Origin of the sequence: Vibrio sp. 10N.222.55.C6 (assembly GCF_041473395.1) — a bacterium.
Lineage (GTDB): Bacteria > Pseudomonadota > Gammaproteobacteria > Enterobacterales > Vibrionaceae > Vibrio > Vibrio crassostreae_C.
Window position 1 is genome coordinate 57,672 of sequence record NZ_JBFRSD010000048.1, and the last position, 57,671, is coordinate 115,342.

51 protein-coding genes (2 of these 51 cut by a window edge) are annotated in these 57,671 nt (G+C 46.1%); 35 read left to right on the plus strand and 16 right to left on the minus strand.

Features of this window, described 5'->3' with window-relative positions; translation table 11 throughout:
- Together ppc and AB4486_RS21805 are read left to right on the plus strand one after the other, a co-directional pair.
- On the plus strand, positions 1-494 hold the 3' end of the coding sequence (ppc, locus tag AB4486_RS21800) for a phosphoenolpyruvate carboxylase (protein ID WP_170791819.1). 2,143 nt of this gene lie to the left of the window's left edge; 494 of the gene's 2,637 nt are visible here — the last part of the coding sequence; the start codon falls outside the window, past its left edge; the stop codon is at positions 492-494.
- Positions 495-842: 348 nt separating this feature from the next.
- Positions 843-1,382 (plus strand): PadR family transcriptional regulator, encoded by a 540-nt coding sequence (locus AB4486_RS21805; RefSeq protein ID WP_017061141.1) that lies wholly within the window; start codon positions 843-845, stop codon positions 1,380-1,382.
- A 124-nt stretch (positions 1,383-1,506) separates the two neighbouring features.
- Here the strand turns inward: AB4486_RS21805 and metF are convergent, their stop codons facing one another.
- The 3 genes from metF to AB4486_RS21820 all read right to left on the minus strand — a co-directional run bounded on the left by metF (position 1,507) and on the right by AB4486_RS21820 (position 6,256).
- Positions 1,507-2,406, minus strand: coding sequence for a methylenetetrahydrofolate reductase (metF, locus tag AB4486_RS21810; RefSeq protein WP_372118598.1), 900 nt, complete (start codon positions 2,404-2,406; stop codon positions 1,507-1,509).
- Positions 2,407-2,660: 254 nt separating this feature from the next.
- Positions 2,661-5,072 carry a bifunctional aspartate kinase/homoserine dehydrogenase II gene (locus AB4486_RS21815; protein WP_372118600.1) on the minus strand — a complete coding sequence of 804 codons (2,412 nt, stop codon included), beginning with the start codon at positions 5,070-5,072 and terminating at the stop codon, positions 2,661-2,663.
- Positions 5,073-5,074: 2 nt separating this feature from the next.
- Complete coding sequence (locus AB4486_RS21820; protein ID WP_017063681.1) at positions 5,075-6,256, minus strand: O-succinylhomoserine (thiol)-lyase; 1,182 nt, start codon at positions 6,254-6,256, stop codon at positions 5,075-5,077.
- A 208-nt stretch (positions 6,257-6,464) separates the two neighbouring features.
- On the opposite strand from AB4486_RS21820, the gene metJ reads away from it, so the two are divergent.
- Positions 6,465-6,785 carry a met regulon transcriptional regulator MetJ gene (gene metJ / locus AB4486_RS21825; RefSeq protein ID WP_004415993.1) on the plus strand — a complete coding sequence of 107 codons (321 nt, stop codon included), beginning with the start codon at positions 6,465-6,467 and terminating at the stop codon, positions 6,783-6,785.
- A gap of 166 nt (positions 6,786-6,951) precedes the next feature.
- Here metJ and AB4486_RS21830 read toward each other — a convergent pair whose 3' ends face one another.
- Positions 6,952-8,241, minus strand: coding sequence for a malic enzyme-like NAD(P)-binding protein (locus AB4486_RS21830; RefSeq protein WP_017061144.1), 1,290 nt, complete (start codon positions 8,239-8,241; stop codon positions 6,952-6,954).
- Between the two features lie 334 nt (positions 8,242-8,575).
- Positions 8,576-8,794, minus strand: a complete 219-nt coding sequence (gene rpmE, locus AB4486_RS21835; RefSeq protein ID WP_004737142.1) for a 50S ribosomal protein L31 — start codon at positions 8,792-8,794, stop codon at positions 8,576-8,578.
- Between the two features lie 332 nt (positions 8,795-9,126).
- Between rpmE and priA the strand changes: the two genes are divergently transcribed.
- From priA to AB4486_RS21850, 3 genes are all read left to right on the plus strand, one after another.
- The gene (gene priA / locus AB4486_RS21840; protein ID WP_372118602.1) at positions 9,127-11,328 is read left to right on the plus strand and encodes a primosomal protein N'; all 2,202 of its coding nucleotides are present in this window, start codon (positions 9,127-9,129) and stop codon (positions 11,326-11,328) included.
- 240 nt (positions 11,329-11,568) lie between these two features.
- Complete coding sequence (gene cytR, locus AB4486_RS21845; protein WP_017103629.1) at positions 11,569-12,573, plus strand: DNA-binding transcriptional regulator CytR; 1,005 nt, start codon at positions 11,569-11,571, stop codon at positions 12,571-12,573.
- A 122-nt stretch (positions 12,574-12,695) separates the two neighbouring features.
- Entirely contained in the window at positions 12,696-13,235 is a 540-nt protein-coding gene (locus AB4486_RS21850; protein ID WP_017061148.1) for an SPOR domain-containing protein, read from the plus strand.
- 108 nt (positions 13,236-13,343) lie between these two features.
- On the opposite strand, the gene AB4486_RS21855 is transcribed toward AB4486_RS21850, so the two are convergent.
- The gene (locus AB4486_RS21855; RefSeq protein WP_017061149.1) at positions 13,344-13,604 is read right to left on the minus strand and encodes a hypothetical protein; all 261 of its coding nucleotides are present in this window, start codon (positions 13,602-13,604) and stop codon (positions 13,344-13,346) included.
- Positions 13,605-13,902: 298 nt separating this feature from the next.
- On the opposite strand from AB4486_RS21855, the gene hslV reads away from it, so the two are divergent.
- The 4 genes from hslV to rraA all read left to right on the plus strand — a co-directional run bounded on the left by hslV (position 13,903) and on the right by rraA (position 17,515).
- Positions 13,903-14,451, plus strand: a complete 549-nt coding sequence (hslV, locus tag AB4486_RS21860; protein ID WP_004729692.1) for an ATP-dependent protease subunit HslV — start codon at positions 13,903-13,905, stop codon at positions 14,449-14,451.
- A gap of 58 nt (positions 14,452-14,509) precedes the next feature.
- Positions 14,510-15,850 carry an HslU--HslV peptidase ATPase subunit gene (hslU, locus tag AB4486_RS21865; protein ID WP_017061150.1) on the plus strand — a complete coding sequence of 447 codons (1,341 nt, stop codon included), beginning with the start codon at positions 14,510-14,512 and terminating at the stop codon, positions 15,848-15,850.
- A 155-nt stretch (positions 15,851-16,005) separates the two neighbouring features.
- On the plus strand, positions 16,006-16,923 hold the full coding sequence (locus AB4486_RS21870; RefSeq protein ID WP_017061151.1) for a 1,4-dihydroxy-2-naphthoate polyprenyltransferase: 918 nt from the start codon (positions 16,006-16,008) through the stop codon (positions 16,921-16,923).
- 73 nt (positions 16,924-16,996) lie between these two features.
- Complete coding sequence (rraA, locus tag AB4486_RS21875; protein WP_017061152.1) at positions 16,997-17,515, plus strand: ribonuclease E activity regulator RraA; 519 nt, start codon at positions 16,997-16,999, stop codon at positions 17,513-17,515.
- 97 nt (positions 17,516-17,612) lie between these two features.
- Here the strand turns inward: rraA and zapB are convergent, their stop codons facing one another.
- Positions 17,613-17,855, minus strand: coding sequence for a cell division protein ZapB (gene zapB, locus AB4486_RS21880; protein WP_008219652.1), 243 nt, complete (start codon positions 17,853-17,855; stop codon positions 17,613-17,615).
- 324 nt (positions 17,856-18,179) lie between these two features.
- On the opposite strand from zapB, the gene glpX reads away from it, so the two are divergent.
- From glpX to AB4486_RS21895, 3 genes are all read left to right on the plus strand, one after another.
- Positions 18,180-19,187 (plus strand): class II fructose-bisphosphatase, encoded by a 1,008-nt coding sequence (gene glpX / locus AB4486_RS21885; RefSeq protein ID WP_017061153.1) that lies wholly within the window; start codon positions 18,180-18,182, stop codon positions 19,185-19,187.
- A gap of 198 nt (positions 19,188-19,385) precedes the next feature.
- The gene (locus AB4486_RS21890) at positions 19,386-20,006 is read left to right on the plus strand and encodes a metalloregulator ArsR/SmtB family transcription factor (RefSeq protein ID WP_017063674.1); all 621 of its coding nucleotides are present in this window, start codon (positions 19,386-19,388) and stop codon (positions 20,004-20,006) included.
- A 122-nt stretch (positions 20,007-20,128) separates the two neighbouring features.
- On the plus strand, positions 20,129-20,476 hold the full coding sequence (locus tag AB4486_RS21895) for a DUF3135 domain-containing protein (protein ID WP_017061155.1): 348 nt from the start codon (positions 20,129-20,131) through the stop codon (positions 20,474-20,476).
- A 61-nt stretch (positions 20,477-20,537) separates the two neighbouring features.
- Here AB4486_RS21895 and AB4486_RS21900 read toward each other — a convergent pair whose 3' ends face one another.
- Together AB4486_RS21900 and AB4486_RS21905 are read right to left on the minus strand one after the other, a co-directional pair.
- Entirely contained in the window at positions 20,538-20,966 is a 429-nt protein-coding gene (locus tag AB4486_RS21900; protein WP_372118605.1) for a DUF805 domain-containing protein, read from the minus strand.
- Positions 20,967-21,011: 45 nt separating this feature from the next.
- A complete protein-coding gene (locus AB4486_RS21905) occupies positions 21,012-21,359 on the minus strand; it encodes a 5-carboxymethyl-2-hydroxymuconate Delta-isomerase (protein WP_017061157.1) in 348 nt (115 codons plus the stop codon).
- 249 nt (positions 21,360-21,608) lie between these two features.
- Here AB4486_RS21905 and tpiA point away from each other — a divergent pair, with 249 nt between their 5' ends.
- Positions 21,609-22,379: a triose-phosphate isomerase gene (gene tpiA / locus AB4486_RS21910; RefSeq protein WP_017061158.1), complete on the plus strand. Its 771-nt coding sequence runs from the start codon at positions 21,609-21,611 to the stop codon at positions 22,377-22,379.
- 149 nt (positions 22,380-22,528) lie between these two features.
- Here tpiA and pfkA read toward each other — a convergent pair whose 3' ends face one another.
- The 3 genes from pfkA to AB4486_RS21925 all read right to left on the minus strand — a co-directional run bounded on the left by pfkA (position 22,529) and on the right by AB4486_RS21925 (position 25,391).
- Positions 22,529-23,491: a 6-phosphofructokinase gene (gene pfkA / locus AB4486_RS21915; protein ID WP_017061160.1), complete on the minus strand. Its 963-nt coding sequence runs from the start codon at positions 23,489-23,491 to the stop codon at positions 22,529-22,531.
- A 317-nt stretch (positions 23,492-23,808) separates the two neighbouring features.
- Positions 23,809-24,717, minus strand: a complete 909-nt coding sequence (gene fieF, locus AB4486_RS21920) for a CDF family cation-efflux transporter FieF (RefSeq protein ID WP_029235400.1) — start codon at positions 24,715-24,717, stop codon at positions 23,809-23,811.
- Positions 24,718-24,881: 164 nt separating this feature from the next.
- Complete coding sequence (locus AB4486_RS21925; RefSeq protein ID WP_017071179.1) at positions 24,882-25,391, minus strand: CpxP family protein; 510 nt, start codon at positions 25,389-25,391, stop codon at positions 24,882-24,884.
- Between the two features lie 178 nt (positions 25,392-25,569).
- Between AB4486_RS21925 and AB4486_RS21930 the strand changes: the two genes are divergently transcribed.
- The 4 genes from AB4486_RS21930 (at position 25,570) to trmL (ending at position 28,895) form a co-directional block, all read left to right on the plus strand.
- Entirely contained in the window at positions 25,570-26,259 is a 690-nt protein-coding gene (locus tag AB4486_RS21930; RefSeq protein WP_017063670.1) for a response regulator, read from the plus strand.
- Entirely contained in the window at positions 26,259-27,638 is a 1,380-nt protein-coding gene (gene cpxA / locus AB4486_RS21935; protein ID WP_017061164.1) for an envelope stress sensor histidine kinase CpxA, read from the plus strand. The genes AB4486_RS21930 and cpxA overlap by 1 nt, the downstream gene beginning before the upstream one ends.
- Positions 27,639-27,714: 76 nt before the next feature.
- Positions 27,715-28,332 (plus strand): superoxide dismutase, encoded by a 618-nt coding sequence (locus AB4486_RS21940; protein WP_372118610.1) that lies wholly within the window; start codon positions 27,715-27,717, stop codon positions 28,330-28,332.
- An 83-nt stretch (positions 28,333-28,415) separates the two neighbouring features.
- Entirely contained in the window at positions 28,416-28,895 is a 480-nt protein-coding gene (trmL, locus tag AB4486_RS21945) for a tRNA (uridine(34)/cytosine(34)/5-carboxymethylaminomethyluridine(34)-2'-O)-methyltransferase TrmL (RefSeq protein ID WP_372118612.1), read from the plus strand.
- Between the two features lie 189 nt (positions 28,896-29,084).
- On the opposite strand, the gene AB4486_RS21950 is transcribed toward trmL, so the two are convergent.
- Positions 29,085-29,609: an FxsA family protein gene (locus AB4486_RS21950; protein WP_012604974.1), complete on the minus strand. Its 525-nt coding sequence runs from the start codon at positions 29,607-29,609 to the stop codon at positions 29,085-29,087.
- Between the two features lie 284 nt (positions 29,610-29,893).
- Here AB4486_RS21950 and aspA point away from each other — a divergent pair, with 284 nt between their 5' ends.
- The 11 genes from aspA (at position 29,894) to AB4486_RS22005 (ending at position 44,543) form a co-directional block, all read left to right on the plus strand.
- Positions 29,894-31,345: an aspartate ammonia-lyase gene (gene aspA, locus AB4486_RS21955; RefSeq protein ID WP_017063668.1), complete on the plus strand. Its 1,452-nt coding sequence runs from the start codon at positions 29,894-29,896 to the stop codon at positions 31,343-31,345.
- A 180-nt stretch (positions 31,346-31,525) separates the two neighbouring features.
- Positions 31,526-32,833, plus strand: a complete 1,308-nt coding sequence (locus AB4486_RS21960; RefSeq protein WP_372118615.1) for an anaerobic C4-dicarboxylate transporter — start codon at positions 31,526-31,528, stop codon at positions 32,831-32,833.
- Positions 32,834-33,344: 511 nt separating this feature from the next.
- The gene (locus AB4486_RS21965; RefSeq protein ID WP_017062726.1) at positions 33,345-34,793 is read left to right on the plus strand and encodes a YfcC family protein; all 1,449 of its coding nucleotides are present in this window, start codon (positions 33,345-33,347) and stop codon (positions 34,791-34,793) included.
- An 805-nt stretch (positions 34,794-35,598) separates the two neighbouring features.
- On the plus strand, positions 35,599-36,822 hold the full coding sequence (gene arcA, locus AB4486_RS21970; RefSeq protein WP_017062724.1) for an arginine deiminase: 1,224 nt from the start codon (positions 35,599-35,601) through the stop codon (positions 36,820-36,822).
- Positions 36,823-36,895: 73 nt separating this feature from the next.
- On the plus strand, positions 36,896-37,807 hold the full coding sequence (gene arcC / locus AB4486_RS21975; protein ID WP_017062723.1) for a carbamate kinase: 912 nt from the start codon (positions 36,896-36,898) through the stop codon (positions 37,805-37,807).
- A gap of 141 nt (positions 37,808-37,948) precedes the next feature.
- Positions 37,949-38,959: an ornithine carbamoyltransferase gene (locus tag AB4486_RS21980; RefSeq protein ID WP_017062722.1), complete on the plus strand. Its 1,011-nt coding sequence runs from the start codon at positions 37,949-37,951 to the stop codon at positions 38,957-38,959.
- 490 nt (positions 38,960-39,449) lie between these two features.
- Entirely contained in the window at positions 39,450-40,379 is a 930-nt protein-coding gene (gene pyrB / locus AB4486_RS21985; protein WP_372118617.1) for an aspartate carbamoyltransferase, read from the plus strand.
- Between the two features lie 15 nt (positions 40,380-40,394).
- On the plus strand, positions 40,395-40,859 hold the full coding sequence (pyrI, locus tag AB4486_RS21990; RefSeq protein WP_017062720.1) for an aspartate carbamoyltransferase regulatory subunit: 465 nt from the start codon (positions 40,395-40,397) through the stop codon (positions 40,857-40,859).
- A 327-nt stretch (positions 40,860-41,186) separates the two neighbouring features.
- The gene (locus AB4486_RS21995; protein ID WP_017063664.1) at positions 41,187-41,675 is read left to right on the plus strand and encodes an arginine repressor; all 489 of its coding nucleotides are present in this window, start codon (positions 41,187-41,189) and stop codon (positions 41,673-41,675) included.
- A 175-nt stretch (positions 41,676-41,850) separates the two neighbouring features.
- A complete protein-coding gene (locus tag AB4486_RS22000) occupies positions 41,851-43,701 on the plus strand; it encodes a protein-disulfide reductase DsbD (RefSeq protein ID WP_372118620.1) in 1,851 nt (616 codons plus the stop codon).
- Between the two features lie 212 nt (positions 43,702-43,913).
- Complete coding sequence (locus AB4486_RS22005; RefSeq protein ID WP_017062717.1) at positions 43,914-44,543, plus strand: response regulator transcription factor; 630 nt, start codon at positions 43,914-43,916, stop codon at positions 44,541-44,543.
- Here the strand turns inward: AB4486_RS22005 and AB4486_RS22010 are convergent.
- Positions 44,540-46,291 (minus strand): potassium/proton antiporter, encoded by a 1,752-nt coding sequence (locus AB4486_RS22010; RefSeq protein ID WP_017066561.1) that lies wholly within the window; start codon positions 46,289-46,291, stop codon positions 44,540-44,542. The genes AB4486_RS22005 and AB4486_RS22010 overlap by 4 nt on opposite strands.
- A gap of 448 nt (positions 46,292-46,739) precedes the next feature.
- On the opposite strand from AB4486_RS22010, the gene AB4486_RS22015 reads away from it, so the two are divergent.
- The 4 genes from AB4486_RS22015 to AB4486_RS22030 all read left to right on the plus strand — a co-directional run bounded on the left by AB4486_RS22015 (position 46,740) and on the right by AB4486_RS22030 (position 50,705).
- Positions 46,740-47,006: a DUF4212 domain-containing protein gene (locus AB4486_RS22015; RefSeq protein WP_010435433.1), complete on the plus strand. Its 267-nt coding sequence runs from the start codon at positions 46,740-46,742 to the stop codon at positions 47,004-47,006.
- A 10-nt stretch (positions 47,007-47,016) separates the two neighbouring features.
- Positions 47,017-48,720, plus strand: a complete 1,704-nt coding sequence (locus AB4486_RS22020) for a sodium:solute symporter family protein (RefSeq protein ID WP_372118623.1) — start codon at positions 47,017-47,019, stop codon at positions 48,718-48,720.
- 200 nt (positions 48,721-48,920) lie between these two features.
- Entirely contained in the window at positions 48,921-49,307 is a 387-nt protein-coding gene (locus AB4486_RS22025) for a hypothetical protein (RefSeq protein ID WP_017068852.1), read from the plus strand.
- Between the two features lie 12 nt (positions 49,308-49,319).
- Positions 49,320-50,705 (plus strand): lyase family protein, encoded by a 1,386-nt coding sequence (locus AB4486_RS22030; RefSeq protein WP_017062713.1) that lies wholly within the window; start codon positions 49,320-49,322, stop codon positions 50,703-50,705.
- Between the two features lie 118 nt (positions 50,706-50,823).
- Here the strand turns inward: AB4486_RS22030 and AB4486_RS22035 are convergent, their stop codons facing one another.
- Both AB4486_RS22035 and AB4486_RS22040 read right to left on the minus strand, forming a co-directional pair.
- The gene (locus tag AB4486_RS22035; RefSeq protein WP_372118626.1) at positions 50,824-54,255 is read right to left on the minus strand and encodes a PAS-domain containing protein; all 3,432 of its coding nucleotides are present in this window, start codon (positions 54,253-54,255) and stop codon (positions 50,824-50,826) included.
- Positions 54,256-54,373: 118 nt separating this feature from the next.
- A complete protein-coding gene (locus AB4486_RS22040) occupies positions 54,374-55,570 on the minus strand; it encodes a 3-phenylpropionate MFS transporter (protein WP_017062710.1) in 1,197 nt (398 codons plus the stop codon).
- A gap of 232 nt (positions 55,571-55,802) precedes the next feature.
- On the opposite strand from AB4486_RS22040, the gene AB4486_RS22045 reads away from it, so the two are divergent.
- Together AB4486_RS22045 and AB4486_RS22050 are read left to right on the plus strand one after the other, a co-directional pair.
- Positions 55,803-57,635, plus strand: coding sequence for a DUF294 nucleotidyltransferase-like domain-containing protein (locus AB4486_RS22045; RefSeq protein ID WP_372118632.1), 1,833 nt, complete (start codon positions 55,803-55,805; stop codon positions 57,633-57,635).
- An 11-nt stretch (positions 57,636-57,646) separates the two neighbouring features.
- Positions 57,647-57,671: the beginning of a 3'-5' exonuclease gene (locus AB4486_RS22050; RefSeq protein WP_009844694.1), read on the plus strand. 608 nt of this gene lie beyond the right edge of the window; 25 of the gene's 633 nt are visible here — the first part of the coding sequence; it begins with the start codon at positions 57,647-57,649; its stop codon lies beyond the right edge, outside the window.

The window sequence follows — 57,671 nt, forward strand, 5'->3', positions numbered from 1 at the left end:
CATGGATCTTCTCTTGGAGCCAAAACCGTTTGGTACTGCCTGCATGGTTAGGCGCTGGTGAAGCGATTCAGTACTCTGTAGATCAAGGCCATCAAGCCCTGCTCGAAGAGATGTGTCGCGAGTGGCCGTTCTTCTCTACCCGTCTCGGTATGTTGGAAATGGTGTACTCGAAGTGCAACATGGAAATCGCTAAGTACTACGACCAACGCCTTGTTGACGAAGAGCTATTACCATTAGGTGAGTTACTGCGTGAACAGCTGCAAAAAGACATCAAAGCCGTGCTAAATGTTGAGAACAACGAGAACCTAATGCAGAGCGACCCTTGGGGACTTGAGTCAATCCGCCTACGTAACATCTACGTTGAGCCACTAAACATGCTTCAAGCTGAACTGCTTTACCGTACTCGTAAGTGTGAAACACCACCAGCAGAGCTTGAAGAAGCGCTAATGGTGACGATTGCAGGCATTGCAGCAGGCATGCGAAACACTGGTTAATTAGTGATTCCTACCATTCAACAGACAAAAGGTCGCCTAGTGCGACCTTTTTATTTCACAAAATAAGCAATAGTGAGTTTTTTGTCAGTTTTTTGGGTTATTTTGTCCATGTATTCTACTTTATGCTTATTATTTAGATATACTACTGCTCCGCTGCGGAAACACTCCAAAAAATAATCTGCAGCATCTTGACCAATAAACTGGTCAACCTAGGTGATAAACGGCTTTGTAAGGTGACATAACCAACCGATGAGTTGGTGCTACTTAGACATAACCAATATAACGTGCCATTAGAAGCACACTTGTTGTTTAAGTATTTGTTTACTGTTTACCATTTGGATTTCAGACATGTCATTACCACACGTAATTCTAACCGTTTTAAGTACACGCGATGCTACTGGTTACGATATCACAAAAGAATTCTCCGCAAGCATTGGTTACTTCTGGAAAGCTAGCCATCAACAAGTTTACCGCGAGCTAAATAAAATGGCTCAGAACGACCAGGTAACTTGCGTGCTTGAGCCTCAAGAAGGCAAACCTGATCGTAAAGTTTACTCTATCACTGATGCTGGCCGTGGCGCGCTAGGTGAATGGTTTGAACAACCAACTGCACACCCAACCGTTCGTGACGAGTTCTCAGCTAAGCTAATGGCTTGTGCTGTACAACCTTCTGACGCTTACCGTGTACAACTTGCTGAGCTAGTAGAAGAGTCTCGCAAACTGGTTTCTCACTACCGTGAAATCGAAGCAGCTTACTACGCAACGCCATCGACACTAGACAAGCAAGCACGCCTTGAGCGTCTAACACTTCGTCGTAACCTACTTATCCGTGAAGCATGGATTGTATGGGCTGAAGAAGTACTGCTTGAACTTGGCGCTCTAGCTTAAGTTAAGCTAGAAAAGCAAAAGGCTTGAACTCTATGAGTCCAAGCCTTTTTTGTATCTATAGGATTTGAAATGTTACTGCCAGAGGCTTTTTACAAGTGCTTAGGCTTTACTTCTTAGACTTTTCTTACAGCGCAGCGACTTGCGGACGAACACCTAGCGTATGGCAAAGTGCATAAGTCATTTCTGCACGGTTTAGCGTGTAGAAGTGGAAATCTTTCACACCTTCACGGCTCAGTGTACGAACCATATCAATTGCTTGGCTAGCACCAACAAGCTGACGAGTCGTTGGATCATCATCCAAACCTTCAAACTGCTTCGCCATCCAGCCCGGTACTTTTACGTTGTTCATCGCAGCAAAGCGAGATGCTTGCTTGAAGTTAGAAACAGGTAAGATGCCCGGTACGATTTCAACATCGATACCTGCCGCCACACAGCGATCACGGAAACGTAAGTAACTTTCTACATCAAAAAAGAATTGCGTGATGGCACGGTTAGCGCCAGCATCCACTTTACGCTTCAGGTTAATAAGGTCTGATTGAGCACTTTTTGCTTCAGGGTGAACCTCAGGGAATGCCGCTACTGAGATATCAAAATCGTGGCGAGATTTAAGTAGCTCGACTAGGTCAGATGCGTACATCTCTGGCGCGCCGCCGCCTGCTGGAATATCACCACGTAGCGCAACAATACTCTCGATACCATTTGCCCAGTAATCGTCGGCAATTTGAATCAGCTCTTCACGGCTTGCATCAATACACGTTAGGTGCGGTGCAGCCACTAGGCCGGTTTGGTTTTTAATTTCTTTAATGATTGAGTGGGTACGGTCACGTTCACCCGAGTTTGCACCGTAAGTTACCGATACAAATTTTGGTTGGAGTGTTTTAAGACGGTGAACAGAATTCCACAAGGTCTCTTCCATCTTCTCACTGCTTGGTGGAAAAAACTCAAATGACACATTGATGTTGTCAGAAAGCTCAGCGATATTCTGATTTAAAGCGTCGATATGGCCTGCGTGTGTGTATCCCATCTTACTCTCCCTGTGGCAAAAACAACCACTAAAACTCAAATCCTTAAACGACATTTAGACGTCTATATGTCTGTAGAATGTATTGAATACGATTTAATGTCAACAGATCCATTATGAATTTTTCTCAAGTAGATCGTGAGTAAAACTCAAGTCGTTAGATGGGTCGCAAAGCAGAAATAATGTAGAAAAAAGGCTGAAAAACACATCGTGCTTCCAGCCTTATTTATCTTAGTGAATAGTATGCTATTTAGAATTTAAAACAGGCTAGACATTCTGTTTAGATCAGATTGAATTGCACCTGCCGTTACTTCACGACCGGCACCTGGGCCACGAATAACCAATGGATTATCTTTGTACCATTTGCTCTCAATCGCAAAGATGTTGTCGCAAGGCAACAAGTTCGCCAGAGCATGTTCTTTAGACAGTGCTTCAACGCCTACGGTTGCCTTACCGTTCTTCTCCAAACGCGCTACGTAACGTAAAACCTTCTGCTGAGAGTGCGCTTTCTCTAAACGCTCAGCCAGCTCTTCGCTCAGTACAGAAGCTTTGTCGAAGAAGTCATCCACAGATAGATCTTGCAGCTCTGCAGGTACGAGCGATTCCACTTTTACGTTTTCAGGTTCGATATCCAAACCAGATTCACGCGCCAGAATCACCAGCTTACGCATCACGTCTGAGCCATCTAGGTCAGCACGAGGGTCAGGTTCCGTAAGGCCTTGTTGCCATGCTAAGTCAACCAACTCGCTGAACGGCACGGTGCCATCAAACTGTTGGAACAACCAAGACAACGTGCCCGAGAAAATGCCAGACAACGCAATGATGTCATCGCCACTTTCACGTAGGTCACGTACCGTGTGGTTAATCGGCAATCCAGCACCCACTGTCGCGTTGTACAACCAATGACGGCTGATCTTAGCGAAAGCATCTTGTACTTGATGGTAATACTCGCTCGATGCAGAACCTGCCACCTTGTTCGCCGAGATTAGGTGAATACCTTGTTGTGCGATTTGCAGATACTTTGCTGCAAGCACTGGGCTCGCAGTCACATCCAGAACCACTGCTTCGTCATAACCTTGAATAGAGCCCAAACGCTCTAACCAGTCGTTACCATTGTTAGCAATAGCTTCGTCGTCAAAGCGCTTACCTACCGAAGTCGCATCAATGCCTTGATCGTCGAACCAATAGGTTTGGCTATCAACCACGGCAACCAATTCAAAGTTCATTCCACGGCGCTTTTCAAGTTCCGCTTTTTGCTCAGTAAACAGGCTTAACCAGCTTGAACCAATATTGCCCTTACCACACAAGGCAATCGCAACACGCTTCTGCGCTTGGAACAGTTGAGAATGAATGCCTTTCACTAGACTTGATGTTTCACTCTTACGAATCACGGCTACCAAGCTTAAGCCTGAGTTCGCTTCTGAGATGAACTCCACTGGCGAGCTCTTGAGCTGCTGGTAGAAACCGTAGCAATGGTTCGGGTTCTTAGTCACACCCGCACCCACTGCAGCAATCAGAGAAAAACCTTCTTTCAGTTTAATCTCAGCTTCAATCGCGTGATCTTGTAGATATTCTAATGCACCACCAGCGATCTCTTCCGTGTAAGCAAGGCGCAAGCAGTGTTGATCGGGTTCTAATTCATAAGCAAGCGGCTCTAATTGAGCACGCTTAAGCCCTTCAAGGACTTCACTCTCCAGACGGTCGAAATCATGGCCGTGACCAAAAGTCAGTTGCACGATAAGAACTTCATCCAAAGAAGTAATGATTTTTGCACCACGCCCCGATGCCAGTACTCGCTCTATCTGTGTAGAGCCCGCCTCCGGCTGGTAGCTGCAGCGCAAGCTGAGATCCATAGCACTTTGAGCGACAGGCTGTAGCGTTCGGCTGTGTAGCACTGGAGCCGCAAGACGAGCTAATTCACTGGCTTCATCAAGGCGAAGCAGAGGTAATAAGCACGCATCCGAAACCAAACGAGGGTCTGCGCTGTATACGCCCGCCACATCACTCCAGATTGTCACGCGTTCAACTTCAGCCAGAGCACCAATCACGGTTGCTGAGTAATCCGAACCGTTACGACCAAGCAGTACCGTTTCGCCTTCGCAGTTCTGAGCCATAAAGCCTGTAATTACCACGCGGCAATGTGCATGCTGCGCCAAGGCTTCTTTAATCAGAGGATAAGAGCGTGCGCGGTCAACTTCAGGTTGAGCACCCGCTTCTGCACGTAAAAAGGCACGCGCATCTTGAGCAACCGCTTGTAAGTCATGCTGGCACAACAACGTCGCCAACAAACGTGAAGACCAAACCTCACCATGACCCAGTACTTGTGCTTTTTGTGCTTCACTCAAGGGAGCCGTTAGCTCACCCAAAGCGGTAAATTCTTGTTGGATGGTTGCCGTTAGTTGCGAGGCGGCTTCACCTTCAAGCAGAGCCTCAATCAGTTCAAGTTGAAACTGACGAAGGGTTTGCAGGCATTCATGAGCAATACGACCATCTTTGTCGAGCGCTTCAACAAACTCAATTAAGCGGTTGGTTGTTTTGCCTGCGGCCGATACCACCACCAAATCAGATGCTGATGAGTATTCTCTAAGAATGTTGACCACGCGTTGGTAACATTCAGGATTCGCTAAACTGCTGCCACCAAATTTATGTAGCTGCCGAAAGGTTGCCATTATTAACCCTCCCCTTCAGCGATAAAGCGCTGTGTTCTTTCAAACGCTTGCTTGAGGTCATCGATTAGGTCTTCTGCATCTTCAAGGCCAACAGATAGACGCAGTAGTTGCTGAGAAACACCCGCTTCTGCTAAGGCTTCTTCACCCATCGCGCGGTGAGTCATCGACGCAGGGTGACAAATCAGGCTTTCAACACCGCCCAATGATTCTGCCAAAGAAAACAGCTCTAACTTATCAACAAAGTATTTAAGCGCCTCGAATGAGCCCGCAAACTCAAAACTGAGCATGGAACCAAAGCCCGATTGCTGTTTCTTCGCGATATCATGACCCGGATGTTCAGGAAGGCTTGGGTGGTAAATAGTGCCAACAAGATCTTGTTGCTGCAGAGACGCTAGAATTTCACGTGAGCTTTCTTCGTGAACTCGCATACGCGCACCTAGCGTACGAATACCACGTAAAGTCATGTAGCTATCAAATGGTGTGCCGGTCGCACCAATACAGTTGCCCCACCATGCAAGCTCTTCCGCGTGTTCTTCTGTCTTAGTGACCACAACGCCACCAATAACATCTGAGTGTCCATTGATGTACTTAGTGGTTGAGTGGATAACAAAATCAGCACCCAGCTCTAAAGGCTTTTGGAACACAGGTGTCAAAAACGTGTTGTCGACAGCAACCAGAGCACCAACCTCTTTCGCTTTACGGCAAGTTTCTGCAATATCAACCACGCGAACCAGTGGATTCGATGGGGTTTCAATTAAGATCAACTTTGGCTTAAGCGCGAGCGCCGCATCCAGCGCTGCTTGATCCGATTGATCAACGAACAGAACTTTGAAGTCACCTTTTAGCGAGCGAGTGTTAAACAGACGGTAAGTACCGCCGTAGCAATCGTGCGGTGCAATAATAAGATCATCGCCGCCTAAAAAAGCCGAAACCCATAAGTTAAGCGCCGAAGTACCACAGTTAGTCACAACCGCGCCTTTGCCTGATTCAAGCTCAAACAGTGCCGTCTCTAATAAACCGCGGTTTGGGTTACCAGAACGGGTGTAATCGTACTTTGGCACTTCACCAAAAGCGGGAAACCCATAGTTAGTCGAAAGATAAATGGGTGGGACAACGGCATGGTGTTGCGTGTCTGACTCGATACCAGTACGTACTGCGATTGTTGCTGGCTTCCGGCTGCTCATAGGTGCTTCCTTACAAGTTTTGCGTCTGAGAATCACAGCGGCTTGTCGGCATTTTGCGGCTGTGTTAGATATATGTTATTCACTTTACTTTCATAAACGTGAGACGTCAACACTTCTAGACGTCTATATGTCTTTGCTTATGGCAGTAAATCCCGCTAAAATCACCACTATTAATTTATTCTAACAACTAAAGTGATGAAGGTACGCAATGGCCGACTGGAATGGTGAATACATAAGCCCATATGCTGAGCATGGAAAGAAAAGCGAACAAGTAAAGAAAATTACAGTTTCTATCCCTCTAAAAGTGTTAAAGGTTCTTACTGACGAGCGTACTCGCCGCCAGATTAATAACCTACGCCATGCAACAAACAGTGAGCTACTGTGCGAAGCCTTTCTACATGCGTACACAGGCCAACCACTACCAACGGATGAAGACCTTCGTAAAGACCGCCCAGACGATATTCCTGCTGAAGTGAAAAAGCTGATGACAGAGATGGGTATCGAGTTCGAAGCGTTTGACGAAGAATAAAAACAACTCAGTCACTGCCTTCATTATTGATTCGCTCTAGCTGAACCTTATTTATCACATCGCGCATAGCTTTTTATGATTGCGCTGTGAATGATAGACATAAAAAAACCGACTCCAGATGAGTCGGTTTTTTATTATTCTTTTTGGCTCAATAGAGCAACAGCTATTAAGCCATATAGTTAGCAGGCATCTCGATACGAGCTACGCCAGATTCAACAGCCGCTTCCGCAACTGCTCGTGCTACGCGAGGAAGTAGACGTGGGTCCATTGGCTTAGGAATGATGTACCCCTTACCGAACTCCAGTGCAGTCTCGCCCGCAGCTGCTAGTACTTCAGCTGGAACTTCTTCTTTCGCCAGTTCACGAATCGCTTTAACCGCCGCTAGCTTCATTTCGTCATTAATTTCGCTCGCACGCACGTCTAGTGCACCACGGAAAATGAATGGGAAACAAAGTACGTTGTTTACTTGGTTAGGGTAATCACTGCGGCCTGTACCCATGATTAGGTCAGAACGAACTTCGTGTGCAAGCTCAGGCTTGATCTCTGGATCTGGGTTTGAACATGCAAACACAACAGGCTTATCAGCCATCAGCGTTAGTGCTTCAGCAGGCAGTAGATTCGGCCCCGATACACCCAAGAACAGGTCAGCGCCTTCGATAACATCTTCAAGCGTACGCTTATCAGTGTTATTTGCGAACAGCTCTTTGTATTCGTTTAGGTCATCACGACGAGTATGGATCACACCTTTACGGTCAAGCATGTAGATTTTTTCACGCTGAGCGCCACACTTAATCAGTAGTTCCATACAAGCAACCGCCGCTGCGCCAGCACCTAAACAAACGATCTTACACTCTTCAAGTTTCTTACCTTGAAGCTCGATCGCATTCAGCATACCCGCTGCCGTTACAATCGCAGTACCGTGTTGGTCATCGTGGAATACCGGAACATCACAACGTTCAATCAGGCGACGTTCAATCTCAAAACAGTCTGGTGCTTTGATGTCTTCCAGGTTAATACCGCCGAATGTATCTGCGATATTCGCAACTGTATCAACGAACTCATCGATTGTGCGGTGTTTTACTTCAATATCGATAGAATCTAAACCAGCAAAACGCTTAAACAGGAGCGCTTTGCCTTCCATAACAGGTTTAGAAGCAATAGGGCCAAGGTTACCTAGGCCAAGAATCGCTGTACCGTTAGAGATAACTGCAACCATGTTGCCTTTACCTGTGTACTTATAAACGTTATCAACGTTCTGTGCGATCTCGCGAACAGGCTCAGCCACGCCTGGGCTGTATGCAAGTGCTAGGTCTTCTGCAGAGTTTGCAGGCTTCGTCAGTTCTACGGCAATTTTGCCTGGAATTGGGAACTCATGGTAATCAAGAGCTTGCTGACGGAATTGTTCTTGAGGTGATAATTCTTGAGAGGATTGAGCTTGGCTGCTGTCTTCAGACATAGGTGTAGGTTCCTAGGATATTATTATTTGGGGGATCTTGTTCATGTTAATGGATGTACTTCAAAGTTCCTAGGTGGTTGAAGCATCTGTCTCATTAAAAAACGAGATTTCACTACTAATAAGACCAGTGAGCAGTTGAAATTACTATCGCTTGTTGAAGTTTCGTGCTGAATTTTGGTGAAGAGAGATACGCAAGGAATTGCCCTGAAATAGAATAGAGAGGCAACTTATCGTTGGGTGAGAGTGATGCTTGAATAGAAGTCAGTGCTTTCTCAAATTACAGGCAACAAAAAAGGACACCGAAGTGTCCTTTTTCATGTCTAAATAGCGAGAATTACTTCTTGCTAGAAAGAGCACCGAAACGCTTGTTGAAGCGATCAACACGGCCGCCAGTATCTACGATACGTTGCTTACCAGTGTAGAACGGGTGACATTTGTCACATACGTCTAGGTGGATTGATTCTTTTGCTAGCGTTGAGTTGAACTCAAATGTGTTGCCGCAAGAACAAGTTGCAGTAACTGCTTTGTATTCTGGGTGGATTCCAGCTTTCATGGGATAACCTCAAGTAGGCCGTGTCGCTATACGATTCTAAGCCGCACACCACACGTAGTTTAAAAAAAGAAATAAAGACACCGCATCGACACAAAAGAGTGATGAAGCCATACCTTTAAGGCGCAGTATAGTAATGAATCTATAAAGCAGGATCAACCGATTTGATACATTTTTCACCAATTCTCTCTTTATTTCCTTTATCGGCCTGAGATTTCGGGCTGTCGTTGTCGGTATACGCTAACTCGCCGCCTTCATCCAAACTGCTTCTCGAATTTAACCGCCTTATCCTTTAGACTGTTCGCTCTCGTCAACTCAGATAAAGCCGTCCCTTTATGCGTCCAATGATTGCCCGCGTGGCACTGCCTGTTCCACTCGACAAGCAGTTCGATTACAAGATTCCAAACCACCTATTCCCGATTATTGGTGGTCGCGTCTCTGTGCCTTTTGGACGACAAACCTTAACCGGCATTGTCACGGCTCTGGTTAACGAATCCGAGTTCGATCTAGATAAGCTCAAGCCCATTAAAGCCTTATTAGACAACCAACCCGTTTGGCCGGAATCTGTCTATTCACTGTTAATGTGGTGCAGTCAGTTTTATCAGTACCCCCTTGGCGAAACCTTTGCTAACGCCCTTCCGAGCGCTCTAAGAAAAGGCAAAGCCGCCGACTTCGCGACGCTGGTTGAGTGGCAGTTAACACCATCAGGCAAAGACCAACTGATGCAAGGTTTTGGTCGCGCGGTAAAGCAAGCCAAAGTAATGCACATGCTTGAGCACGGCCCGGTTCCTCATCAAGAGTTCATTGATGAAGAAGTTGGCAGCGCCGTACTCAAAACGCTAGAAGAGAAAGGCTGGATTGAATCGGTAGAGAAAAAGCCAAAGCGTCAGCCGTGGCCAGTTGAACTTGAGAATGACCAAGACAAACCTAAGCTCAATGCCGAACAAGCCATCGCGATTGCGACCGTAAATAGCCAAACCGACTTTGGTTGTTTCCTGTTAGAGGGCGTTACTGGCTCAGGTAAGACCGAGGTTTACCTGAATATGATTAAGCCGATTCTCGACCAAGGCAAGCAAGCGTTAGTCTTGGTACCTGAGATTGGCCTCACCCCTCAAACGATTAACCGCTTTAAGCGACGCTTTAATGTGCCTGTTGAGGTTATCCACTCAGGTTTAAACGATTCTGAGCGACTGAATGCTTGGTTATCGGCGCGCGATAAAATAGCAGGCATCGTGATTGGTACCCGTTCAGCTCTGTTCACGCCATTTGCTGACCTAGGTATTATCATTGTCGATGAAGAACACGACGCGTCTTATAAACAGCAAGATAGCCTGCGCTACCACGCTCGTGATGTGGCGATCATGCGTGCGCACAAAGCGCAGATCCCGGTTGTGTTAGGCTCGGCGACTCCGGCCTTTGAAACACTGCACAACGCTCAGATCGGCAAATACAGTTATCTCACCCTCACTTCACGTGCGGGTGTCGCACTGCCGACCACCAACAAGGTCTTGGATGTTAAAGGTGAATATCTAGAAAGTGGCCTGTCTGCATCGTTAATTGCAGAGATGCAAAGACACCTCAAAGCTGGCAACCAAGTGATGCTGTTCCTCAATCGCCGAGGGTTTTCTCCCGCATTGATGTGTCACGATTGTGGTTGGACAGCCGAGTGTAAACGTTGCGATGCTTACTACACCTATCACCAATACAGCAATGAGATGCGCTGCCACCACTGCGGTTCTCAGCAGCATATCGTGCACAATTGCCAAGGTTGTGGATCTGCAAACTTAGTGACAGTGGGTGTCGGGACCGAGCAGTTAGAAGCGCAACTTGGCCAACTATTCCCTGAATACAAAACCATTCGTATTGACCGCGACAGCACCCGCCGTAAAGGCAGCTTAGAAAGCGCACTCGAGTCGATTCGTAAGGGTGAATTCCAAATTCTTATCGGCACGCAGATGCTTGCTAAGGGTCACCATTTCCCTGACGTGACACTTGTGGCGTTATTGGATGTGGATGGCTCTTTATATAGCAGTGACTTCCGAGCGTCTGAACGTCTTGCCCAGCTATTCATCCAAGTAGCGGGACGCGCAGGACGAGCAAGCAAACCCGGTGAAGTGATCTTACAGACTCACCACCCAGAACATGGGTTGTTGCAAGCCTTGCTACACAAAGACTATAACCACTTTGCTCAGACGGCGCTGGCAGAACGTAAGCAGGCAATGTTACCGCCTTATACCTTTATGGCGCTGTTTAGAGCAGAAGCCAATGACACACGTTTGGTGGAAGAGTTCTTGCGTCAGGTTCGTCACACATTGGAATCGCACCCGCTGTTTGACCAATATTGCATGGTGTTAGGGCCAACCCCAGCGCCACTGGCAAAGCGAGCAGGCAAATCGCGCTGGCAGTTAATCTTACAAACTCAGACGCGCTCGTTAATGCAGAAGCTATTAATGAGTGCCAAGCCGGCCATCAATATGTTACCTGCTGCGAAAAAAGTTCGCTGGTCACTCGATATTGAGCCGCAAGATTTGAGCTAAACCCACTTGGGTTAAAACTAATGACAAGTTTGTTCACAAATATTTCATATTTCTCGTGAGCAACTTCACACTAGTCATGTGATTTTTGTTAATCTAGCCGTAACTTTACACGGATTAAACGAATAAAATATTGCAATAAAAAAAGTGTTAGCAACACTTTCATAATATCTATTCGATTACATTTATTATTCACGCCTTAGATACTTAGGCGACAAAGGAACTTAAAAGAGGGTTTAATTTATGGCGACAATGAAGGATGTTGCCCAGCTAGCAGGCGTCTCAACAGCCACGGTATCACGTGCATTGATGAACCCTGAGAAAGTCTCAGTTTCGACTCGCAAACGAGTGGAAACAGCAGTACTTGAAGCTGGATACTCACCCAATACATTAGCTAGAAACTTACGTCGCAATGAATCAAAAACCATCATCACTATTGTTCCTGATATCTGTGACCCTTATTTCGCCGAGATCATTCGTGGTATCGAAGATGCCGCAGTAGAAAATGATTACCTTGTTCTACTGGGTGATAGCGGCCAGCAAAAGAAGCGCGAGTCTTCGTTTGTTAACTTAGTTTTCACCAAACAAGCCGACGGCATGCTTCTGCTGGGTACTGATCATCCGTTTGATGTCAGCAAGCCTGAACAAAAGAATTTACCGCCGATGGTGATGGCGTGTGAGTTTGCCCCTGAACTTGAACTGCCTACGGTACACATCGATAACCTGACCTCTGCCTTTGAAGCGGTTAACTACCTAGCTCAGTTAGGTCATAAACGTATTGCTCAAATCTCAGGCCCCGTATCGGCAACACTGTGTAAGTTCCGCCAACAAGGCTACCAACAAGCACTGCGTCGTGCCGGAGTCTCTATGAATCCAGCCTACAGCACGGTTGGTGACTTCACCTTTGAAGCGGGCGCTCAAGCAGTTCGTCAATTACTGGCACTGCCTGAACAGCCAACCGCTATTTTCTGTCACAACGATGCGATGGCGATTGGTGCGATTCAAGAAGCGAAGAAGCTGGGCTTGCGCGTTCCTCAAGACCTATCGATTGTCGGCTTCGATGACATCCAATTCGCTCAATACTGCGATCCACCGCTAACCACCATTTCTCAGCCTCGTTATGAGATTGGACGCCAAGCGATGTTGATGATGCTTGATCTATTGAAGGGCAACGATGTGCAAGCAGGTTCGCGTCTGCTTGAAGCTAAATTAGTGGTTCGAGGCAGTACAGCGCCACCTCGAATGTAACCCTCAGAAATACCCTTATAAATCTGCGGCACATTTTGATGTGCCGCTTCCATTTCTGCACTATTATCCTCGCGCAATCTGGATTACCATGAGGGCAGAATCAGCAACTATTGAATTGTCTTGTGGCTAATAGAGATTATGTAAAGCGTGGTCGTGGCACGAAAAAACCAACCAAAAAACAAGCCCCTCGCCGTAAACCTTGGCGTAGTGGTCTTTTGGCGATCCTCCTTGCCGGTGGTTTTGGTTACGGACTTTACCTATTGAGTAATGATCCTGAGCCGCCAGCACCAACGCCTGTGGCAACCAAACCAAAACCTAAGCCAAAACCAGCGAAAGTGATTCCGCCGCCTCCTGAAGAGAAGTGGGACTACGTTGAAACGCTGCCAAGCCGCGAGATTGAAGTAAAAGCCAAAGAGCAGCAGATCTCTAAGATCCCTTACATCATGCAGTGTGGCGCTTACAAAACCTCGTCGCAGGCAGAAGCACGTAAGTTGGATATTGCCTTCCAAGGTATCTCAAGTGAGATTCGCAAGAAAGATGGCAGTAGCTGGTACCGTGTGGTTCTAGGTCCATACAAGTTGAAGCGTGACGCAGAGCGCGATCGCCATAAGCTGCAACGAGCGAAAATTGAACCTTGCGCTATTTGGAAAGACGGGTCTTAATCAACTCAATATATAATAGGGGGAAGAGGATTCCCCCTATTGCTGTTTGAAAGCGTTCAATAGTTCATCGCACAAGCAATACCAGTATGTTAATCAAAAGAGTGCGTTTTAACGAAACTGAGGTACTTGTTCGTAGTACTCAAGCCCAAAGTCAGTCAGGTAGACCTGCTCCTTATTTATCTCGATGTAACCAAAAAAATCCAAGTGCGCTAAAACGTTAGGAAATGGACGTTTAAGAAAAACGTTGACCGAGTTTTTTAGATGTTCTGTTGAACACTCGCCCGCCTCCTGATACATCAGATGATGCAGTATAGACAGCTCATCCAGATCCATATCTCTATTAAAAAAACTGATATTGTCACTATTCATCACACTACTCCTTATGCAGTGAATACCACTGATTAGTGAACATCATTCCTTATAAATCAAACAAAAAGTGTTAACCATTTCACGTTAGAAATTTGTTTTATCTTTTTTTATATTTATCACAAACTATTAACCCACCAACCCTTGCCACACATAGGCTCAACAGGTAATGGATGTTTGAAACAACTGGTAACATTTAGTTTTTTTGATATGACATACCATTAAAAGTGGCACTTGAATTCATGATAGTGGAGCCACATATAAGTAGTAACCATAAATAATAATCAAAAGAGGTCGACTCGTGACTACCATTGTATCTGTACGTCGTAATAATAAAGTCGTCATCGCGGGTGATGGACAAGTATCTCTGGGCAATACAGTAATGAAGGGCAACGCCCGTAAAGTACGTCGCCTATACAACAACAAAGTACTGGCCGGTTTTGCTGGCGGTACGGCTGATGCTTTCACGCTATTCGAAAAATTTGAAAGCAAGCTGCAAATGCACCAAGGCCATCTCACCAAAGCGGCAGTTGAGCTAGCGAAGGATTGGCGTAGCGACCGTGCTCTACGTAAGTTAGAAGCACTGTTAGCAGTAGCGGATGAGACCGCTTCACTGATCATCACAGGTAACGGTGACGTAGTTCAACCTGAGAACGACCTGATTGCGATCGGTTCGGGCGGAAACTTCGCTCAAGCAGCCGCTACTGCACTATTAGAAAATACTGATTTAGATGCGCGTGAAATCGCAGAAAAGTCGCTGAACATTGCAGGCGACATCTGTGTCTTCACCAACCATCACCACACTATTGAAGAACTAGAAAGCACCGTTGAGCTGCCAAAGCCAGAGTAACGACCGCTTCCATCAATAACGTTGTATTCAACAGTGATTAAAGAATTAAGGAAAAACCATGTCTGAGATGACTCCTCGCGAAATTGTTCACGAACTCAATCGCCACATTATCGGCCAAGACAACGCTAAGCGCTCAGTGGCTATCGCTCTTCGTAACCGCTGGCGCCGTATGCAGCTTGAAGAAAGCCTACGTGTTGAAGTATCGCCAAAAAACATCCTGATGATTGGCCCAACGGGTGTAGGTAAAACTGAAATCGCTCGCCGCCTAGCGAAATTAGCAAACGCGCCTTTCATCAAGGTAGAAGCGACTAAGTTCACCGAAGTGGGTTACGTTGGTAAAGAAGTTGAAACCATCATCCGTGATCTAACGGACGTTGCGATCAAGATGACGCACCAACAAGCGATGGAAAAAGTACAATACCGCGCTGAAGAACAAGCTGAAGAACGCATTCTTGATGCCCTTCTACCACCAGCGCGTGATGCTTGGGGTCAGAACGAGCAATCAACTGAAGACACAACCTCTTCAAACACTCGTCAGATTTTCCGCAAGAAACTGCGTGAAGGTAAGCTAGATGACAAAGAGATTGAAGTTGATGTAGCCGCACCGCAAATGGGCGTTGAAATCATGTCACCTCCAGGCATGGAAGAGATGACAAACCAGCTGCAAGGCATGTTCCAAAACCTAGCGGGCGACACCAAGAAAAAGCGTAAGATGAAAATCAAAGACGCATTCAAAGCACTGACGGAAGAAGAAGCTGCGAAGCTTGTGAACCAAGAAGAGCTGAAAGAGAACGCGATCTTCAACGCTGAAAACAACGGCATCGTATTCATCGATGAGATCGACAAAATCTGTAAGCGTGGCGACAGTTCAGGCCCAGATGTATCTCGCGAAGGTGTTCAGCGTGACCTACTGCCTCTTATCGAAGGCAGCACAGTATCAACCAAGCACGGTATGGTTAAAACTGACCACATCTTGTTTATCACATCAGGCGCATTCCAAGTGGCTAAGCCATCTGACCTGATCCCTGAGCTACAAGGTCGTCTACCAATCCGCGTAGAACTTGAAGCACTATCAGCACATGACTTCAAACGCATCCTAACTGAGCCAAAAGCATCTCTAACAGAGCAATACATTGCCCTAATGAAAACAGAAGATGTCAACATTGAGTTCACTGAAGATGGCATCAACCAGATTGCGGACGCAGCATGGCGCGTAAACGAAACCACTGAGAACATCGGTGCGCGTCGTCTACACACAGTGATGGAGCGTCTAATGGATGAGATTTCATTCGAAGCAACAGACAAAGCTGGCAGCAAGCTAGTGATTGATGAAGCTTACGTAACATCGAAACTTGGCGAATTCGTTGAAGACGAAGACCTAAGCCGCTTCATCCTGTAGCACACCAAACTCTAACTTATTGCTCTATCTCAAAGAAATAGCAGCTAATAAGCGAATTCAAGGCCCACTTTCGAGTGGGCTTTTTATTACCCGAAAAATGGGCGTATACTCAAATCACAGTATGAAACGAAGACTTACAAAGAATTAGACCTACGATGAAACAATCTCTACTGATCTGGCTTGATGCCGCACGACCAAAAACTCTGCCTCTCGCACTTGTCTCTATTCTTACAGGAAGTAGTTTAGCGTTCGCCGGTGGTCAGTTTTCTTTATCGATAGCCCTACTGGCATTTTTAACCGCCACCCTATTACAGATTTTATCGAACCTAGCCAATGACTATGGCGACGCCGTAAAAGGCACAGACAACGAAAATCGTCTGGGGCCAACACGTGCCATGCAATCTGGCGCGGTAACAGCGAAAACCATGAAGCAAGCGATCATCCTCAACATCGTGTTTACTATGGTCGCTGGGCTGATTCTTATTTTTCATGCCTTAACCTCGATTGAAAGTATCTTATCTTTCATTGCGTTAGGCATATTAGCCATTGTTGCTGCCATCGCTTATACCGTCGGTAATAAGCCTTATGGCTATATTGGCCTTGGCGACTTATCGGTATTTATCTTCTTCGGTTTATTAGGTGTTTCAGGGACTTACTTCTTGCACACTGGCCATGTTGAACCAAGCCTATTCCTTCCGGCATTGGGCTGTGGCTTGATGGCGGTTGCGGTACTCAATATCAACAACATGCGTGATATCGAAAACGACAGCGAATGTGGTAAGCGCACCATGGCGGTTCGCCTAGGACAACGCAAAGCCAAACACTATCATTTTGCTCTGCTTGGCCTCGCCCTTGCGTCTTTCGCTATCTACCTGCTTATTCAAGAAAAGCCGGTCTGGATCAGCCTGCCGTTTTTGCTGAGCATTATTATTGTTTACAAGCATGGCAAAGCCGTTTGGGAAACCGAAAAGCCAGCGCAAATTGCACCAATGATGCCCGTGATTGTGAAATGCTCACTGGTCACTAACCTATTGTTTGCAGGGGTTGTCGTAGCTCAAACTCTATTGAGTTAAATGAGACTAATCATTGCAAAGGGATCAAGCGCCGATATACTCAAAGTAAGCTCATTGTTCAAAAGGTATACTAATGGAATACAACACTTCAGCACTGTGCGACATATATTTGGATCAAGTTGATGTCGTGGAGCCAATGTTCAGCAACTTCGGTGGACGTGCATCCTTCGCAGGACAGATCACTACATTAAAGTGTTTTGAAGACAACGCTTTGATTCGCTCTGTACTAGAGCAAGACGGTCTGGGGCGTGTGTTGTTAATCGATGGGGGCGGCTCACTACGTAAAGCGCTGATCGATGCTGAGATAGCCCTACTTGCCGAAGACAATGAGTGGGAAGGGATTGTGGTTTACGGGTGCGTTCGTGAAGTCGATGAGCTTGAAGACATGAACCTAGGTATCCAAGCCTTGGCTTCTATCCCTGTTGGTGCGAGCCAAGAAGGTGTCGGTGAATTAGACGTTCCAGTGAACTTTGGCAGCGTGACCTTCTTACCTGAAGATTACCTCTACGCAGACAACACTGGCATCATTCTTTCTGCCGAACCTCTAGATGTAGAACTCGATTTGGATGTCGAGGAAGAAGACGTCGAGTAACTCTCACTCAGCTTCAAATAATAAAACAAATCATAAGAACACAAACAAAAACGCCCGCTACTGAGTAGCGGGCGTTTTTTTAAATCTGAAGAGTCGATTACTCTACTTCATCCATTTTACCAAGAAGGTTACGGATGCGATCTTGCCATGCTGAATGCTCTTCCTGCATTTGCTGAGTTTTTTGCTCTAGCTCGTGACGGCTTGCTTTAAGCTCACCAGCTTCTGTTGCTAGTGCTTGTTTCTCTTCTTTAAGCTCTTCCACTTCCATTTGAAGAAGTGCAATTGTATCTACTGCTGTTTGAATTTTTGCTTCTAGCTGCTCTAGTACTTCAAAAGACATTCTGGCCTACCTTTAAGTTATCCGTTTGATGGTGAAGGTTCACTCCACTTATTTCCCCATTCTACTCAGCAGAGCAAGGATAAACACTCAATATATTCGATATTTTGCGCCATTCGATGAAAAAAACAGCACTTTTTACCGAATATTGACGTGAACGATTACCGCCACAACGGCAAACCGATTATTTTGATGAATAATAACTGTTTTCCACTGCGAATTGATCGAGAGCAATCTCCAAAAAACAAAAAGGCAAACGTTTCCTTTTGGATATGGTAAAATTCGCCGCGAAATTTCTATTCCCCCTTTGAAAATTTTGGAGTCCGCATGAAACGCGATTTAGCAATGTCATTCTCTCGTGTCACAGAAGGTGCAGCACTAGCTGGTTACAAGTGGCTTGGCCGTGGCGATAAAAACGCTGCAGATGGCGCTGCTGTAGAAGTAATGCGTAGCCTATTAAACAAAACCGAAATTAGCGGTGAGATTGTTATCGGCGAAGGTGAAATCGATGATGCACCTATGCTATACATCGGCGAAAACGTAGGTGTGGGCGGCGACGCTGTCGACATCGCAGTTGACCCAATTGAAGGGACACGCATGACAGCAATGGGCCAATCAAATGCATTGGCTGTATTGGCTGCGGGCGAAAAAGGCAGCTTCCTTAAAGCGCCTGATATGTACATGGAAAAGTTGGTTGTTGGCCCTGGCGCTAAAGGCGTGATTGACCTAGAACTGCCACTAACAGAAAACCTAGAAAACATCGCTAAAGCACTAGGTAAAACACTTGATACTCTAGTCGTAACCACGCTTGCTAAGCCTCGTCATGATCAAGTCATCGCCGACATGCAAGCAATGGGCGTTCGTGTATTTGCTGTGCCAGACGGTGATGTTGCGGCTTCTATCTTAACCTGTATGCCAGACAGTGAAGTAGACGTCATGTACTGCATCGGCGGCGCACCTGAAGGTGTGGTCTCGGCGGCGGTAATTCGCGCACTCGACGGCGACATGCACGGTCGTCTTCTACCTCGCCACGAAGTGAAAGGCGACACAGAAGAGAACCGCAAGCACGGTGAACTTGAACTTGAGCGCTGCGCAGAAATGGGCGTAACGGCGGGTATCGTATTGAAGATGGAAGACATGGCACGCAGCGACAACGTTGTATTCTCAGCAACAGGCATCACTAAGGGTGACTTGCTAGAAGGTATTTCTCGTCAAGGTAATATCGCAACCACAGAAACCCTGCTTATCCGTGGCCGCTGCCGTACAATTCGCCGCATCAAATCTATCCACTACCTAGAGCGTAAAGATCCAGAAGTAGTAGGTCATATCCTGTAAGCCTAAATTCGGTGAAACAGAATATTCCAAGGCTGATACCTAGTATCAGCCTTTTGTTTTATTAGCGCACCAGAATCTGACCATGGCAGCCAATAGAGTAAAACGCTATCTATAGAGTAAATTATCATCAATATAGTAAATGGTTTGCTTTATAAACACCTTGCCTCATAATAGTAAGGTTCATTAGGTAGGGATAGTATGAAAACAAGCGACAGAATCTTACAGACCATTAAGCGTCAAGGCGCGGTAACCGCGAAACAACTGTCAGAAGAATTTGGCATGACGACAATGGGGGCAAGGCAACATCTGCAAAGCCTGGAAGATGACGGTATTCTTGCGTTTCATGATGTGAAAGTGAAAGTGGGTCGCCCGACTCGCCACTGGTCCCTGACTCAACAAGGTCATAACCAATTTTCAGACCGACATGGTGAACTCACCATTCAAGTGATTGATGCTGTCGAGAATCTATTTGGTAAAGAAGGGCTGGCTAAGGTTGCTGCCGAGCGTGAACAACACACTCTTAAGCAGTATCAAACTGCGCTGTCTGGCTGTGATTCACTCATCAGCAAGCTTAAAAAACTCACCCAGCTTCGTGAAGACGAAGGCTACATGGCTGAGCTTCAAGAACATGATGATCACTACATCTTGATTGAGAACCACTGCCCTATCTGTAAGGCTGCAACTCGCTGCCCTAGCCTGTGCCAATCTGAGCTCAACGTGTTTACTGAGTTACTAAAAGATGAGTGTCACGTGAGCCGTACAGAGCACATCATTGCTGGCGAACGACGCTGCACTTACACCTTAACACCCGCCCTTTGATTGCAAAGGTAATCGGCTAATACCGTCTCAATATTGAGAAAATACAAATAGATTAAAATTTGTACAGATTTCTTTCTTAAGCTTAGAGCATATGAAACACGCTTAATGCTAAGGAAGGAATGATGGCGCATCCACAACCCGCTCAAAAACTGCCACCCTTTGATGAACTTGTCCAACTCGCGAAAAGCGACCCGAAAGCATTCAATCAATTCAAACACGAGATGTGCGAACAGATGATTTGTTCGGCTTCAGACGTAATGCAAGACCGACTTCGTGCGCAGCAAAGTCACATCGACTTAGTGGTTAGCCGTTGTAAAAACCCACACCACGCCAATGTCGTACTCATGCAAGAGCTGCGCTGTCAGGTCTGTAAGTTCCAAGATGCACTCGAAGGGCGCTGCGGCTTTGAAGAATCTCTGCCTGAAAATGTCGTGCCTTTTAAGCCGAATACCGAACCTAAAATGTACTGAAATTAGCAAAGCACTAAAAAGAAAAAGGGAGCGTAATGCCCCCTTCTTATTGGTTCGCTGTTCAATATTTACATGGGTCTTCGCCGTAGTCATTACGGCCTTCTGTACCTTTCAACAAACCACACTCAATCAGAATCCAGAAACCACACACTAATGCCGCGACGGTTGCCGCCATATGAATTGGCGATACCGGCTCTGTCGTCGTTGCAACCATTGGCGAAGCTAAACGACCCAATACTAATGGCACATTCAATAGTAGCCAGTAATTAGACTTATTGCGGTCGTGCCAGCGCTTAGCGGTTACCGCAAGGTCTGGGATCACAAGCATCAATAGGATGATTGGTAGCAGGATATAAGAGTAAGCAGGGAACAACACAGAGATACCTGAAGCAAAACCGATAATCGCTATGTAGTAGAAAACATTCCAAATCCAGTAAGTCTTACGACCAATTCTCCCCTTGAAAGAGAGCAGTAATTCTTTCATCGACATCTTAAATACTCAAATTTATACGCCGCTAAAAGTCAGCAGCAATGGTTAGTTTATTACTTTTTGAAAGCAACTTTTATCCATATCACGAATATTCACCGTTAAGCTTCTTACATGACTCGCTTGTTCTTGCAGGATCTGCATTAACGATCGTGACAATTCTCGCTTTTGCTCTTCCGTTCGTCCCGAAAGTAACTCAAAGCTGATATGAATAAAGTCTACACTATCTTCCTCATCACCGACCAACCAATTATGGCAACGCAGTGAACGAGATTTCACTGATGGCACATCAAACAAGCCACATGTGAGAGCGACTTGGTGGAGATCTTCCAGTAAGCCTTGGATATTTACTCGCTCATCCACTGAATTGGAGTACTCTAGAACTAGATTCGGCATTGTTACTTCCTGTTGTTAACGCAATCGTTTGTCCCTTAATAACAACTAACGATGAAAAATCCGAGAAGTTAGCTATTATTCTGTCTGCCGGATCACTGATATATGCTCAAAATCTACTCTGACCATTGAGTAAGATCCAAGAAAGTCATGACCACAGTCATGATCTGTTGATATTAATCTGTTATATTATTTCGTAATAAAGTTTACTTTTTTACATTCGATTTATTTAAATACTTTGGAGATATTCCTATGCGTCATCCTGTAGTTATGGGTAACTGGAAACTAAACGGCAGCAAAGAAATGGTTGTTGATCTACTAAACGGTCTTAACGCTGAACTTGAAGGCGTAACAGGCGTAGACGTAGCAGTTGCTCCACCAGCACTTTTCGTTGATCTAGCAGAGCGTACGCTTACTGAAGCGGGCAGCGCGATCATCCTAGGTGCTCAAAACTCTGACCTAAACAACAGCGGTGCATTCACTGGCGACATGTCTCCAGCAATGCTTAAAGAGTTCGGCGCATCTCACATCATCATCGGTCACTCTGAGCGTCGTGAATACCACAACGAATCAGATGAGTTCGTAGCTAAGAAATTCGCATTCCTAAAAGAGAACGGCCTAACTCCAGTTCTTTGTATCGGTGAATCTGAAGCACAAAACGAAGCAGGCGAAACTGTTGCAGTATGTGCTCGTCAACTTGACGCTGTTATCAACACTCAAGGTGTTGAAGCTCTTGAAGGCGCTATCATCGCTTACGAACCAATCTGGGCTATCGGTACTGGTAAAGCAGCTACAGCTGAAGATGCACAACGCATCCACGCTCAAATCCGTGCACACATCGCAGAGAAATCTGAAGAAGTTGCTAAGAAAGTTGTTATCCAATACGGCGGTTCTGTTAAGCCAGAAAACGCAGCAGCTTACTTCGCACAACCAGACATCGACGGTGCTCTAGTTGGCGGCGCAGCTCTAGACGCGAAAAGCTTCGCAGCTATCGCTAAAGCAGCAGCTGAAGCAAAAGCTTAATTTAAACCTCACCGTTTAGATTAGATGAAAGGTCAACTTAGGTTGGCCTTTTTTATTACCTGTCGTTTCTGAAACCCAAACGGCGGGCACAAAAAAACCGCTGAATAATCAGCGGTTTTTAAATTCTTTAAGCGAACGCTAAGCGTGGCTTAGAACAACTCTTCTGCAACGCGGAACAGCTCAGAACGGTCTGGATTCTGCATGTTCTCGATACAATCGATGATGTCGTGGTGAACAAGTTCTTCTTTCTCGATACCCACACAACGACCACCGTGACCTTCTTGAAGAAGGTGAACAGCGTAGTTACCCATGCGAGAAGCCAATACACGGTCAAATGCAGTAGGACGACCACCACGTTGGATGTGACCAAGAACCGTTGCACGAGTTTCACGACCTGTTGAAGATTCAATCTCTTTAGCCAGTTCGTTAGCATCCATCATTAGCTCAGTTAGAGCGATGATTGCGTGCTTCTTACCTTTCGCAATACCATCTTGGATGTTGCTGATAAGCTGTTCTTTATCTAGGCCAGTCTCTGGAGTAATGATGTACTCACAACCACCCGCGATTGCTGACATAAGCGTAAGATCACCACAGTGACGGCCCATGATTTCAACAATAGAAATACGTTGGTGAGAAGAAGACGTGTCACGTAGACGGTCAATTGAATCAATAACAGTGTTAAGCGCTGTTAGGTAACCGATTGTGTAGTCAGTACCCGCGATATCGTTATCGATTGTGCCTGGAAGACCGATACATGGATAACCCATTTCAGTCAGCTTCTTAGCACCCATGTAAGAACCGTCACCACCGATAACAACAAGTGCTTCGATACCGTGCTTCTTAAGGTTCTCAATGCCTTTCTCACGAACAGCAACGTCTTTAAATTCAGGGAAACGTGCAGAACCTAAGAAAGTACCACCACGGTTGATCACGTCAGATACGCTTGAACGGTCAAGCTTTTCGATACGGTCTTCAACAAGGCCTTGGTAGCCATCGTAAATACCGTAAACTTCAATGCCAACTGATAACGCAGTACGAACAACGCCGCGAACTGCTGCGTTCATACCTGGAGCGTCACCACCACTGGTCAAAACACCGATCTTCTTAATCATGCTCACCCTCGATTTTTGGGAATCTATTATTCAATTCTTGTTCTTGCTGATTGTATATCAACAAGATTTTAAATCTATATTTGTGCGTTATGTTACATTTCCTCAACAGGAATAGCACTCAAATCGCGTAAAATTATGTAACATTTCTACTTCTGTAAGAGTATTACAGTTTTACTCAATAACTTTGTTGATTCACATCAGAATCAACATTAATTGTTACTAAGGTGGTTTTTGAATCACCTAACAGTTAATAATTTTTACTCACTTTAGTTCAAAAGCCACTCACTTACCATTTGCCCGCTGATTTTTAGCACGCATTACCACGAGTGGAATTTCTGCTGCTTCTCTGGTCCAAATACGACCGAATACGGGTCTTGGTGAATTAATACATCAGCATCAGGGAACACGGAGATAAGCTTAGCCTCTACTTCGTCAGAAATGCGATGCGCTTCAATAAGTGGGATATTATCTTCCAATTCTAGATGCAGTTGGATGAAGCGTATTGGCCCCGAGCGACGCGTTCGTAATTGATGCACACCCAACACGCCTTCCACGCTCAATGATGTCTCTTTAATCTGTTTCAGCTCATCATCTGGCAGCTTATGATCAAGCAGAGACTGAACCGCTTCCATCGCCATTTGATAAGCGCTGTACAGAATGTAGATACCGATACCGACCGCGAATACTGAGTCCGCCTGACCAATCCCAAACCAGCTCAATGCCAGTGCCAGCATGATCGCAGCGTTCATATAAAGGTCTGATTGATAGTGCAGAGAGTCGGCCGCAATAGCTTGGCTGCCTGTTTTGTTGACCACATGCTTTTGGAATCGAACCAAACCGAAGGTCATCACCATCGCAAATAAGCTGACATAGATACCAATCTCTGGAGAATTCAGTTCATGAGGTCGGAAGAAGCGCTCAATACCATTGAGAATAAGGAAACATGCAGAGCCTGAAATAAACATCGCCTGCGCTAATGCGGCAAGCGATTCAGCCTTACCATGACCAAAGGTATGTTCTTTGTCGGCAGGCTGGAGAGAGTAGCGAACCACGATAAGATTGACGACAGAGGCCGCGATATCCAACATTGAATCCACTACGGAAGCCAACAGACTCACAGAACCTGTCACCCACCACGCTGCGACTTTCACTATCAATAAGATAGTGGCGATGGTTGTGGCTGCCCAAGCGGCGAGCGTAACTAAACGTGCGTATTCTTGTTTCATAATTTGGCTATAAAGTGACTGATAGCACAAAGTATAACCTGCAAACAATCAATTGAATATGACAGCTCGGATGTAAAACATTCATTTCTAGGGATCAAAAAAAGCGGCACTCGGCCGCTTCTTTCTCAACACTGTCATTCAATCCGGCTTTCTCAAGCCATGAATTACTTGTCTTTGTTCATGCGTTTTTCCATTTTGTCCGCACACTTAGTCATGCGCTCTTGCTGGATTTCTTTCAATTGAGTCTTTTGCTCAGCCGTTAGTACGCTCATCATTTGGTGTTGTTTCTTAAGCATTGCTACGCGACGCTCAGTTTGCTTCTCAACCATTTGGCTTGCTAGGTCGTTTGCTGCTGCTTCGTCAAAGTTGTCAGCAAGTACCAATGCTTGAACCTTTTCGTGATGCGCTTTCATTTGCGCCATTTTTGCCGTTTTGTTTGCACCGCGCTTTGCTTTCATCTCAGCACGGTCTGCTTCACGCATCTCTTTTAACTGTTCTTTTTGAGCGTCGGTTAGGTCTAGTTGGCGCATTACTTTTTTATCGAAACCGCCACACTTGTCGTGCATACCTTTGTGGTCACCTTTATCACCACCACCGTAAGCATACGCGCTTGCTGTACCAAAAATAAGTGGAAGTGCCGCAGCTGCTAGTACAAGTTTCTTAGTCATTTTCATAATTGTTGCCTCAATTCGGTATAATAAGTCATGTGTTGCGTCTGTTTCTCAGCGCTTGAATATAGATTAGTCTTTCCCTCGTAAAGTGACGTTTAGAAAGCGTAAAGAATCGTAAAGAGTGAAAGTTGACGAATAATTAGCAGTATTATTAACCTAACTAAATGATTAAGGCTTCCCAATGGCGAACATTCTTCTTATTGATGACGACACCGAGTTAACCAGCTTACTCAAAGACATTCTGAGCTTTGAGGGCTTCACTGTTTCCGAAGCCAATGATGGCTATGCAGGGCTGGAAGCTATCAATGATGAGATTGACCTGATTCTTTTGGATGTGATGATGCCGCGTCTTAATGGCATGGAAACACTAAAGAAACTGAGAGAAAATTGGGAAACACCAGTGCTGATGCTGACCGCAAAAGGCGAAGAGATCGACCGTGTGATTGGTCTTGAGCTTGGCGCGGACGATTACCTGCCTAAACCTTTCAGTGACCGAGAATTGTTAGCGCGTATTAGAGCTATCTTGCGTCGAACTCAAACCGCCACCGCGCCTAAAGCGGCCAGTGATAGAGTTCAATATCAAGACATCGAAGTTTTCCCGGGTAAACAAGAAGCCTACTGCAATGGTGAGCTCATCGATCTCACCACCACCGAGTTCGCTCTACTGAGTCACCTTATCCAAAACCCAGGGCAAGTGATCACCAAAGAAGCATTGAGCCTAGATGTATTAGGTAAAAGGCTCGCAGCGTTTGACCGTGCGATAGACATGCACATCTCCAACCTGCGTAAGAAAATTCCTGAGCGCACTGACGGTAAATCACGCATCAAAACCTTACGAGGCCGTGGCTACTTATTGGTAGAGGAAGATTAATGCGTATACCTAAAATCACCAGCTTATATGGACGTATCTTTGCTATCTTTTGGTTCACCATGTTACTGGTGCTTTTGTCGGTGCTGTCACTTCCCCATTTAGACCCTCGAGTCGCGCGCGATGTGCCTGCAGATCACCTCGATAAACTCGAGCGTATCGCTAAAATCACAGAGAAACGCTACGCCAAAGAACCAAATCTGGGCAAGATTGTCTTCCAACTGGAGGCGCCACGCAGCCGCAAGGATTCTAGAGCTCGCATCTACCTGACCGATCTTGAGGGCGCAGTCCTTACCTCGAAAAGGCATTCAGACTATAAGCTAAAGGCGATTCGTAACTTTGTTACCTCGATAGATAACCCTGAAGTGCCGAAACAAAAACTGTACGGACACTACATGGTGGCAGGTCCAGTACCCATCAAACTCGCGGGTGAAGAGTTGTTGATGTACGCCGGAATAAAGTGGACTCAACCACCTCCGTTCTTGTTACGCCTGTTTGATAGACCTCTGCAGTTACTGCTTGCGGTTATGCTAGCGAGTACCCCGCTATTGCTTTGGCTAGCTTGGGCACTGAGTCAACCCGCTCGCAGGCTAGAACGCGCGGCACAACGCGTGGCGAAAGGTCAATTCGAGGTCGATCCAACACTCGAAAAAGGTACTTCAGAGTTCAGACAAGCTGGTGAAAGCTTTAACCAGATGGTAGAAGCGGTAAACCAGATGATTTCGGGGCAACAACGCCTGCTCTCTGATATCTCACACGAGCTCCGCTCGCCACTGACACGTCTTCGCATGGCCAATGCACTGGCGATTCGTAAACAAGGCGAGAGCCAAGAGTTAGAACGCATTGATACCGAAGCACAGCGTTTGGAACAGATGATCAGTGAGCTGCTAACGCTATCTCGTATGCAGGTCGACAGCCATATTACTCGTGAGGTTCAGCCTATCTCGAGCCTATGGGAAGAGATCTTAAAAGACGCAGAGTTTGAAGCCGAACAGATGGGCAAACAACTGACGTTCTCGGAGATCCCAGAACGCTCTATTTCGGGGAACCCTAAACTGCTGATGAGTGCGCTAGACAACATTACACGCAATGCCATCTACTACGGTAAAGACCAAGTGGATGTACAGTTCCATGTGGTTCAAGATCAGCTAACAATTTGCGTCAATGATAATGGTGATGGTGTTCCAGAGGATGAACTCGATTCTATCTTCAGACCTTTCTACCGTGTCTCAACAGCGCGTGACAGAAACTCTGGCGGCACAGGGCTTGGATTAACCATTACTGAAAGTGCGATTCGCCAACACAGCGGAACCATCACCGCAACCCGCAGCCAGCTCGGTGGATTACAACTCGAAATCACGCTGCCTATCTTACCGGTGTAATACCCCCACAAAGATCACAGTTGATAATGATTGTTATTATCATTATGGTAAATCCTCTAATTAAGGAGGATTTACCATGTCGCACACTTTCCCTGCTTTACCCTACGCTTACGATGCCCTAGAGCCTTACATTGACGCTAAGACAATGGAAGTGCATTACAGCAAGCACCATAGAACCTACTACGATAAGTTTGTTGCGGCAGTGTCTGGCAGCGAGCTAGAACAGCAATCTCTGACCGAGATCTTTGCCAACATATCTCAGCACAGCCCTGCCGTGCGTAACAATGGCGGCGGCTACTACAATCACATCTTGTATTGGAATTGCATGTCGCAAGACGGTGGTGGTGAACCTACGGGCGAGCTTGGTGAGGCTATCAAGAGTACCTTCGGTGATTTCGAGATATTCCAAGATCAGTTCGCCCAAGCGGCGATCAATACCTTTGGCTCCGGCTTTGCTTGGCTAGTGGTAGAGCAAGGGCAACTGAAGATCATCTCAACCTCGAACCAAGATAATCCGTGGATGGATACCGTGGCGAGTGATGGCGAACCGATTCTCGCGCTCGATGTTTGGGAACACGCCTACTACATCAGCTACCAAAACCGTCGTCCTGATTACATCAATGCATGGTGGAATGTGGTGAATTGGAATGCCGTATCTGAAAACTACGCGCAAGCACTAACGAACCAAGCGTAAGCGAATGGTGACGGTGGCGAACTGTACTCACTCAGCTTGCCACCGTATACTCGGGCTATCTTTGATTACTCTTGTGAACCAACATGTTTGATATCGCTCTATACGAACCAGAAATTGCACCCAATACGGGTAACATCATCCGCCTATGTGCTAACTGCGGCGCAAATCTGCACCTGATTGAACCGCTTGGCTTTGATTTTGAAGAGAAGAAGGTTCGTCGTGCTGGCTTGGATTACCACGACCTTGCGCGAGTTAAGCGTCACAAGAACCTAGAAGCTTTCCTTGAGTATCTAGAGAATGAACGTGAGGGTGATTTCCGCATCTTTGCTTGCACCACAAAAACGACAGGCCACCACGTTGATGCGAAATTCCAACAAGGCGATGTGCTGATGTTTGGCCCTGAGACTCGCGGCCTGCCTGCTGAGTTCATTGAAAGCATGCCAATGGAACAACGCATTCGTATTCCAATGATGCCAGACGCGCGCAGCCTGAACCTGTCTAACGCAGTGGCAATCATTGCTTTTGAAGCATGGCGACAAATGGGTTTTGAAAGCGCGGTATAACCGAACACTCAAGCTTATCTTTTATCTTTTATCTGTTATCTGTTATCTGTTATCTGTTATCGATAGTAAACAGTAAGTAACAGCTAGCGACAGACAATAAAAAAGGCTCTTACCATTATCACTTTCTTGCGAAGGATAAAGGTAAGAGCCTTTTTTGTTTTCCCTCTATATAAAGAGAGAAAAAATTAATTAGTTTAAGCGGTTACGATCGTTGTCGTCGTCTTTCTTCTCAAACTCACCTTCAAAGGTGTTGCCGTCTTTTGATTGGTCAGATGGATCGCGATTGAATGGGTCTTGTCCAAATGGGCTCTGGCCAAAACCAGCTTGCCCACCCGCATGGAAACCGCCAGACATATTAGTCACCACCATTTTTTCCATCATTTTCTTGGCAATCATCGCTCTTGGTGCTGGCAGTAATACCAACATACCGAGTGCGTCCGTCATAAAGCCCGGAGTCAGCAGCAATACACCGGCAACTGCAAGCATCACGCCTTCAAGAATCTGTTGTGCTGGCATTTCGCCTTGTTGCAAACGACCTTGCACAGACATAAGTGTCTGAATGCCTTGGCTACGAACCAGCGATGCACCCACAAATGCAGTGATCAGAACCAACGCAATAGTTGGCCACAATCCTAAGAAGCCACCAACTTGAATAAATAGCCCAATCTCAATGATGGGTACGAAGATAAATAGTAATAATAAGATAGGAAACACACGCCCTCCTTTGTTACTTGCAGTTTACGCTGAAAGCCCTAACAATCTCAAATTTATCCTGTAAATAAGCGTGTTTATTGACCAAGAATAACTTTGCAAAATATTGACGAAACAAAACCGAAAAAGGTGATCCACTTAATATTTTTATGCGCTAAGTACAGTATCATGTGCCACATAAGTCAGGACGGATTTATCAGCCCAATATTCTAGCGAACGGAGTATTTGCACACAGAATAGGCTAATAACTAACTATATAATCAGAATAATTCTCTAAGGATCCTGTTATGGCTACTCAATCAGAAGCTCAAGTTGAAGCTCCTCAAGCTACTCGTCTCGAAGAAGATCTATTAGGTCAACGTCATGTTCCGGCTGATGCTTACTACGGCATCCACACTCTACGCGCAGTTGAAAACTTCAACATCTCAAATGTAACGATCTCAGATGTACCTGAATTCGTTCGCGGTATGGTGATGACTAAGAAAGCGGCGGCTTTAGCAAACAAAGAGTTAGGTGTAATTCCAAGCGAAGTGGCTAAATACATCATCCAAGCTTGTGACCTAATTCTAGACACGGGTAAGTGCATGGATCAGTTCCCATCGGACGTTTTCCAAGGTGGTGCTGGTACTTCTGTAAACATGAACGCAAACGAAGTTGTTGCGAACGTGGCTCTTGAACTTATGGGCAAAGAAAAAGGCCAATACGAGTTCATCAACCCGAACGACCATGTAAACCGCAGCCAATCTACAAACTGTGCTTACCCAACTGGCTTCCGTATCTCTGTTTACAACAGCGTTCGTAAACTGATTGATGCGATCGAATACCTAAAAGGTGCATTCGAGCTTAAGAGCCAAGAATTCAACACGATTTTGAAGATGGGTCGTACTCAGCTTCAAGACGCAGTTCCAATGACGGTTGGCCAAGAGTTCCACGCTTGGGCTGTAACCATCAATGAAGAAATCAAAAACCTAGAATACACTTCAAAACTACTGCTTGAAGTAAACCTAGGCGCAACGGCTATCGGTACAGGTCTGAACGCAGCACCGGGTTACCAAGGCCTAGCAGTGAAACACCTAGCAGAAGTAACAGGCCTAGAGTGTGTAGCGGCTGAAGATTTAATCGAAGCAACGTCTGACTGTGGCGCATACGTAATGACGCACGGCGCACTTAAACGTCTAGCAGTTAAGCTATCTAAGATCTGTAACGACTTGCGTCTACTTTCTTCAGGTCCACGTACTGGTTTGAACGAGCTAAACCTACCTGAACTGCAAGCAGGTTCTTCAATCATGCCTGCTAAAGTAAACCCAGTTGTACCTGAAGTAGTAAACCAAGTTTGCTTCAAAGTTCTAGGTAACGACAACACGGTTTCTTTCGCTGCGGAAGGTGGTCAACTTCAACTGAACGTAATGGAACCTGTTATTGCACAAAGCATGTTTGAGTCTCTAGACATTCTGACAAACGCTTGTGTGAACCTGCGCGACAAGTGTGTAGACGGCATTACGGTAAACAAAGAAGTATGTGAAGCGCACGTATTTAACTCTATCGGTATCGTCACTTACCTAAACCCATACATTGGCCACCACGAAGGTGACATTGTTGGTAAGATCTGTGCAGAAACAGGTAAGAGTGTTCGTGATGTAGTTCTAGAACGCGGTTTATTGACCGAAGAAGAACTTGATGACATTTTCTCTGTTGAAAATTTGATGCATCCTCAGTATAAAGCGAAGCGCTACGAATAAAGTTAGCGAGAAAGGGTTCCAAACGGAGCCCTTTTTTAGGCTCCAATACGGTTAACCATGATTATTTTGTGGATTTCCGTTGGTTGCGCTTTTGCCAAATTGAATCTAAACCATAGAACTATTATGTGAACATTCCAGCGGCGAATGTTCACATAATAAAATCTAAATGAGGTGTTACTTATGATTGCAGTAGAACTGTTTGTCGTCCTGCTCTTTATCTTTTTGGGGGCCAGAATTGGCGGTATCGGTATTGGTTTTGCCGGTGGTGCTGGTGTTATTGCCCTTTCACTTATTCTTGGCGTTCCAACAAGCCAATCTTTCATCCCGATCGACGTAATCTTGATCATCATGTCAGTTATCACCGCAATTGCTGCAATGCAAGTTGCTGGCGGTATGGACTGGTTGGTACAAATTGCCGAAAACTTTTTGCGTAAACACCCTGAACGCATCACCTTTTACGCGCCGATTGTGACCTTTGTAATGACATTAATGGCGGGTACTGGTCACACAGCATTCTCTACGCTTCCTGTTATTGCAGAAGTAGCGAAAGGCCAAGGTGTTCGTCCTTCTCGTCCACTGTCTATCGCAGTTGTCGCTTCTCAAATTGCTATCACAGCTTCGCCAATCTCGGCTGCAGTTGTGGCTTTCGCAGCAATGTTGGCACCATTTGGTGTTGATTACCTAACGCTATTGATGGTTTGTATCCCAACAACCTTCATCGCTTGTATGGTTGGTGCGGTTGTTGCTAACTACATGGGTAGCGAATTGAAAGACGATCCTGTTTATCAAGAACGTCTAGAGAAAGGTCTAATCAAGCTAGCAACAGAAGAGAAACGCGAAATTCTACCTACAGCGAAGAAAGCAACGTACATCTTCCTAGCTGCAATTGGTTTCGTGGTTTGTTACGCAGCGGCTATCTCTAGCTCTGTTGGCCTAATTGAAAACCCGGCGCTAGGTCGTAACGAAGCGATCATGTCTGTAATGCTGGCAGCAGCAGCGGCTATCGTGATGTTCACTAAGATTGATGCAGCGAAGATTTCTTCAGCACCAACGTTCCGTTCTGGTATGACGGCATGTGTATGTGTACTTGGTGTGGCTTGGTTAGGTTCAACGTTTGTAAACGCACACGTTGGTGAAATCAAAGACGTAGCAGGCGCTCTACTGGCTGACTACCCATGGATGCTGGCTCTTGTTCTGTTCTTCGCTTCTATGCTGCTTTACTCTCAAGGCGCAACAACAGTTGCACTGATGCCTGCAGCACTAGCGATTGGCGTAGCACCACTAACAGCCGTTGCTTCTTTTGCTGCGGTAAGTGCGCTGTTCGTACTTCCAACTTACCCTACGCTACTAGCAGCGGTTGAGATGGATGACACAGGCTCAACGCGTATCGGTAACTACGTATTCAACCACCCATTCTTCATTCCAGGAGTGGTAACAATCAGTACTGCGGTAGCACTCGGCTTCGCATTCGGCGGTCTGTTTATCTAACATTCGCTGGTGATTGAACATTTAAAAGGAAGCTTCGGCTTCCTTTTTTGTTTTCTGCTCAATGTGTTATTTGATACGCATCAAATAACCATTATAAACTTTAAAAACCGCCTAAAAAATAAAGTTTGAATAAAATTCCAAGATTATTCTGCCTAATCATAAACAACACCTACCAAATCAATCTCCTTCCACTTCCAGTTAATCCACAACGAATATTAATCCAAGCTAACTAACCAAAAAACCTTGACGATTTTCTGCCATTTTTTAGCCCTTTTATTAGCCATTATTTTTGTGAACAGCACCAAACTTAAATACCGGAGTAAGGAATAAAATAACCGCAGCTAAATTAAATCTAACTTCATTTGGATTAGTAAATATAAAAACAACCTTAATTTAAAGTCAGCAACTTTATATCGTTGAGTGCTTTATAAGTGTCCGTGTATTTACAATCTATAAATCATTAGTCGCTAATTCACATCACTTCTATTTAAGATGATGTAAGGAGATAGCCATGACAACTCAAACGATACCAAGCGAGAAAAAAAAGGGCGGCTTCTTTGCCAACTTTAAATTCCCTTCTGCCTACACCATTCTATTTATTCTGATTGCGTTCGTCGCACTGCTTACCTGGATTGTTCCAGCAGGCCAATACGACCGTGCAATGAATGAAGAGCTAGGCCGAGAAGTACCCGTAACCGGAACCTATCAAGCGGTAGAAGGTAACCCTCAAGGCGTGATTGATGTACTGCTCGCGCCTATTGACGGCTTCTATGACCACAATAGCTATGAAGCGGCGGCTATCGACGTTTCGCTGTTCATCTTAATCATTGGTGGCTTCTTAGGGCTAGTAACCAAAACGGGTGCCATTGATGCCGGTATCGAGCGCGTCACCGCCCGCTTAGAAGGGCGAGAAGAGTTGATGATACCAATACTGATGGCGCTATTTGCCGCAGGTGGTACCGTCTACGGCATGGCGGAAGAATCACTGCCCTTCTATACATTGCTAGTGCCGGTAATGATGGCAGCTCGCTTTGACCCTCTTGTTGCCGCTGCGACCGTACTGCTTGGTGCAGGTATTGGGGTGCTGGGTTCAACGATTAACCCATTCGCAACCGTGATCGCTGCCAACGCCTCTGGTATTCCATTTACAGACGGTATCGTGTTGCGCATTGCGATGTTGATTATTGGTTGGGGTATTTGTGTTGCCTACGTAATGCGTTACGCAAGAATGGTTCAAGCCGATCCAACAACATCAATTGTCTACGACAAATACGAAGAGAACAAAGCGCACTTCTTAGGTAATGCGAGCGGCGAAAAACTTGAATTCACCGCGACTCGCAAACTGATTCTGACCATTTTTGGTGGCTCGTTCGCTGTAATGATTTATGGTGTATCCGTTGCTGGATGGTGGATGGCTGAGATCTCAGCGATGTTCTTAGCAGCAACCATCATCGTTGGTATTGTGGCTCGCATGAGCGAAGAAGAGTTTACCACCAGCTTCATTGATGGTGCCCGCGACCTACTTGGCGTTGCGCTCATCATAGGTATTGCACGTGGTATCGTAGTGGTGATGGACCGCGGTATGATCACCGATACCATTCTCTTCTCAGCAGAACAGATGGTAACGGGGCTTTCTTCGGTTATCTTCATTAACGTGATGTTCTTCTTAGAGATTCTACTGTCGTTCTTAGTGCCATCGACCTCTGGCTTAGCGGTACTGACCATGCCAATCATGGCACCACTGGCCGACTTTGCTGGCGTAGGTCGTGACTTGGTTATCACTGCGTACCAATCTGCATCTGGCTTGGTGAACCTAATCACCCCAACCTCCGCGGTGGTGATGGGTGGTTTGGCGATTGCTCGTGTCCCTTACGTGCGCTGGGTTAAATGGGTGATGCCACTAGTCGGTATATTGATGGTGTTCTGCATTGTTGTACTGAGTATTGGTGCGCTGATCTAACTAACAGCACTTCACTCCTTTCTCATCCAAAGCCGCTTCTCACAGCGGCTTTTTTATTGTTCCCTCTCAATGTAACCCTCTGCCACTGAAACAGATCCTCAAAGCCATACACGCGATATTCAAGGTTCTTCTGTTCGTAGCCAAGCTCAACTAAACTCAAAGCACTCGCAATAGAAGAATCAATCCTACTTTTAAACATCTAATTTTCTTGATGAAATAACACTCTATTTTCAACCATGATGTTTAAACAAATAGTTAGTCACTTATTAGCGTTAATTATATTTAAAGTAATTAACAGCCTAATAAACAGACGAGGATTAATGCCCTTTTCTATCAAAAAACACACTTAAACAGCCGATTTTAAAATGTGATCGCAACAGCTTTATTCGCATTTACTTTGTTAATAAACAATTAATTCCACATCCAAAATTAAATATCTAAATAAAAACACTGCATACTTCCAAGCTAAGTACACTCTTATCAATAAAACTATTCTGCATATAATCCCTCGTAAATTAGATTCTAGTAAGTTTCGTCAAAAAAGCGTGCATAAAGTTCCCTAACTGCTAACTATTTAGAATGTATTATTCATAACTGAAAGTGCATAAAGTTTGTTAAAACCCTTAATTTTAAAGGGCTGCGGGATAAAAAACGATTTGTGATAGATCTCTAAGAATACCTGACTAGCAGGCGTAATATTAATTCCAGACAAGAGATATGAATAAATAATTCATTCTTCTCAACTGAAAATAAATAATTACTCTTAGCGATAAAAGTAATTCAAATATATAAGAGAGAGACGATCATGAGTAAGTTCTATGTAGGTTCTGAAATAGGTCAATTACGCCGCGTTCTAGTTCACCGTCCAAGACGCGCACTGACTCACCTAACACCCTCTAACTGTCACGATTTACTATTTGATGACGTACTGGCTGTTGAACGTGCTGGTAAAGAGCATGACGCATTTACTCAAACGCTGCGTGATCAAGGTGTTGAAGTTCTTCTTCTTACTGACCTACTAGCAGACACGCTAGCAGTGCCAGAAGCGAAAGATTGGCTTTTGAATCATCAAGTTTCTGATTACCGCTTAGGCAAAACCTTTGCTAACGATGTGCGCTGCTACTTGGGCGACTTACCAAACCTAGAACTAGCAAAAATCCTAACGGGTGGTCTGTCTTACGCTGAGATGCCAATGAAATCATCTTCAATGATGCAAGGCATGCACGCACCAACCGACTTCATTATCGAACCGCTACCAAACCACCTATTTACTCGTGACACATCTTGCTGGGTATACGGTGGCGTATCCATCAACCCGATGGCGAAACCTGCTCGTCAACGTGAAACCAACCACGTTCGCGCTATTTACCGCTGGCACCCAACATTTGCTGGCCAAGACTTCATTAAGTACTTCGGCGATGAAGAAAACATCAGCTACGACAACTCAACCATTGAAGGCGGTGACGTTCTTGTAATCGGTCGCGGTACGGTTCTTATCGGTATGTCTGAGCGTACAACAGCACAAGGTGTTGAGCACTTAGCATCTAGCCTATTCAAACACGGTCAAGCGAAACAAGTTATCGCAATGCAGCTACCAAAACACCGCTCTTGCATGCACTTAGACACCGTTATGACGCACATGAACGAAGATACGTTCTCTGTTTACCCTGAAGTGGTGAGTAAAGACGTACAGTGCTGGAACCTAACTGGTGATGAGTCTGGCGCAGTGAAAGTGAAAGAAGAAGGCTACTTCGTAACAGCTATCGAAAAAGCACTGGGCGTAGACAAGCTAAACCTAATCACGACCGGTGGTGACAACTTCCATGCAGAACGTGAGCAGTGGAACGATGCAAACAACGTTCTAACGGTTAAACCTGGCGTTGTGATTGGCTACGAAGGCAACACCTACACCAATGAAAAATACGATAAAGCAGGCATCACAGTTCTTCCTATCCCTGGAGATGAACTTGGCCGCGGTCGCGGTGGCGCACGCTGCATGAGCTGCCCAATTGAGCGTGATGGTATCTAATCACTAAGACGAAAACGGCCAAGTTGAATGATCTTAAATAATCTCAGCTTGGCCAAAATGAGAGAACACAATTATGACTAAGCAAACTGTTGTTGTTGCACTCGGCGGTAATGCCTTACTTCGTCGCGGTGAGCCGTTAGAAGCCGATGTTCAACGCCGTAATATTGAAACAGCGGTTAAAACCATCTCTGAAATCGCGAAAGTGTACAACGTGGTTCTAGTACATGGTAATGGCCCACAAGTTGGTTTACTGGCTCTGCAAGGTTTGGAATACAAAAAAGTAAACCCGTATCCGCTAGATGTATTGGGCAGTGAGACTCAAGGCATGATCGGCTACATGCTGATGCAAGAGTTCAAGAACTATCTACCTAACCGCAACATCTCGTGCATGTTGACGCAAATGACCGTTGATCCAAACGATCCTGCATTCGCCGATCCAACGAAGCCGATTGGCCCGATCTACGAAGAAGCGGAAGCGCGTGAATTGGCGGAGAAATTCCACTGGATCGTCAAACCAGACGGCCAACACTTCCGTCGCGTTGTGCCAAGCCCACGCCCTACTGGCATTGTTGAGCACGAAGCGATCACCCAACTTATCGATGCAGGCCACCTAGTGATTTGTACTGGCGGCGGTGGCATCCCAGTGAAAAAAGAGAACGGCAAATTAGTGGGTGTTGAAGCGGTTATCGACAAAGACATGTCAGCGGCTTTCTTAGCGAAACAACTGGATGCGGATGCACTGCTTATTTTGACCGACGCGGACGCTGTTTACCTTGATTGGGGCAAACCGACTCAACACGCACTGCGCAGCACCACACCAAGTGAACTGGCGAAATTCGAATTTGATGCAGGCTCTATGGGACCAAAAATTGAAGCATCGTGCGAATTCATTCAGCAAGGCGGCAAAGTCGTCGGTATTGGTGCACTCGAAGATGGTTTGCAAATCCTGCAAGGCTTGGCGGGCACCAACATCACCAAAGATTAATCTACTCGCGAGCTTTTCAAACCTTGCGAGAAAACTGAATCACCGTTTGAACTGAAATTAATACACAAAAATTGAATCGCGCTTTCTTGAATTTTCTTTCCCTGTAACAAGAAAGCGCCTAAATCTAAGAAGGAATACATCATGGCTTTTAACCTACGCAATCGTAACTTCCTAAAACTACTAGATTTCACTCCACGCGAAATTCAACACTTATTAGATCTTTCTATGGAGCTAAAAAAAGCGAAGTACAACGGTTACGAACAGCCAACACTAACTGGCAAAAACATTGCGCTTATCTTTGAGAAAACCTCAACTCGTACTCGCTGTGCATTCGAAGTAGCGGCATTCGACCAAGGCGCTCGCGTGTCTTACTTAGGCCCATCTGGCTCTCAAATTGGCCACAAAGAATCAATGAAAGATACCGCTCGCGTTCTTGGCCGTATGTACGATGGCATTGAATACCGCGGCTTCGGTCAAGAGATTGTTGAAGAGCTAGGCGCTTACGCTGGAGTTCCAGTATGGAATGGTCTGACTGACGAATTCCACCCTACACAAATTCTTGCTGACTTCCTAACCATGACGGAATACGGCCGTGGTAAACAACTGCATGAAATCAGCTTTGCTTACCTAGGTGATGCTCGCAACAACATGGGTAACTCTCTGATGGTTGGCGCAGCGAAAATGGGCATGGACATTCGCCTTGTTGCTCCAAAACAGTTCTGGCCACAAGAAGAACTATTGGCTCAGTGTCGTGAAATCGCAGAGCACACAGGTGGCAAAATTACACTGACTGAAGATGTTCAAGAAGGCGTGCAAGGTTGTGACTTCCTGTACACCGACGTTTGGGTATCTATGGGCGAAGCGAAAGAAGCATGGGCTGAGCGTATCAACCTAATGATGCCTTACCAAGTGAACATGGAAATGCTGAAAGCAACGGGTAACCCACATGTGAAATTCATGCACTGTCTGCCAGCTTTCCATGGCGAAGATACCACGGTAGGCAAACAACTTGCGGCTGAATATCCACAGCTAAAAGACGGTGTGGAAGTGACTGATGAGGTAGTTGAGTCTGAATACTCTATCGTGTTCGATGAAGCTGAAAACCGCATGCACACCATCAAAGCAGTAATGGTTGCAACACTAGGCAGTTAATTACCTAAACAGCTAAGAATCGAAACAACTAAGAAGTTAAGCACTCACTTGTTCGCGAGACATTGACAAGTTAAGTGTAATGACAGGGAAATGCGGGCGGCGAACTTGGGATTTAGCCCTTGGATAAAGCCCGCATTTTTTTTCATGTACTTGAGGGCATTATCGCCCCAAAAACCCTGAGATTTTCTGTTTCAACAAGGGCTTAAATCAAAGCAAAATGTAGAGGTTATTTCGCATAAAAATCCATTAAATGAATACTTTACAGAAAGTATTGCATGCCGTTTTTATCTGAGTATAATCCTCCGCAATTTGTCTTAAGAGAGCAAAAAATGAACTGCAATTCTGTCGCACATGATTGTCAAACTACACGCCAAAGAGTGGCGGTGGTGTCATTTTTATTTTGCTCTATTGATCGTTTCGAAGCCTCCTATTTTTAGGGGGCTTTTTTTTTGTCCGCAATTTGACTGTATGCATAGAAGGAAGACCCGTTATGGCGCATTCGTTATTTAACAAGCACATCATCTCCATACCTGAGCTCACTCGTAATGAACTGGAGCTTATCGTCGACACAGCAGCAAGACTCAAGGCCGAGCCAAACCCAGAGTTGCTGAAAAATAAAGTCGTTGCGAGCTGCTTCTTTGAGCCTTCAACTCGAACTCGCCTTTCATTTGAGACCGCCGTCCAGCGCCTTGGTGGCACGGTCATTGGCTTTGATAATGGCGGTAACACCTCACTGGCGAAGAAAGGCGAAACACTTGCCGATTCAGTGCAGGTTATTTCATCCTACGTCGATGCCTTTGTAATGCGTCACCCACAAGAAGGCGCAGCACGTTTAGCGTCTGAATTTTCTAACGGTGTGCCGGTAGTAAACGGCGGCGACGGTGCTAACCAGCACCCGACGCAAACCTTGCTGGACCTGTTCTCGATTTACGAAACACAAGGCACGCTCGATAACCTCAATGTGGCGTTCGTCGGCGACCTAAAATATGGCCGTACCGTGCACTCATTGACCCAAGCACTATCGAAATTCAATAACGTGCGTTTCTTCTTTATCGCGCCAGAAGTCTTAGAGATGCCAGATTACATCTGTGAAGAATTGGAAGAGATGGGCATCCAATACAGCACTCACAGCAGCATTGAAGAAGTCGTGCCGGAACTGGATGTTCTGTACATGACTCGCGTGCAGAAAGAGCGCTTTGATGCGTCGGAATACGCACACATGAAATCGGCTTACATTCTGACGGCCGATACATTGAAAGACGCTCGTCAAAACATGAAGGTACTTCACCCGCTGCCACGCGTCGACGAAATCACCACCGACGTTGATAAAACGCCACACGCTTACTACTTCGAACAAGCTAAAAACGGTGTATACGCTCGCGAAGCCCTATTGGCCCTAGTTCTTAACGACACTTTATAAGCAGGAGAAACAGTCATGGTTAAACAAACTCAGCTACAAGTAGAAGCGATCCGTAACGGCAGCGTGATTGACCACATCCCTGCTCACCTTGGTATCAAAATCCTTAAACTGTTTAAGCTACACAAGACAGAACAGCGCATCACTATGGGCTTAAACCTGCCATCATCGGCACTTGGCCATAAAGATCTAATCAAGATTGAGAACATCTTCCTGACCAAGGAACAAGCCAACCAATTGGCTCTTTATGCTCCGCAGGCAACGGTCAATCAGATTGAAGAGTATAAAGTGGTTAATAAGCTAACCCTTGTGCTGCCAGAGCAAATCCACAGTGTCTACTCTTGCCCGAATAGCAACTGTATTTCGCACGGTGAACCTGTCGAAAGCAGCTTTAAAGTGCAGCTAAAACAGGAAAACGTGCAGCTAAAATGTCACTACTGTGAAAAAGTATTCTCTCGCGAGATCATGAGTGAAATTCGCTAACCCTTAGCGCCATTATCACGGTCTCCAAAGCACCCTAATACCGATGGATATTTATGCCAAACTTGGAATAAATATCCATTTAACAAAAGAATAAAACTCCAAAATAAAAGCAATTAACTAGAATTTTATTTGGTGATCCCCTTCAAAAAGATAACTATCCTTTAGTGGTAGACTCAATGGGTAGACGATCATACATCACGCATACCTTCCCTCTTTATTTCGGGATTCATCGGTAAGCCCTATTTAACAATCGTACTCTACGGCTTTGGGAGTACGCTCGGCGCTATGGACAAGCGATAACCACATGTTGACCTTAAGGAGTTGTTCATGAACCCAATCACTGAGCACGGTTGCTTGTATTCAGCTGAAGATAAAACACTGACTGCAGCGTGCAAACGCTTACTACAACAACAAAGCTTCTCGACCCAAAATCAACTGCGAGAGAAACTCGTCGATATTGGCTATACCGGTATCAGCCAATCGACCGTCTCTCGTATTTTGTCACAGCTTGGTGTTGTCAAAATTCAGAATGCTTGCGGTAAAAAGGTTTACTGCATCACGGTTGAAAGTGCACCGGTTCGTGTCGATGCATCCATCTCATCGCAAATCGAATTCATCACTCATAACCAAGCGATGGTCATCGTAAAAACTCATCCAGGTTGTGCTCAATTAGTCGCAAGATTAGTCGATATCGACCCACATACTGAGATTATCGGCACCGTTGGCGGTAATGATACCGTGCTTATTATTCCAAAAGATACGATGAATATTGATGCTTGCGAACAAGTAGTAAAAGCACGCTTGGGTGTAGCTTAAATGTCTCTTTTACAAAGGCAAGTCACTCAAGTTGAATTGCAGCTCCCCACTCGATTACCCAATAAAATCGCTATCCCGCCTTAGGGGATATTTGTTTGCCGATGAAACTAATAGCAAACTATTACGGTCTGATTGAGTTAAGATACCTTCAACTCAATTTTGATGACTAAATAGTATGCGACGACTTGCCACATTACTTTTTGTTTGTGTTTCCCTATTCACCCAGCCTGCGTGGGCGCTATTTGGGAACGACAACGCCGAGCCAAGCTTCGGAGGCAATAACAATGGTTTTGTCCCTGTAGACCAAGCTTTCCCTTTCAATTACTACCAGCAAGACGACAAAGTCCTTCTCGACTGGCAAGTAAAAGAGGGCTACTACCTCTATCAACATAGCCTCTCGTTCACCGGGCAAAATCTCGCTATCGGTAATGTTGAATTAGAAGATGGTAAGCCGCACCAAGATGAATTCTTCGGTGAGGTGAGCATTTATACTCAGCCGTTATTCGTGCAAGTTCCTCTGCAGAGTTACCAAGATGGCTCACAGCTGATCGTTAAGTATCAAGGCTGTGCGGACGCAGGGTTCTGCTACCCACCAGAGACTCGTATCATCGACATTGAACCTTTCACAGCAACAGGTTCTGCTAATTCGCAAGGTAGTGACTCACAAGCTTCATCTTCTGCTGGCAACGAAACCGATGTTTCTACGCAACCAACATCTCCGAAAGCAGACGTTGTAAGTAACACGACTCAACAGCCAAATGCCCCTGTTTCAAAAGAAGCAGGCTTAGCCGATAAGCTCGGTGACAGTTGGTGGACCCCTCTATTATTCTTAGCACTCGGTGTTGGTTTAGCCTTTACGCCGTGTGTGCTGCCTATGTATCCGATTCTAACGGGTATCGTTTTAGGTGGTGGCAAACTCAGCCAAGGTCGCGCGCTGATGCTGTCCTTTATTTACGTGCAAGGCATGGCGTTAACCTACACCTTATTAGGTTTAGTGGTTGCTTCAGCAGGCATGCAGTTCCAAGCCGCTATGCAGCACCCTTACGTGCTGATCGCGCTGAGTGTTCTGTTCGTGGCGTTGGCAATGTCGATGTTTGGCGTTTATAACCTGCAACTGCCAAGCAGCATTCAAACTTGGCTCAACAATCAAAGCAATAAGCAGCAAGGTGGCAATACCTTGGGCGTATTCGCAATGGGCGCTATCTCTGGCTTGGTGTGTTCACCTTGTACCACGGCGCCATTGTCAGGCGCGCTGCTGTATGTGGCTCAGAGTGGCGACCTATTTACCGGTGCGATTGCTCTGTATGCATTAGCCATGGGTATGGGTATTCCGCTGATTTTAGTTGCGGTATTTGGTAATAAGCTATTGCCTAAAGCGGGCAGCTGGATGGACAAGGTGAAGATCGTATTCGGCTTTATCTTGCTGGCAGCACCTATCTTCCTGCTAGAGCGCATCATTCCTGAATTGTGGGCAACCGTGCTTTGGTCTGGCCTTGGCTTCATCGCCTTTGGTTGGCTGTACCATAGCAAGAATGCACTGCCATTCGGCGGCTGGAAGCAGAGTGCGGTAGGCATCATCGCGATGCTTGGCTTGTTTGCTTCGGCACAGCCTGCATTGAACTATTGGTTTGCGGAGAAGAGCGTAACGGTAGAACAACAGCACATCCAATTTGCACGCATCAACACGGTTGAAGAGCTAGAAATCCAGCTCATCGAAGCGAAGAAACTCGGTAAGCCTGTGATGCTCGACTTCTACGCCGATTGGTGTGTGGCGTGTAAAGAGTTCGAGAAGTACACCTTCCATCAAGCTGATGTGGAAAACAAGCTTTCTGACTTTGTACTGCTACAAGCCGATGTAACGAGAAACATGCCTCAAGACATTGAACTGCTTAAACAATTACAAGTACTTGGCTTACCGACGATTGAGTTCTGGGATGGCGAGGGTAACCATGTTCCAAATGCTCGTGTAACCGGTTTTATGCCTGCTGATGTATTCTTAAAACACATGCAAAACAACCAGCTATAACGGCAATATTCACTAAAATATAAGCCGAATCGAAAGCCGCACCGCCCCTCCGTAACGAGATGGCAGTGCGGCTTTTTTGCTATTCAGAGTAACGCTTTCTTATTCCGGGGATAAAAGTCGATATGGTTCAGACTTTTAATGCATAGATATTGTCCACATACTCAATCAGGATGATAATAAATATTAACTAAATTGTTAAAAGTATGAACGTCATGGACTCGACCTATACCATCATCATTGCTGATGACCACCCTCTCTTTCGCAACGCCCTGTTTCAGTCAGTTCATATGGCGATCAGTGGTGCGAACCTGCTTGAGGCCGATTCTCTCGATGCCTTACTGACTCTGCTAAAGAAAGAAGGCGAGCCGGATCTATTACTGCTCGATCTGAAAATGCCGGGCGCCAATGGCATGTCAGGCTTAATTCAACTGCGCGCTGAATACCCAGATCTACCGATTGTGGTGGTTTCTGCCAGTGAAGATGCCAGCGTGGTCACTCAGGTGAAGAGCCACGGTGCGTTTGGCTTTATTCCTAAGTCGAGTGATATGCGTGAGTTGGTGAGTGCACTGAATCAAGTGCTGAATGGCGACCCGTTCTTCCCTGAAGGGCTTATCACCAATAATGCAGCGTGTAGCGACCTTGCAGAAAAGATTTCCACACTGACGCCTCAGCAATACAAGGTATTAGGGATGCTTTCTGACGGCTTGCTTAACAAGCAAATCGCGTATGAATTGAATGTTTCGGAAGCGACCATCAAAGCACATATGACGGCCATCTTCCGTAAACTGGATGTGAAAAATCGTACTCAAGCGGTTATCTTGCTACAAGAAGTCCACAATTAAGCTTCACTGATATCCTCTTCTAAAGTCGTCTTAGGTAAACATAAACCCAACCTGACGACTTTATGATCATCTATCTCTGCAACCACCCAAGTGATGTCATGCCACTCAAAGCTATCACCCAATACAGAGTGTGCGCCAAGCTCTTGAGCAACCAATTGTTTTAGCGTCATTTCTCGCTCTTCTTCCGAGCCAAGTTCAATACCATAACAATCACTCACTGCCGCAACTGATAGCTCAACATCCAAGAAGAAGTCACCAAAGAATCGTGCCGCCTCTTCTGCTAGAGGCGCCTCACTGAACAACGAACTTAAGCTGTCCAAATCTTTGTCTTGACCAAGCACACATAAGATATCGTTCGCCTCTAACACGGTGCTGCCTGATGGGTGAAGCAAGGCATCCTTTCTAAACAGTGCAGTAATTCGCGTTCCTTCCGGCATAGACAAACGCTTTAGTGGTTCGCCCACACACCACTTCTCTTCTTTCAGCTTGTAGACAAACATCTCCCACTCACTAGCAGGGTAAATTTCAATGCCAGTACGAGAAATCGGTGTCGGCGTTGGAGGTAGCGTCACTTGAGCCAATCTCGCGACTTTCATCAAGCTGCCGCCTTGAACAATCAGCGACACCATAACCACGAAGAACGCGATGTTGAAGTAAAGCTGAGCATTAGGCAGGCCAGCCATCATCGGGAACACCGCCAGAATGATCGGTACCGCGCCGCGTAGACCGACCCAAGAAACAAACCAACGTTCCTTGGTGGTAAAGCTTCTGAACGGCAGCAAACCCAACCAAACCGACAGCGGACGAGCAAACAAAATCATACCGAAGGCCAGTGCCAGCGCAGGCAGAGCAATGTCCATCAACGTTGATGGCGTCACCAATAAACCCAATACCAAGAACATCACGATCTGGCTTAGCCACGTCATGCCATCAAGAACATTAAGAATCGAGTGTCGCGAGCGCGTCGGACGATTACCAATGAACAAGCCCACTAGGTAAATCGATAAAATGCCGCTGCCGCCAAGCATGTTAGAGAACGCAAACAGAGCCACGCCCCCACTGAGTACCAGAATGGAATAAAGGCCATCAGCCAATTGTACTCGATTGATTAAGCTCCATAGAACCCAGCCGCCGCCAATACCAACAAGAGTACCGATACCAAACTGCATCGCAAAACTTTGCAGTAGGAAGTTCATTCCCATCTCAGCGTCAGGGTTACCTAACAGCGCAATTAAGGTCACCGTCAGGAAGACCGCCATTGGGTCGTTAGTGCCCGATTCGATCTCTAGGGTTGAGCCAACACGCTCATTGAGACTCTGTCCTTTCAGCAAAGAGAATACCGCTGCCGCATCGGTTGAACCAACAATCGCCCCGACCAAGATGCCCTGCATTAATGACAAGTCAAACAGCCAAGCCGCCATTAATCCGGTTAAGGTTGCTGTACATGCGACACCTATCGTCGCCAGCGAGAGCGAAGGCCAGAAAGCGACCTTGAAGCTCGCCACCTTGGTTCGCATACCGCCATCCAACAGAATCACGGCAAGCGCAAGGTTACTCACCAAGTAGGTCAGTGAGTAATCATCGAAATGAATATTACCGGGTCCATCTTCACCCGCTAACATACCAACGAATAAAAAGATCAAAAGAATCGGAACGCCCAATCGTGAGGACACTTGTGAGAAAAGCACACTGATGGCGATGAGCACCGCACCAGTTAAAAATAAGTGGTTGATAGTTATTGCGTCCAATTCGTTCCCCCAAAGAATAAAACTCAAGATATAAGCATGTTGATCTTCTGCCGCTAGCTTGTTGATCTTCTGCCGTTTAGCAAGGCACGGTCGGTGAAAGTGCCGTTGTTACTATAACAAACTTATGTTTCGCTTCGTGTCATAAGCAGGGCTAAATACCGTTTCTCGGTCATTTAGTTGTTAAATTTTATGACTCGCAGTCTAATTCATCCCTTTTTGTTAGACCTTTGGCTAATTTAACAACATTTTAACATCACATTTTTCTATGATTATGTCTCCTAGCTCCCATATTTCAGTACATTAGCGCTAATACCATCCCGACTAAAGTTGCACAGATCCCTTGACTTATCCTTGCTACATTCTAAATCGTAACATTACGTTAACACGCTATTTTACAAAACGGTTTCACAAAAACAGTTTCTACGAAAACGGAATAAAGGAGAAGGCAATGGCGTTCGAATCTACGGAACATGCTCAAGCCTACTGGAAGGAAAACTTGGGAATTATGGGAACACTGCTCGCGGTCTGGTTTGCGGTGTCTTACGGCGCTGGCATCTTATTTGTGGATGCCCTCAATACCGTTCAGTTTGGCGGGTTCAAGCTAGGATTTTGGTTCGCTCAGCAAGGTTCGATATACACCTTCGTGGCGCTGATATTTATTTACGTTGTCCGCATGAATGCGCTCGACAAAAAATACAACGTACAGGAAGACTAGAGGCTAGAACATGGATATTCAAACTTGGACGTTTATTCTCGTCGGTATTACTTTCGCGGTATATATCGGCATCGCAATCTGGGCTCGTGCAGGGTCTACTAGTGAGTTCTACGTTGCTGGCGGTGGTGTACACCCAGTAGCAAACGGCATGGCGACCGCCGCTGACTGGATGTCGGCAGCATCATTCATCTCAATGGCAGGTATCATCTCATTCGTTGGTTACGACGGTGCGGTTTACCTAATGGGTTGGACAGGTGGTTATGTACTACTTGCGCTATGTTTAGCACCTTACCTACGTAAGTTCGGTCAGTTTACGGTTCCTGATTTCATCGGTGAGCGTTACTACTCGAAAACGGCACGTATGGTAGCGGTATTCTGTGCAATCTTCGTATCGTTTACGTACGTTGCAGGCCAGATGCGTGGTGTGGGCGTTGTATTCTCTCGTTTCCTAGAAGTTGATATTAACCTAGGCATCATCATTGGTATGGGTATTGTGTTCTTCTACGCAGTACTAGGTGGCATGAAAGGCATCACTTATACGCAGGTAGCTCAATTCTGTGTCCTCATTTTCGCCTTCCTTGTTCCAGCAATCTTTACCTCAATCATGATGACAGGTAACCCACTTCCACAAGTTGGTATGGGCTCTACGCTATCAGGCACAGATGTTTACCTTCTTGATAAACTGGATGGACTGACCGAAGAACTCGGATTTACCGCCTATACCGAAGGTAACAAGAGCATGGTAGATGTATTCTTCATCTGTGCGGCTCTAATGGTCGGTACTGCGGGTCTTCCACACGTAATCATTCGTTTCTTCACGGTACCAAAAGTACGTGATGCTCGTATCTCAGCGGGTTGGGCACTACTGTTCATCTCATTGCTATACACAACAGCACCAGGCGTTGCAGCATTCGCTCGTGTAAACATGATCGAAACAATCAACGGCCCTGACATGCAAGGTGTCGCTGCAACGGACGCACCAAGCTGGTACAAAAACTGGGAAAGCACTGGCCTAGTAGGTTGGGAAGATAAGAACGGCGATGGCAAAATGTTCTACTCGGGCGATGAGCGCAACGAGATGAAGATTAACCGTGACATCATCGTACTGGCTTCTCCAGAGCTAGCGAAACTACCAAACTGGGTTGTAGCACTGCTTGCAGCCGGTGGCCTAGCAGCCGCACTATCAACAGCCGCGGGTCTACTATTGGTCATCTCAACGTCGATTTCACATGACTTGTTGAAGAAAGGCTTCAGACCAAACATGACCGACAAGCAGGAGCTGTTAGCCGCTCGTCTGGCAGCCATGGTCGCGATTGTCGGTGCCGGTTACTTAGGTATTAACCCACCAGGCTTTGTAGCACAGGTAGTAGCGTTTGCCTTCGGCTTAGCCGCAGCATCCTTCTTCCCAGCGATTATCCTAGGTATCTTCTACAAGAAGATGAACAAGGAAGGCGCAATTGCAGGTATGTTGTCAGGTATTGCCTTCACAGCAAGCTACATCATCTACTTCAAGTTCATTAACCCAGCAGCAAGCACACCTGAAAACTGGTGGTTTGGTATCAGCCCAGAAGGCATCGGTACGCTAGGTATGTGTCTAAACTTCGTAGTATCGATTGCTGTAAACAAAGTAACTGCTGAAGTACCACAAGATGTACAAGATATGGTTGAGAACATCCGTTACCCGAAAGGTGCAGGTGAAGCTCACGACCACTAAGCACGACCATTAAACAAAGATGTTTAGCAAAAAATGAATCAGTACTTACATTGTAGGGATTAGGTACTGACTCCAGAAAGCCGATACTTCGTGTATCGGCTTTTTCTTTTTCTGCTCACTTTATAAAAAGATAAACAAAGGGTTGTTTTTAAAATTTTATTTGATAATAATTATCATTAACATCCAATAAAGAGATGCAGATGATGATGAAAGAGCAGCAGGTTCTCTATTCGAGATTTTACAAAGCACAGGATCGCTTTGCTTCATTAGAACAAGTTCAAGGCCATGAGCCGTTTGTAATTCGAGAGTATATCGAGTGTGCACTGACGCTTTCGGCTTACTATGAAAAGCATGCCGCTCAAGAAAACATCTTGTTGTGCGAGCTGTATCTACGCCAAGTTTTCTTTCATTTGATTGAAGCGATTGAGTCTCCTCAGCGCAGTTTCGCCTTTCGTCATATCTGCCTAGACTCTATTCACTCACCACTATTTTATTTGAAGCGCCACTACTGCCAGCAACCTCAAGGCCAAGCGCGTTTTTTGAATCTCAGCCAAACACTAAAACAAGTCCAAGCCCCACTTGGCTAACAAGGATAGAACATGACCCTACAATTTCGGATTGAAAAAGACAGCATGGGCGAAGTGAAAGTCCCTGCCGATGCGCTATACCAAGCACAAACTCAGCGTGCAGCGGATAACTTCGCGTTTAGCTCTCACAAGATGCCGACCAGTTTTATTCAAGCACTGGCGTTAATTAAACAGGCAGCGGCAGATACCAATGCTCAGTTAGGTCTACTGGAAGGTGATATTGCCAACGCGATAGCCGAAGCCAGCCAAGAGATCATTGAGGGTAAACACCTCGATCAATTCCCTATCGATGTCTACCAAACCGGTTCAGGTACCAGTTCCAACATGAATGCCAATGAAGTGATTGCTACGCTTGCCTCAAGAAGCTTGCAAGGCGACGTGAACCCCAATGATCACGTCAACATGGGCCAAAGCAGTAACGATGTGGTGCCAACCGCAATTCAAGTGAGCGTTGCTTTGATGGCTGAAAATAAGCTATTACCTGCATTAACTCACCTTTCTGAAGCACTCACCATCAAACAACAGGAACTTGCGGAGGTCGTGAAGACCGGCCGCACTCATCTAATGGATGCGATGCCAATGACCTTTGCTCAAGAGCTAGGTGGTTGGAAATTTCAGATAGAACACGCTAAGCAAGCAATAGAGAACACCCTGCCCGCTATCAAGGCTTTAGCACAAGGTGGTACTGCGGTTGGAACAGGGATCAATGCTGACCCACGCTTTGCCGATAAGTTTGCGAGTAACCTGTCTCAATCGACAAAGATCAGTTTTAGCTCGAGTGAAAACTTCTTTTTTAGCCTCAGCAGTCAAGACGCGATCGTTGCGCTGTCAGGTCAGCTCAAAACGGCAGCAGTTGCGATCATGAAGATCTCAAACGATCTTCGCTGGATGAACTCTGGGCCGTTGGCTGGCTTAGGGGAAATTGAATTACAGGCTCTACAACCAGGCTCATCGATCATGCCTGGCAAGGTAAATCCTGTGATTCCAGAAGCTGCAGCTATGGCGGCGGCGCAAGTCATTGGCAACGACACCACCATTACCGTAGCCGGACAATCAGGTAACTTCCAACTTAATGTGATGCTGCCAGTAATTGCTCATAACGTGTTGGAAAGTATTGAGTTATTGGCAAACAGCTCAGTCGCTTTAGCGGACAAAGCCATCGCGACCTTCACGGTACGCCAAGACAATCTCGATTTGGCACTGTCAAAGAACCCAATCCTAGTGACCGCACTTAACCCTGTGATTGGCTACTTGAAGGCGGCTGATATTGCCAAGAAAGCTTACAAAGAAGGCTTACCAATTCTGGATGTCGCAGAAAGAGAAACCGATCTTAGCCGAGAAGAGCTCAGTAAACTGCTTGATCCAACCACACTGACACAAGGTGGCATTGCTGGTTAGTTATTGAATTAACAAGCGAATCGGCGTTCGCAAAAAAAACAGAGACAAAAAAAGGCCTCATCTGAGGCCTTTTCACTATCCGCTCACGAACGTACTAATCCGAGCCTGTTAACCCAAACTAGCTCACTCGATTCAAGACCGCTCTTAACTTAAGTGGCTTCACTGGCTTGGCAATAAAGCGAAAGCTGTTGGCCTTTATCGCTGCCAACATGTCATCGGTTCTATCGGCACTAATGATGACCCCTTCAAAAGAGTCTCCGAGGCGCAAGCGACACTGCTGCAGGACTTCGAGACCCGTTCTGCCATTATCTAAACGGTAATCAGAGAAAATCACATCAGGTAGCCAACCCTCATCTAGGCACTGCAAGCTTTCGACCAAATCAACCGCCGTCTTAACCTCACAGCCCCAACGTCCGATCAGGTTTTCCATACCGACTAAGATTTCTCGTTCATTATCGACACACAATATCTTGAGATGTTCGATGTCGCTGGTCGCCATTGGCGTCGAAGCTTGCACAACTGGAGCCACTTTTTCCGCTCTAGCTAAGGTGATGGAAAAGACACTGCCTTGCCCCGGCCATGAGCGCATCGAAATTTGATGGCCAAGCACATGAGCAATACCTTTCGAGATAGCCAGCCCTAACCCCAATCCTTGATCGGCTCGTACTTGGCTGCCACGAGTAAACTCTTCAAAGATTTCTTGTTGCTTGTCTTCATCGATACCGGTTCCATTATCCCACACATCAATTCGAACCTGTCCATTCACTCTTCTCGCACCCAGTACCACTTTCCCTTCCGGGTTATAGCGGAACGCATTGGTCAAAAAGTTCTGAATCACACGCCTCAACAGCTTAGGGTCTGAATGAATGAACAATGACGACGGAATCATCTTAAACTCAATTTTCTGTTGTCTCGCTAGAGCGCTAAATTCCGCGTTCAAATTGGTTAATACGTCATGCACGGCAATCGCGTGAATGTTGGTTTCTAACTTTCCGGACTCCAATCGAGAGATATCCAGCAAGTCACCAATCAAATCTTCTGCGGCGCCAAGTGCACTCTCGATGTGAGATGACAATTGCTTCACCTCTTGCTCTTTTGCCACCTCAGACAGTGACGAAGCAAATAGACGTGCGGCATTGAGCGGCTGCATCAAATCGTGGCTTACCGCGGCTAGAAAACGACTCTTAGATTGTGATTCTTGATCCGAAATCTGCGTGGCTTTTACCAAGCGATGGTTCAGTTTTTCGAGTTCTTGAGTTCGCTCATGCACTCTCGATTCCAAACTTTCGTTGGCATCTTTTAGCGCTTGCTCTGCTTGTCGGAATACCGTGATGTCGGTAAAGCTCATCACAAAGCCACCACTTGGCATCGGGTTACCTTGCACTTCAATCACTCGACCATCAGGACGAATGCGAGAAGAGGTATGTCGAGTGCCTTGCTCCAAATGATAAACACGGCGACGCACATGATCTTCAGGGTCACCCGGACCACACAAACCTTGTTCAGCATTATGACGAATCACATCTGAAATGGGTCGCCCAACCTGAATCAAGCCAGCAGGGAACTCAAACAACTCTAGGTAACGCTGATTCCATGCCACCAGCCTCATTTGTTTGTCGATTACTGCGATGCCTTGGCCAATATGTTCAATCGCTCCTTGCAGTAAACCACGGCTGAAGTCGTACAGTTCCGAAGCTTCATCCACGATGGTCGCGACTTCTTCAAGCTGCATGTTTCTTCCCTGTAAAGCGGAAGTAAGTACTAACTTAGCAGACGAAGCACCGAATACTCCGGCGAGCACGCGCTCTGCGTGTCGAATCAGACTTGCAGGCGCTTGTTGATTAGGAAGCAGCGGCTGACCGTGTTGTTGCCAATAGCTGTGTAAGGCACTTTTGGCACGCTTACGGCCTACAAAACGCGACGCCAGCATCTCTAATTCAGCGACCGTCACTCGGTTCTGGTAAAGGCTGATATTCTCATTTTCAGGCAGCGGCGTGCCAACAAATGCTGCCGATTGTAAGCGCTCACTTAGGCTTGGTCTGGTCGTCATCGAGACCACGGCATAGCACAAGGTATTGAGTAAAATACTCAGCACTATGCCCCAATTGGAGCTGCTAACATCCCAACTTCTCAGCAGTTCTGGCGGCGTGATAATCCACAGCAGTAAGTTACTTTCGCTATCGCCCGCTAGCATGCTGGTTTGACTCATCAGGGTAATCAGCCAGATCACCGAACCGACAAGTAAACCGACATAAACACCCTTACGGTTTCCGGGACGCCAGTACAATCCACCAATTAATGCAGGAGCGAACTGAGCAATCGCAGCAAAAGAAAGGAAGCCAATAGCCGACAATGAATGGATGGTATCGAGCGCTTGATAAAACAGCCAAGCACCCAGTAGCAGCAGTAAAATTAGCCCGCGGCGAATCACCAATAGCAGGCCAGAAAAGTGTCGATGGGTTCTTTGGGTTAGGCGCATACGGCGCAGTAACAGTGGCATCACTAAATCATTCGACACCATGATCGCCAAGGCGATGGTCGACACTATCACCATGCCACTTGCCGCAGACGTACCACCAAGGAAAGCCAGCAAGGCAATGTGATTAGCGCCTTCTGACATTGGCACACTGATCACATAGGTATCCGCTGGCATACCAGTAAGTAGTCCTTGTCCTGCCCAAGCAATTGGCAGCACGAACAGTCCCATCAAAATCAGGTAAAGCGGAAACAACCAGCGAGCGGTATGCAGGTCTTGAGGACGTTCGTTCTCTACCACCATGGTATGGAACTGGCGGGGCAAACAGACAATCGCCAACATGGTTAAAACGGTATGAATAATTAAGGTCGGAATATTGGGTGATTCGTAGGTGGAAGCCGCCACATCAAGCAAGTCGATCTTGTCGCTGCTCATCGCCAGATACATGATGAACAAGCCAACAATCAAGAATGCGGCGAGCTTAACGATGGATTCAAACGCCACCGCCATCATCATGCCACGGTGATGCTCTGTGTTATCAATGTGTCTTGTACCAAACAGCATGGTAAAAATAGCCAAAGCACCGACCACAAACCAAGACACATGATAGTCCTGATAACCGAAGTCAGCCGCTAGGTTGGGCGCAACAATATCCAACCCCATGGTAATACCACGCAGTTGCAGAGCGATATAAGGAAGGATACCGACCACGGCGATAACCGTCACCGCCACAGCTAAGCCCTGAGATTTTCCGTAACGAGCCGCGATAAAGTCGGCAATGGAGGTGATGTGCTCCCGCTTCGCAATCAGGATCAGCCGCGCCAAGATCCGCCAGCCTAGTGTAAAGACCAGAATCGGGGCGAGATAAATGGGTAAAAAAGACCAAGGGTTGTTACTCGCCTGCCCGACCGTTCCATAGAAGGTCCAAGAGGTACAATACACGGCAATCGAAAGGCTATAGATCCACGGGCGCCAACGCGATAGCCAACGAACCTGCCTGTCTCCATACCAAGCGATCAGAAATAACACGCCCAAGTAGGCTAAAGAGACTGGAATTACTATCCATCCTTGCATTGAAAACCCTTTTTTCATCCATAAAAAAACCTCTCCATAAGGGAGAGGTTTCATTTAACTAAGGATGGGTGATTAACTCAATCGCATCGCTTAAATTCTGTGCTTTAGACTCTAATTATCAGCATTTGCTGTGAGATTCTGACTGTTCCGAATCTGATTGATTAATCTCAACCACTGAACTTCTTTCATCCAACTTAATGAACAGAGCAAGTGCACCCATTGCAGCCATGCCCCAGAAGATATTTGCGCCCCAAAGCTCATAACCCCAACCACTTAAGGTGGTCATCAGTGCAATAAAGGCACCTAATGGAATCGCGTTATACAGGGCTTGTAGCGCAACCATCTTGTTTTGTTCTTCAGATTGGATGTATTGAATCGCGGCGATGTGTGCCATGGCAAATGTCACACCGTGCAGCAACTGCACCATCACCAGTGCAAAAATCGCCGTGGTTGATGCGGTAATACCCCAACGCGCCATCACCCCAATAGCCGCGACGACAAACAAAGTACGCAGTGACCAGCCTGAGAATAATCGCTTACTCAGAGCAAATACGGCCACTTCAGCAACAACACCTAAACTCCACAAATAACCGATGATAGCTTCTGAGTGACCCGCTTCTTTCCAATAAATCGCACTAAAACTGTAGTAAGCCGCATGACTACCTTGCAGCAGCGCCATCAAGGCTAAAAACTTTACCACTGACGACTCACGCAGCAGTTCACCTAGTTTTGGTCGCGCCGCTTGTTGCTCAGATTGTGTTACTGGCATCACATTGGGGTTTCTCATCGCAAGAATCAATGACAGCAACACACCGGCAAGCGCAGTATACAAAATCATGTCGGTGCCGAATTGTGCCACCAAATAGCCAACAACCGTTGAACCTGCGATAAAGGCAATTGATCCCCAAAGACGAGTTCGGCCGTAGTCGAGCATTTTCAAACGACTGTAATGGTTAGCCATCGCATCAGAAAGAGGAATGATCGGCCCACAACAGAGGTTAAACAGTACCGTTGCCAACAACATCAGTATAAAACTGCCACCGGTGAAGAAGTGGAAACCGACAAACAGCAGCGCAGCGAAACTCAAACAGCGTAGCGCTGGCATCAAGTGTTCCACTTTATGGATACGCGGCGTAATCACTAAGTTGGCCACACAACGAGTTGCAAAGCCGATACCAATCAATACGCCAATATCACCAGCAGACACGCCTTGGTCTTCAAACCACAACGCCCAAAATGGCAAATACACGCCATACGCAAAAAAGAAACCAAGAAAATACTGAGAGATCCAGCCATAGGGTGAAGGGCTAAACATAAATGACCTATAAAGTGTGCGGAAAAAGGCAGCACCAATTATGCCTATCTCGCATACGATGAAAAAGGGAATTATTACTGGGATAGTATTCCCATATTCAATGGGTCTGGATATCGCATTTCAACAAGAGATTTCACGCTCATCAATACTCATACTCGCATTTAGACTAAAGTCGTCTGGAGCTTCGCTGGTATTTTGTCAGACTGATTAAAGACTCCCATTTCTTCTTGTGATGCTTATGCCTGACAAATTTAATATGCAGCACCCGCCCTTCGATAGCCTGTCCGACGCCGAACAGTTGAAGCTTCGCTCTTCATTAGACGTGGTGTATTACCGCTCTCAAGAAGTGATACTGGAAGCTGAAAGGCCGAGCCGACACCTGCATATTTTGATCAAAGGAGCTGTTGAAGAGCGCGCGAGCAGTGATGGTGAGATTTACGCACACTATGCCAATGACGATATTTTTGATGTCCGCAGCCAGTTTGAACCCCACACCAAACACCAATATATCGCACTCGAAGATACATTAAGTTATCTGCTGCCCACCGATATTTTTCTTGAGCTTTACCACGCCAATGGCCAATTCGCTGCCTACTTTGATAGCAACCTATCAACACGAAAAGCTTTGATAGAAGCCGCCCAGCAGCAACAGAATCTTGCCGAGTTTATATTAACCAAAGTGGATGACTCTATCTATCACCCACCACTGATACTTGAACCAAACCAACCGATCAACCAAGTCACTCAAACCCTTAAAGAACAAGGGTTAGACTCGGCCCTAGTCCATTTGGAACATAATGATCCAAAAGCTTTTGGATCATCATGTTCCTTGCCGTATGGAATCGTCACTCGAACCAATTTATTGCATGCTGTGATGCTCGATAATTTCACACTGGATGCGCCTGTCGGTGAGATCGCAACGTTTCCGGTGATGCACGTGAACCAAGGCGATTTCTTATTTAACGCCATGATTACCATGACCAGAAATCGAGTAAAAAGGTTGATGGTTTGTGATGGTAAAAATGCGGTCGGCATGGTGGATATGACACAGATTCTCAGTGCATTCTCCACACACTCCCACGTTCTTACTTTGCGTATTGCGCGCGCCACCAGCGTTGAAGAATTGGCAATGGCATCCAACAAACAACGTCAACTGGTCGAGAGCTTGCTCAGTAATGGGATTCGCACACGCTTTATCATGGAGCTGATTTCTGCGGTCAACGAACAGATCATAGAGAAGGCTTTTGAGTTGGTGATCCCACCTGCACTGCATAATCATTGCTGCCTAATCGTGTTGGGTTCCGAAGGCCGTGGGGAACAAATTCTCAAAACCGATCAAGACAACGCGCTCATAATTCAAGATGGCTTGGAGTGGCACCAATGCCAGAGCGCCATGAACGACCTCACTCATACATTGCAGCAATTGGGCTATCCACTCTGTCCGGGCAACGTGATGGTCAACAACCCCAAATGGGTGCATTCAGAACAAGAGTGGAAACAAACCCTCACCCGTTGGGTAAAAAAAGCCACGCCAGATACCGTGATGGATATAGCGATCATGGCGGATGCACACGCCGTTGCGGGTAATAGAGAGTTATTAAAACCCGTAAAGCAGCACCTAAGTGATTTGATGCTCGGACAAGAATTGATTCTGACTGAATTCTGCCGACCGGCTCTGAACTTCTCAGTACCCCTCACCCTGTTTGGCAATGTTAAACAATCCAAGTCAGGGCTCGATATCAAACAAGGCGGTATTTTCCCTATCGTGCATGGTGTGAGGGCACTCTGTCTTGAGCATGGTGTCACGGTAAACAACACCTTCGAACGCATTGAACAGTTGGTCTGTAAGAAAGTGCTTGAGCAAAGTACCGCCGATAACCTTAGTGAAGCACTCAAACAGTTCTTTAAGTGGCGCTTAGCCCAAAGACTTTCTCAGCAGCACAGTAGCAACAAGATTAACGTCAAATTGATGGAGCGAGCAGACAGAGACCTGCTTCGCCATAGCTTGCATGTGGTCAAAAAATTCAAGCAATGGCTTGGCTACCACTATCAGATACGGGATTAGGCGATTGAACGATGAATAGACTGGTTCGTTATTACT

Excerpts from the sequence above, each read along its gene's own strand:
- AB4486_RS21805 (WP_017061141.1), top strand. The coding sequence starts at position 843 with ATGTCATTACCACACGTAATTCTAACCGTTTTAAGTACACGCGATGCT.
- metF (WP_372118598.1), bottom strand. The coding sequence starts at position 2,406 with ATGGGATACACACACGCAGGCCATATCGACGCTTTAAATCAGAATATC.
- AB4486_RS21815 (WP_372118600.1), bottom strand. The coding sequence starts at position 5,072 with ATGGCAACCTTTCGGCAGCTACATAAATTTGGTGGCAGCAGTTTAGCG.
- AB4486_RS21820 (WP_017063681.1), bottom strand. The coding sequence starts at position 6,256 with ATGAGCAGCCGGAAGCCAGCAACAATCGCAGTACGTACTGGTATCGAG.
- metJ (WP_004415993.1), top strand. The coding sequence starts at position 6,465 with ATGGCCGACTGGAATGGTGAATACATAAGCCCATATGCTGAGCATGGA.
- AB4486_RS21830 (WP_017061144.1), bottom strand. The coding sequence starts at position 8,241 with ATGTCTGAAGACAGCAGCCAAGCTCAATCCTCTCAAGAATTATCACCT.
- rpmE (WP_004737142.1), bottom strand. The coding sequence starts at position 8,794 with ATGAAAGCTGGAATCCACCCAGAATACAAAGCAGTTACTGCAACTTGT.
- priA (WP_372118602.1), top strand. The coding sequence starts at position 9,127 with ATGCGTCCAATGATTGCCCGCGTGGCACTGCCTGTTCCACTCGACAAG.
- cytR (WP_017103629.1), top strand. The coding sequence starts at position 11,569 with ATGGCGACAATGAAGGATGTTGCCCAGCTAGCAGGCGTCTCAACAGCC.
- AB4486_RS21855 (WP_017061149.1), bottom strand. The coding sequence starts at position 13,604 with ATGAATAGTGACAATATCAGTTTTTTTAATAGAGATATGGATCTGGAT.
- hslU (WP_017061150.1), top strand. The coding sequence starts at position 14,510 with ATGTCTGAGATGACTCCTCGCGAAATTGTTCACGAACTCAATCGCCAC.
- AB4486_RS21870 (WP_017061151.1), top strand. The coding sequence starts at position 16,006 with ATGAAACAATCTCTACTGATCTGGCTTGATGCCGCACGACCAAAAACT.
- rraA (WP_017061152.1), top strand. The coding sequence starts at position 16,997 with ATGGAATACAACACTTCAGCACTGTGCGACATATATTTGGATCAAGTT.
- zapB (WP_008219652.1), bottom strand. The coding sequence starts at position 17,855 with ATGTCTTTTGAAGTACTAGAGCAGCTAGAAGCAAAAATTCAAACAGCA.
- glpX (WP_017061153.1), top strand. The coding sequence starts at position 18,180 with ATGAAACGCGATTTAGCAATGTCATTCTCTCGTGTCACAGAAGGTGCA.
- AB4486_RS21890 (WP_017063674.1), top strand. The coding sequence starts at position 19,386 with ATGAAAACAAGCGACAGAATCTTACAGACCATTAAGCGTCAAGGCGCG.
- AB4486_RS21895 (WP_017061155.1), top strand. The coding sequence starts at position 20,129 with ATGGCGCATCCACAACCCGCTCAAAAACTGCCACCCTTTGATGAACTT.
- AB4486_RS21900 (WP_372118605.1), bottom strand. The coding sequence starts at position 20,966 with ATGTCGATGAAAGAATTACTGCTCTCTTTCAAGGGGAGAATTGGTCGT.
- AB4486_RS21905 (WP_017061157.1), bottom strand. The coding sequence starts at position 21,359 with ATGCCGAATCTAGTTCTAGAGTACTCCAATTCAGTGGATGAGCGAGTA.
- tpiA (WP_017061158.1), top strand. The coding sequence starts at position 21,609 with ATGCGTCATCCTGTAGTTATGGGTAACTGGAAACTAAACGGCAGCAAA.
- pfkA (WP_017061160.1), bottom strand. The coding sequence starts at position 23,491 with ATGATTAAGAAGATCGGTGTTTTGACCAGTGGTGGTGACGCTCCAGGT.
- fieF (WP_029235400.1), bottom strand. The coding sequence starts at position 24,717 with ATGAAACAAGAATACGCACGTTTAGTTACGCTCGCCGCTTGGGCAGCC.
- AB4486_RS21925 (WP_017071179.1), bottom strand. The coding sequence starts at position 25,391 with ATGAAAATGACTAAGAAACTTGTACTAGCAGCTGCGGCACTTCCACTT.
- AB4486_RS21930 (WP_017063670.1), top strand. The coding sequence starts at position 25,570 with ATGGCGAACATTCTTCTTATTGATGACGACACCGAGTTAACCAGCTTA.
- cpxA (WP_017061164.1), top strand. The coding sequence starts at position 26,259 with ATGCGTATACCTAAAATCACCAGCTTATATGGACGTATCTTTGCTATC.
- AB4486_RS21940 (WP_372118610.1), top strand. The coding sequence starts at position 27,715 with ATGTCGCACACTTTCCCTGCTTTACCCTACGCTTACGATGCCCTAGAG.
- trmL (WP_372118612.1), top strand. The coding sequence starts at position 28,416 with ATGTTTGATATCGCTCTATACGAACCAGAAATTGCACCCAATACGGGT.
- aspA (WP_017063668.1), top strand. The coding sequence starts at position 29,894 with ATGGCTACTCAATCAGAAGCTCAAGTTGAAGCTCCTCAAGCTACTCGT.
- AB4486_RS21960 (WP_372118615.1), top strand. The coding sequence starts at position 31,526 with ATGATTGCAGTAGAACTGTTTGTCGTCCTGCTCTTTATCTTTTTGGGG.
- AB4486_RS21965 (WP_017062726.1), top strand. The coding sequence starts at position 33,345 with ATGACAACTCAAACGATACCAAGCGAGAAAAAAAAGGGCGGCTTCTTT.
- arcA (WP_017062724.1), top strand. The coding sequence starts at position 35,599 with ATGAGTAAGTTCTATGTAGGTTCTGAAATAGGTCAATTACGCCGCGTT.
- arcC (WP_017062723.1), top strand. The coding sequence starts at position 36,896 with ATGACTAAGCAAACTGTTGTTGTTGCACTCGGCGGTAATGCCTTACTT.
- AB4486_RS21980 (WP_017062722.1), top strand. The coding sequence starts at position 37,949 with ATGGCTTTTAACCTACGCAATCGTAACTTCCTAAAACTACTAGATTTC.
- pyrB (WP_372118617.1), top strand. The coding sequence starts at position 39,450 with ATGGCGCATTCGTTATTTAACAAGCACATCATCTCCATACCTGAGCTC.
- pyrI (WP_017062720.1), top strand. The coding sequence starts at position 40,395 with ATGGTTAAACAAACTCAGCTACAAGTAGAAGCGATCCGTAACGGCAGC.
- AB4486_RS21995 (WP_017063664.1), top strand. The coding sequence starts at position 41,187 with ATGAACCCAATCACTGAGCACGGTTGCTTGTATTCAGCTGAAGATAAA.
- AB4486_RS22000 (WP_372118620.1), top strand. The coding sequence starts at position 41,851 with ATGCGACGACTTGCCACATTACTTTTTGTTTGTGTTTCCCTATTCACC.
- AB4486_RS22005 (WP_017062717.1), top strand. The coding sequence starts at position 43,914 with ATGGACTCGACCTATACCATCATCATTGCTGATGACCACCCTCTCTTT.
- AB4486_RS22015 (WP_010435433.1), top strand. The coding sequence starts at position 46,740 with ATGGCGTTCGAATCTACGGAACATGCTCAAGCCTACTGGAAGGAAAAC.
- AB4486_RS22020 (WP_372118623.1), top strand. The coding sequence starts at position 47,017 with ATGGATATTCAAACTTGGACGTTTATTCTCGTCGGTATTACTTTCGCG.
- AB4486_RS22025 (WP_017068852.1), top strand. The coding sequence starts at position 48,921 with ATGATGATGAAAGAGCAGCAGGTTCTCTATTCGAGATTTTACAAAGCA.
- AB4486_RS22030 (WP_017062713.1), top strand. The coding sequence starts at position 49,320 with ATGACCCTACAATTTCGGATTGAAAAAGACAGCATGGGCGAAGTGAAA.
- AB4486_RS22035 (WP_372118626.1), bottom strand. The coding sequence starts at position 54,255 with ATGCAAGGATGGATAGTAATTCCAGTCTCTTTAGCCTACTTGGGCGTG.
- AB4486_RS22040 (WP_017062710.1), bottom strand. The coding sequence starts at position 55,570 with ATGTTTAGCCCTTCACCCTATGGCTGGATCTCTCAGTATTTTCTTGGT.
- AB4486_RS22045 (WP_372118632.1), top strand. The coding sequence starts at position 55,803 with ATGCTTATGCCTGACAAATTTAATATGCAGCACCCGCCCTTCGATAGC.